We start from the raw sequence: 57,671 nt of genomic DNA, 5'->3' as shown, positions 1-57,671 counted from the left end.
GCGTCCCCGTGGCGGTGCCCCAGGCCGTCCACAAGCCGGAACTCTGATGCAATAGGGCGATATTCGCCCCTGTTTGCCTGCCCCACGATCGAAAGGGCGCGCTGCGTTAAGCATCGCGCCCTTTTTCCGTGTGCTGCGCCGCAGCGACGTTGAAGCTTAACAAAAAGTGAATTACACCCATTCGGCGGCGGACGAGTAAACAAGCGTAGGGTGGAGTCGACGCGATGTTACGTGTCCGTGAAGTTCCGGCGGGAGGTTTGTCCCGCAGTGATATTCTTGTCGCCGCAAGCACCGCAGCACCATCTGCGTCACGGGGCAACCGTGCGACCAGGCTCATCGCGATGACGGGGCTGGGCCTGGCGCTCGGCGCGGGCGGCACGATCTTCACCATCTCTCTCGTCCAGGCCGAGGACGACGCAGGCGCCCGCACTTTTCTGCTGCAGGAAGGCGCCAATCGCCGGGCCGCGCAGCAGGCTGCCTCAGCCCCCGCCGCGCCGACCGCCTACGCGCCGTCTCGCAGCCGCTGGGAACTGCCGCTCTGGCGCACGCAGGCCGATGGGCGCATCGCCCACCCCGCGGTCAGCCTCAACCCGTTCCGGCCGCATGACGTGCCCACCGGCGTAGTGCAGCGCCAGCACGCCAAGACGCTGCAGACCAAGGCTCAGCAGGCCAGAACGCAGCAGGCGGTCCGGCTCGATACGGTCTCCGGCGCAGCCGATGTCGCCCGCACCATCTGCGTGCGCCTGTGCGACGGCTTTCACGCGCCCATCGGCTATCTGCGCAACCAATCCGACATGAAGGCGCATGAGGCGCTCTGCCAGGCGATGAATCCGGGCATCCCCGTCAAGGTCTTCCGGGTCGCCGCGGGTGCTGCGACCATCGAGGAAGCCCAGGCCGCCGACGGCAAGCGCTATTCCGCCCTGCCTGTCGCCCATGGCCATGAGACCTCTGCCGATCCCGCCTGCCGGCCGGCCATCGTCCAGGCCGGAGAGCGCCGGGTCTCGCTCTTGCGCGACTTCACCCTGCGCCCCGGCGACAGCGTCGTGCTTGACGGCAAGGTCCGCACCTTCATGGGCGGCTCGCGCTGGCCTTACAGCACCAGCGACTTCCGCGATTTCCGCAAGGCCTCCGAGCTCAGCAAGGGCCAGCGCCAGCAGATCGACGAGCGCGTCGGCATCTCCCGCATGGAGGCGCAGGCGCGCGGCCTGCGCCGGCAGATGCTCCTGCGCGAGGCCAGCCTGCATGACGACAGCGTCATCAGCGACGCGGTTCCGCTGCGCGGCACGCTCGATCCCACCGCACGTGGGCAGGCCCGCATCATTCCGATCGCCACATCCTCGACGCAGCCCTGATTCTGGCCCTCCAGCTGAAAAGACGGCAGGTTGTGCAGCCTTCCGGTCTTTAGAACCAGCCTAAACTGATGCCAGATTAGAACGCCTTCAAGTCTCTGATCTTACTCCATTTTTTGTTGACGCAACGCCAACCTGGCTCTACCCCTCCCGGCCTTAAGCCCCAGAAGCGGGGCCTTTAATCGAGAGGGAGCGCCCCCATGAGCCACTCCACCCATCTGTCCGCCCTGGCGCTGGCCACCGGCCTGCTGGCGACACCGGTCATGGCGCAGAGCGTCAACCTCTACACCACGCGCGAGCCCGGCCTGCTCAATCCGGTGCTTGCCGCCTTCACCCAGGACACCGGCATCAAGGTCAACGCCGTGTTCCTGAAGGACGGCTTGCAGGAGCGCATCAAGGCGGAAGGCGCCAACAGCCCTGCCGATGTGATGCTGGTGGTCGATGTCGGCGAGATCAATGCAGCCGTGGACGCCGGCATCACCCAGCCGGTCAAGTCGGCTGCGGTCGACAAGATCGTGCCGGCGCAATTGCGCGGTCCCGACGACAGCTGGGTCACCCTGACCAAGCGCGCCCGCATCGTCATCGTCTCGAAGGACCGGGTGCAGCAGGACGCGATCACCTATGAGGATCTCGCTGACCCGAAATGGAAGGGCAAGTTCTGCATCCGCGCCGGCCAGCACCCCTATAATAATGCCTTCTTCGCAGCCTATCTCGCCCGCAACGGCGCCGAGAAGACGGAAGGCTATCTCAAGGCGTTGAAGGCCAACACCGCCCGCAAGCCCGGCGGCGGAGACCGCGACGTCGCCCGCGATATCCTCTCGGGCCAGTGCGACATCGCCTTGATCAACACCTATTACATCGGCCTGATGAGCCAGGCCAAGAACGAGCAGAAGGGCTGGTACGACGCAATCAAGCCGCTGAAGACGACCTTCGCCAATGGCGGCACCCATGTGAACGTCTCAGCCGCCGCGATCGCCAGGAACGCGCCCAACAAGGACAATGCGGTCAAGCTGATCGAATACATGCTCACCCCGAAGGCGCAGGAGCTCTATGGCGACGGCAACTTCGAATTCCCGGTCAATGCCGAGGTCAAGGAGAGCGCCGCCGTCAAGCTGCTCGGCGCGATCACACCCGACAAGACGCCGCTGACCGACATCGCCAGGAACCGCAAGGCCGCGGCCGATCTCGTCGACAAGGTCGGCTTCGACAATTGAGCCTGGACGCGCCCGCCAGATCGCTGCGACGGCCGTCATTCCCATGGCGGCCGTCGACGCATTTCGCCTGGGCGTCGCTGCTCGGCGCGGGGCTCGTCGCCACTCCTCTCATCGCGCTGGCGCTGACCGCGCTCTCGCCAGAGGCCGCGCAGATCTGGCCGCATCTCGCCGCCAACGTCATTCCTCGGGCACTCGGCGACACCTTGCGGCTGCTGCTCGGTGTCGGCGCCCTCTGCGCGGTGATCGGCGTCACGACCGCCTGGCTCGTCACGCAATATGACTTTCCGGGCCGGCGCGCCTTCGAATGGCTGCTGGTCCTGCCGCTGGCGATGCCGACCTACATCACCGCCTATATCTACGTGGAATTCCTGGGCTTCCAGGGGCCGTTCCAGACGGCTCTGCGGGCCCTCACCGGCTGGCGCTCGCTGCGCGATTACTGGTTTCCCGACCCCCGCAATCTCGTCGGCGCGATCGTCATCATGGCGCTTGTGCTCTACCCTTACGTCTATCTCAGCGTGCGGGCGCTTTTCGGCCTGCAGGGCGCAGCGATGGTCGAGGCGGCGCGCACTTTAGGCGCCTCGCGACGGCGCCTGTTCTGGCGCATCGGCCTGCCGATGGCGCGCCCGGCGCTGGCCGCCGGCCTGACGCTCGCCTTGCTCGAAACCCTGAACGATGTCGGCGCCACAGAATATCTCGGCGTGCGCTCGTTGACGCTGTCGATCTACACAACCTGGGTCAATCGAGGATCGCTGCCCGGCGCAGCCCAGATCGCCTGCGTCATGCTGGTGATGGTCGTCGGGCTGATCCTTATCGAGAAACGCCTGCGCGGCCAGCGGCGCTTTGCGCTCTCGGTGCGCCAGCCGCGCCCCGTCGGGCGCACCAGGCTCACTGGGCGCGCAGCCCTCAGTGCCGCGCTCATCTGCGCCCTGCCCGTCCTGTTCGGCGCTCTCCTGCCGATCGGCTTCCTGCTCCGCGAGGTGCTGTCACGCGGTCTGCTGGAGCAGGCCGACGCCGCCTTGCTGCGAAATCTCGCCAATGCGCTGCTGCTCGCGAGCCTGGCCTCGGGCCTCGTCGTCGCGCTCGGCCTCGCCATCGCGGCGGCCAGCCGGCTTGGGCGCGAGGCCTGGCTCCCGGCTCTGGCGCGCACGGCCTCGCTCGGCTACGCCGTGCCCGGCACGGTGCTGGCGCTGGGCCTGCTGGTGCCGCTCGCGGCGCTGGACAACAGGCTGGCCGACGCCGCGCAGACCTGGCTCGGCGTCAATCCGGGTCTCTTTCTGATCGGCTCCGGCGCAGCGCTTGTCATCGCCTATACCGTGCGCTTCCTCTCTATCGCGATTGCCGGTATCGAAAGCGGACTCGCGCGGGTTTCGCCGCGGATCGACGACGCCGCCCGGCTGCTCGGTGCCGGAGCACCCGAATTGCTGCGGCGGGTGCATTGGCCGTTGATGCGCCCGGCGATCACGGCCGCGGCCTTGCTCGTCTTCGTCGATTGCCTGAAGGAGCTGCCGGCGACGCTGCTGTTGCGGCCGCTCAATCTCGACACCCTGGCAACGATCGTCTACGGCCACGCCTCGCGCGGCAGCTTCGAGGATGGTGCGCTCGCCAGCCTGCTGATCGTGCTGGCCGGCCTCTATCCCGCCATCACCCTGGCGCGGGCGGGCGATAAGCCTGCCTGAGTCACGACAAGGCAGGTTCTCGACAAGGCCGGTCACCCCGAGAAGCTCCGTCATCTCGACAAGGTCCTGGCATCGTCATAAACCGGTCACCGGCCGAAAACCGGCTTCAGGCCGGATTCGCGCCACGCAAAGGCTCATGACAAGACGCGCTTCCATTCTCGCCTACGGCCTCGTCATCGCCGTCGTGCTGCTCGGATTGCAATCCTGGAGCATCGCGGTCGGGCGGGTCGAACAGCGTGTGATCGCGGCCATAGAGCTGCGCACCGGGCTCGAGGTCACCGGGATCGAGCGCGCCGAGATCGCGCTTCTGCCCTTGCCGCGCATCAGCCTGTCCAAGGTCACGTTCCGGCAGCACGACGACCTCCTGACGGGATCCGCCCTGCGGATCAAGGCCCGCGCGCGCATTCTGCCTCTGCTCATCGGGCAGTTCAGGTTCGATCGCATCGAATTGGTCGTGCCGCAGATCGACGTCGCGGTCGCAGGCACGGATGACGGGCTCGGCGACTGGCTCACGCCGCCCCTGGCCTATCTCGAGAGGCTGAAAGTCCAGAGCCGCATCATCATCACCGCCGGCTCGGTCTTCATGCGGGCGCAGGGCGTGATCCGCACCATCCTGCGCGACGTCAACCTCGTCCTCCAGGATCGCGACGCCGACGAGCCGCTGAGCCTGTCGGGTTCGCTGACCTGGCGCGGCGTGCCAACGCAGGTCAGCCTGCTCTGGCCGATGGCCGGCGCGAATGCCCGGCTGGCGCTGACGGCAGCCTCGCCCGTGATGAACCTGCAATTCGAGGGCATTCGCAGCGGCCTGAACGACCCCGTCGTCAACGGCCGGCTCTCGCTTGCGACCAAGGCCTTGCCTGAACTGCTCGGCTGGTTCGGCGAAACACCGCGTCTGGCCTCCGCGATCGGCCCGCTCCATCTGACCGCCGACGCGCAGATCAAGCCGCATGAGGCCTCGCTGAGCAACGCCATCGTCAGCCTCGAAGGCGAGCGGCTCGAAGGCGCGATCAAGCTCGGCGACGTCGGCGGGCGGCTGGCCCTGTCCGGCACGCTGGCTGGCGCGACGCTCGATCTCGGCCGGCTCTATGGTCGCCTCGGCTTGCTGCCCGCCGCTGCGCCGGAGAACGAGAGTGCCCCGCTCGATTTCGACGCCTGGACCGCCCATGATATCGACCTGCGCATCTCCGTCGACGCGGCCAGGGTCAATGGCGCGCGGCTCGATGATGTCGCGACCTATCTCCTGATCAAAAAAGGGCGTTTCGAGGCTGGGCTGCTGCGTGCCAGCGCTTATGGTGGCGCCGTGAAGGGCCGGTTCCTGGCGCTGGCGGCGCCAGGCGGCGTCGACGTCAAGCTCCAGGGCGGCTTCGACAAGGTCAATCTCGGCAAGGCTGCCGGCGATGTACCGGACCTGGCGAAGCTCAGCGGCACCGGCACGCTGCAAATCGCGCTGGACGGTCTCGGCGCATCCTTCGAAGAGGTCGTCGCCTCGCTCAGTGGCAAGGCCGGCCTGAGCCTGCGCCAGGGCGAACTCGGCGGCGTCGCCTTCGGCGAGCTGCTGCGCCGGATGGAGCGCAATCCAAGCCTCGTGCTGCGCGACTGGCGGCAGGGCAAGACCCCGTTCGACATGGCGGCCATCAATCTCGGCGTCGCCAATGGCGTCGCGATGGTGACCGATGCGCAGATGATCGGCCCCGGCTATCAATTGACGCTGGCCGGCCAAGTCTCGCTGCCTGGGCGCGCTTATGAAATGGGCCTCCTGCTCACACCCAGCAATGGCCCGCTCCGCCTGCCCTTCACCCTCAAGGGTCCGCTCGACAACCCGACGCTGGATCTCGACACCGAGACGCTGTCGCGCGGAGCCACCGCTTTTCCGACGCAGCTTCTCCGCTGAGCCGGAGCTGAAGCGCCGCTTTTTACGGCTTTCATTGCGGGGCGAATTCCGCTCTCATGCCTCCCAAGGCCGCCTGACGGCCGTTCAAGGGGAGGATATCGGCATGAAGCACTGGATTGCAGGCGCGGCCGGCGTCGTGGGATTGATGATGACGGGCATGATCACGACGGGCATGGCCCAATCTCAGGAGCTGATCGTCGAAAAGAAGGTCTTCGAACTGCCGAGCTACACCACGCAGAGCGGTCGAACCCTCAAGAACGTCAAGGTCGGCTGGGAGAGCTACGGCACGCTCAACGCCGACAAATCGAACGCGATCCTGATCTGCCATTTCTTCTCCGGCAATTCGCACGCCGCCGGCAAATACGCCGCCGCAGACGCCGCTCCCGGCTATTGGGACGCCATCGTCGGTCCCGGCAAGGCGATCGACACGAACAAATATTTCGTCCTCTCCTCCGATACGCTGGTCAACCTCAACACCGGCGACCCCAAGACCACGACGACCGGCCCCGCCTCGATCGATCCCGACACCGGCAAGCCCTATGCGCTCGATTTCCCGATCGTGACCGTCGGCGACTTCGTCAATGTCCAGAAGGCTTTGGTCGAAAGCCTCGGCATCCGGAAGCTCGTGCTGGTCGCCGGCCCCTCGATGGGCGCGCTGCAGACCTATGAATGGGCGGCGAGCTATCCCGAGATGGTCGCCAAGGCGATGCCGGTGATCGGCGCGGCCGAGGCCGACGCACAGCTCATCGCCTGGCTCGACGTCTGGGCCGCGCCCATCCTTGTCGACCAGAACTGGAACAACGGCAATTACTACGGCAAGACACCGCCCAATGCCGGCCTCGCCAAGGCGCTGGCCGTGGTCACGCTCCAGGCCAATCACGGCGACTGGACCAACGGCACCTTCGGCCGCCGTCCCGCCAAGGAGAGCGATGCCCCGGCCAAGGCGCTCGCCAACAAGTTCCAGGTCCAGAGCATTCTCGACAATGCCGGCGAGGCCCGCGCGAAAGTCTCGGACGCCAACCATTTCCTCTATCTCGTCAAAGCGAACCAGCTCTATGCCGCCGGCGGCATCTCGCTCGCGGACGCGGCCAGCAAGATCAAGGCGCCCGTGCTGCTGATCAGCCAGCCCAAGGATCTCGTCTTCACCGCGGACACCATCGAGCGCACCGCCGAGACGCTCAAGAAGGGCGGCGTCAACCTCACCCAGGCCTTCATCCAGGGCACGCGCGGCCATCTCGACGGCGTCATCTCGATGAAGCAGGCCGAAGGCCCGATCCGGGCGTTCCTGGAGAAATAGCTCTCGTCCCTTTTCGGCCAATCGCGCCTCCTCCCTTCTCCCCTCGCGGGAAGGATGACGCCGCCACCCGAAATCCAGCAGGCGCGGGGGGCCCTCTGCTGTAAGGAGAGGGTCGGGTGAGGTGTCGGCCGTTTGACGCCGTGGCCGTGACCTGACCGCAGCGAGGCGGTGAGGTTAACGCTCAACTGGTCCAGGAGCCTGCACCTAACCCCTGCCCCTCTCCTTGCAGGAGCGGGGTTCCCCGCGCCCTCCTGCACGGCGACAGTCGCCACGATCACGTCGAGCCCCCCGCCAGAGCCACAGCTACGCCCCTAGCGACCGGAGCGGCTGTCTTGCTCCCGGCGCCAGGCGATCAGGGACAACAACAGCGGCGCTACGGTTACGCCGAGGATGGCGCCGCCTGCGGTCCATCCCAGCGCTCCTCCGCCGATCAGTTCGTCGCTCACGAAGGCCGCAGCGAACACTCCGACGAGCGCGAGCAAGACCCTGGCAATCCAACCGCTTCCGGTCATCGAGAGCTCCGTCCATCCCCCGTTCCCATGAAATTCGTACGTCTTCGGCCTGGGGAGGCTGCCTCGGAGCCGGCCGACAGTCCCCGATAGCTGGTAGCGATTTACGGAATGGCCGCGATGCAGCGCAAGCGGGCCTCGACGCCCCCTACTCCGCCGCCGCCTTAAGCTGGGCTTAAGGTTGCGGCTCTTACGACGTGTGCCGCGGCCAAAGCATAACCGTGCTTTGGATTTGATAAAACAAGACTAGATCTGATCAAATTCTTGATCGGTATCTTGTCGATGTGATGCGAAGGCAAGTCATGAATATTCAGCATATCCAGGGCATGGTGCAAAATCTGAAAGAAGGCCGTCTATCGCGACGCTCCTTCATCCAGAAGATGGCGGCGTTTGGCATCGGCGCCCCGATCGCAAGCCAGATTCTTGCCTGGAACAATGTCGCGATGGCCAACGCCACGCTCGAATACAAGCCGGCCAAGGCCGGCGGTGGCGGGCCGCTCAAGATCCTGCTCTGGCAGGCGCCGACGCTGCTGAACCCGCATTTCGCCTCCGGCACCAAGGACCAGATCGCCTCGCGCATCTTCTATGAGCCGCTGGCCGGCTGGGACAAGGAGGGCAACCTCATCCCGCAACTCGCTGCCGCAGTTCCGAGCAAGGAGAATGGCGGCCTCTCGGAAGACGGCACGAGCGTCACCTGGAAGCTGAAGCCCGGCGTGAAGTGGCATGACGGCAAGCCGCTCACCGCCGACGACGTCGTCTTTACCTGGGAATACGCCGCCGATCCGGCGACCGCCGCCTACACCACCGGCGCTTACAAGGACATCAAAGTCGAGAAGGTCGACGATCTCACCGTCAAGGTGATCTTCAGCAAGCCGACACCGTTCTGGGCCGACGCCTTCGTCGGCGTCGCCGGCATGATCATCCCGAAGCATCATTTCGCCGAGTACAAGGGCGCCAAATCGCGCGAAGCCCCGGCCAACCTCAAGCCCGTCGGCACCGGCCCCTATAAATTCGCCGACTTCAAGCCCGGCGACATCCTCGCCGGCACGCGCAACGAGGATTACCACGTCAAGAACCAGCCGCATTTCGACACGCTCGAAGTGAAGGGCGGCGGTGACGCGGTCTCCGCGGCGCGCGCGGTGCTGCAGACCGGCGAGTACGACTATGCCTGGGATACGCTGGTCGAGGACGAGGTCCTCAAGCGCCTGGAGACCGGCGGCCGCGGCAAGATCAGCGCGGCGCCCGCAGGCGATGTCGAGTTCATCACCCTCAACACGACCGATCCGTGGACCGAGGTCGATGGCGAGCGTTCCAGCGTCAAGACCAAGCACCCGACGCTGTCCGATCCGGCCGTCCGCCAGGCGATCAACCTTTTGATCGACCGCGACTCGATCCAGAAGTTCATCTATGGCCGCGGCGGCGTCGCCACGGCGAGCTTCGTCAACGAGCCCAAGCAGTTCAAGTCGAGCAAGCTGAAATACGAGTTCAGCGTCGACAAGGCCAACAAGCTTCTCGATGAAGCCGGCTGGAAGAAAGGCGCCGACGGCATCCGCGAGAAGGACGGCAAGAAGCTGAAGTTCGTCTTCCAGACCTCGATCAACGCCCCGCGCCAGAAGGTCCAGGCCATCATCAAGCAGGCCTGCCAGCGTGCCGGCATCGAACTGGAGCTGAAGTCGGTCACGGCTTCGGTGTTCTTCTCGTCCGATGTCGCCAACCCCGACACCTACACCAAGCTCTATGTCGACATGGAGATGTACACCACGACGCAGCCGCAGCCCGATCCGGAGCGCTTCCTCAACCAGTTCACCTCCTGGGAGGTCGCCAACAAGGAGAATAAATGGCTGGGTCGCAACGTCTCGCGCTATACCGATCCCGCGGCGGACGACGCCTATAAGGCTGCCCAGAAGGAGCTCGATCCGGCCAAGCGCGCCGCGCTGCTGATCAAGGTCAACGAGATCTTCTGCGAGGCCAACGTCATCCTGCCGGTGCTATCGCGCCGGAAGGTCGTCGCCGCGGCGAACACGCTGTCGCACGACCATAGCGGCTGGGACGTCGACACCTGGAACCTCGCTGCCTGGTATCGCAGCTAAACGCCAGCCAGCCCCTCGCGGAGACACCGTCTCCGCGAGGGGCTGCTTCGCAACAAGAAAGCCCGGTGGGCTCAATCCGCCGGGATTTCTTGCATATGTGGGCAGCATCGGGACGGAGCCTGCGTCCAACTTGGCTCGAAAGGGGCCATAGCTGATGGCGTCGCGGCCGCATCAAGGGCCGCGCGAACCGCCCTACCCCGCCGTGATCACCGCCTTCACCCCATCGATCACGAACTGCACCGCAAGCGCCGCCAGGATCACGCCGAGCAGGCGCGTCAGCACGACATTGCCGGTGATGCCGAGCAGCCGGGCCATCGGCACCGCCAGCAGGAAGACGACGAGGCAGGATAGGATCACCAGGCCGCAGATCACGGCGAGCGCGGCCAGCATCAGCGGGTTGCCCTCGGCCCTGCCGGCCAGCAGCATCATCGCCGTCAATGCGCCGGGCCCCGCCATCAGCGGGATCGCCAGCGGGAAGGCCGCGACATTGCGGATATGGTCTTGCGTGATTGCGATCTCGGCGGTCTGCGCCTTGCGCTCGTTGCGGCGCTCGAACACCATCTCGAACGAGATCCAGAACAGCAGCAAGCCGCCCGCGATGCGGAAGGCCGGCAACGAAACGCCGAGCGCCTTCAGCACGATGTCTCCCGCGATGCCGAAGAAGGCCATGATGCCGAATGCGATGATGCAGGCGCGAACCGCGACTTGCTTGCGTTCATCGCCCGTCATCCCGCGCGTCAGCGACAGGAAGATCGGCGCAAGCCCCGGCGGGTCGAGCGTGACCAGAAGCGTGACAAGCGCAGAGGTGAGGAAATCGAGGTTCATGACCCGAACTTATGTTAGTTTGCGCGCATGAACCAAACGGCATTGACCGCTCGTGACATGCTGGCGAGCGACACGCAAGCGTGCTCAAGCATCGCGTTCCGCTCGAACGAGAGCCGTTGGGGAGCTTTGATTTATGCCGGGCTGGGCGGCTGGCTGGTCTACGAGGCAGCGTCCGAGGGCGGCTGGAAGGGCATCATCGCCGGCATTGGCTCCGGTGCGTTCTTCGCGCTGACGATCTTGGGAAAGGTGATGGCGGGACCGGATCGCTCAGCGCATCTGACCTTCGACACCGAAGGCCTTGCCGCACCGGAGGTTTTCGCACGCAAATTACCTTGGTCAGCGATTAGCAGTTACTCGTTCGACAGCGGCGGGCCGGAAAGCAGCCCGGCGCTTTATATCAAGGTCGCAAACCCCGAGCTTTTTGAGCCGAAGCCTAGGGGACTTCTGCAGAATTGGCTGGCTCGCAGGAATGCGTTGACTGGCTTGCGCGTTGCACTAGGCCGACTGGATTGCGACTATGACGATATCGATGCCGCGTTTCGACGCTTCGCGCCATCGACCCTCAAAACCTGACATCGCCATCGCGGCCTTCCCGGTTCAATTGGGGCAGGTTCATGGCAATCCCTTAGTTGGGTTTCCGAGCGCAGTGATTTTCATGCTGTAAACTATTGGAAATACTTCACTTTCTTTTCTGCGGATAGAAGGCTGTTTCGCTGGCGCACAGGCCCGGAATCGGGTAGCCAGAAGCTTGAAAAATAGCAGGAATCGGGACCCAATCCCTTGAGCGACGACACAGACGACAAGCGCCCGGACGAGCCGCATTTCGGCGGCGACATCAAGCCGATCGCGATCACCGACGAGATGAAGAAGAGCTATCTCGATTACGCCATGAGCGTGATCGTGAGCCGCGCTCTGCCCGACGTCCGCGACGGCCTGAAGCCCGTGCACCGGCGCATCCTGTTCTCGATGCACGAGAATAAGAACACGCCCGACCGGCCCTACACCAAATGCGCCCGCATCGTCGGCGACACGATGGGTAAATACCATCCGCACGGCAATCTCGCGGTCTATGACGCGCTGGTGCGCATGGCGCAGGATTTCTCGCTGCGCCTGCCGCTGATCGACGGTCAGGGCAATTTCGGCTCGATGGACGGCGATAGCGCGGCGGCCGATCGTTATACCGAGGCCAGGCTCGACAAGGCGGCGATGTCGCTGCTGGAGGATCTCGACCTCGACACGGTCGAGTTCCAGCCGAACTATGACGGCAAGGAACTCGAGCCGAAGGTCCTGCCGGCGCGCTTCCCCAATCTGCTCGTCAACGGCGCCGGCGGCATCGCCGTCGGTATGGCGACCAACATCCCGCCGCATAATCTCGGCGAGGTCATCGACGCCTGCATCGCGCTGATCGACAACCCCGAGATCACGATCGACGAGTTGATCGAGATCGTGCCCGGCCCGGATTTCCCGACCGGCGCCTCGATCATGGGCCGCAGCGGCATCCACTCCGCCTATCATACCGGCCGTGGTTCGATCGTGATGCGTTCGAAGACGCATATCGAGGAACTGCGCAAGGAGCGCGAGGCGATCATCGTCACCGAGGTGCCCTACCAGGTGAACAAGGCCTCGATGGTCGAGAAGATTGCCGATCTGGTGCGCGAGAAGCGCATCGAGGGCATCTCGGACCTGCGCGACGAATCCAGCCGCGAGGGCGTGCGCGTCGTCATCGAGATCAAGCGCGACGCGGTCGCCGATGTCGTGCTCAACCAGCTCTACCGCTTCACCCCGCTGCAGACCTCGTTTGGCGCCAATATGGTGGCGCTGACCGGCGGCCGGCCGGAGATCCTGAACCTCAAGGACTTCATCGCGGCCTTCGTCGAGTTCCGCGAAGAGGTCGTCTCGCGGCGTACCCGCTATCTGCTCAACAAGGCTCGCGAGCGCGCCCATGTGCTCTGCGGCCTCGCCACGGCGGTTGCCAATATCGACGAGGTCATCCGCCTGATCCGCACCGCGCCGACGCCGGCCGCCGCCCATGCTTCGTTGATGGAACGCAACTGGCCGGCAGAGGACATCGCGCCCCTGATCGCGCTGGTCGACGATCCGCGCCATCCGCTGAATGCCGACGGCACCTACAAGCTGTCGGACGCGCAGGCCAAGGCGATCCTCGAACTGCGCCTCGCCCGCCTGACCGCTCTGGGCCGCGACGAGATCGGCGAAGAGCTGTCGAAGCTCGCCACCGAGATCGCCGACTATCTCGAGATCCTGCGCTCGCGGGTACGCATCCAGACGATCATCAAGAACGAGCTTGTCGAGGTGAAGGCCGCCTTCGCCACGCCGCGCCGCACCGTGATCCAGGATTGGGGGTCCGACCTCGACGATGAGGATCTGATCGCGCGCGAGGACATGGTCGTCACCGTGTCCCATGCCGGCTACATCAAGCGCGTGCCGCTCTCGACCTATCGGGCACAGAAGCGCGGCGGCAAGGGCCGCTCCGGCATGGCGACACGCGACGAGGATTTCGTCGCGCGGCTGTTCGTCGCCAGCACGCACACGCCGGTGCTGTTCTTCTCCTCGCATGGCCAGGTCTACAAGGAGAAGGTCTGGCGGCTGCCGCTGGCGGCGCCGAACGCGCGCGGCAAGGCGCTGGTCAACATGCTGCCGCTCGAACTGAACGAGCGCATCACCACGATCATGCCGCTGCCGGAGGACGAGGAGAGCTGGGAGAAGCTCGACGTGATGTTCGCCACCGCCTCGGGCGGCGTCAGGCGCAACAAGCTGTCGGACTTCGTCAACGTCAACCGCGCCGGCAAGATCGCGATGAAACTCGACGAGGGCGACGCCATCGTCGACGTGCAAATCTGCACCGAGGACAACGACGTGCTGCTGACCACAGCGCTTGGCCAGTGCATCCGCTTCCCGGTGCCGGAGGTGCGCGTCTTCAAGGGCCGCGATTCGACCGGCGTGCGCGGCATCTCGCTCGCCAAGGACGACATCGTCATCTCGATGGCGATCCTGCGCCATGTCGAGGCCGATGGCGAGACGCGCCAGGCCTACCTCAAGCTGCGCCGCGCCATCGCCGGAGAGATCGGCGACGACGCCACGGCGAGCGATGGCGAAGAGGCGACCGGCAATGCCGAGATCAGCCAGGAGCGTTATGTCGAGCTCTCCGAGGCCGAAGAGGTCATTCTGACCATCTCGGTGAACGGCTATGGCAAGCGCACCTCGGCCTATGAGTACCGGATCACCGGGCGCGGCGGCAAAGGCATCGTCGCCATGGCCACCACCGAGCGCAACGGCAATCTGATCGCCTCCTTCCCGGTGGAGGAGAGCGACCAGATCATGCTGGTGACCGACGGCGGCCAGCTCATCCGCTGCCCGGTCGACCAGATCGGCGTCAAGGGCCGCGCGACGCAGGGCGTCACCATCTTCAACACCGCCGACGGCGAGAAGGTCGTCTCGGTCGAGCGCGTCAGCGACGATGGCGGGGACGATGAGGGCGAAGGCGAGGCCGAGGCCGGCCCGGCGCCGGAGGAGAGCAGCGGGGAGTGATCTCCTCGCCGCCCTCTTCCCAAGTTGATCACGGAGCCACGACAGAGAACCCTCTCCCGTAGGGAGAGGGCAGGGTGAGGGGTCGGCCGTTGGACGTTTGGCCGTAACCTCACCGCCGCTCCATCGTCATTGCGAACGCGAAGCAATGCAGGGTTGCAGAGCGAGCCTTCCAGGATTGCTTCGCGCTCGCAATGACGGCGAGGTCGTCGCCCAACTGGCCAGGGGCCTACACCTCACCCCTGCCCCTCTCCTTACAGGAGAGGGGTTCCCCGCGCCCTTCCCGTCCCTCTTCAGATCGTCTCCAGCAAGCCCTTGATCAGCGCCCGGCGCGGGGCGATCGAGGAGACCAGCCCGTACTCGCTCAGCGTATGGGCGCCGCCGCCATCGATGCCGAGGCCGTCCAGCGTGGGGATGCCCAGCGCCGCGGTGAAATTGCCGTCCGAGCCGCCGCCGGTCATCGGCACGTCCTGCAGGTCGAAGCCGATCCCCGCCGCGATGCCGCGCGCCGTCTCGAACAGCCCGGCCACGGCAGTCGACTTCTCGTAAGGCGGCCGGTTCATCCCGCCAGTGACCTTGATCACGACATCGGGATCGCGTGGCGTCAGGCCGATGATGCGGTTCTCCATCATCACGCCATCGGCGAGACTGGTGACGCGGCAATCGACGGAAAACCAGGCGTGCTGCGGTATCACATTGGCCGCGGTGCCGCCTCCGACCAGTGCGACCGAGGTCGTGATGCCGCGCGCATAATCGGTCATGCCCTCGATCGCCAGGATCTGATGCGCCGCCTCGCGGATGGCGCTGCGGCCATCGGCATGGCGCGTGCCGGAATGAGCGGGCCTGCCCTCCAGCTTGACGTCGAAGCGGCCGACTCCCTTGCGCGCGGTGACGATCCGCCCACCGTCGCGCGCCGGCTCCGTCACCAGGACGGCTGCCGATTTGCGCCCGATCTCCTCGATCACGCCGCGCGTCGTCGGCGAGCCGATCTCCTCATCGGGCGTGAACAGGAAGACCATCGGCCGCTTGGCCGAGCCCGCGATCGCGACCTCCTTGAAGGCCTGCAGCGCAAGCCAGGCCCCGCCTTTCATATCGCAGGCGCCCGGACCATAGAGCTTGTCGCCCTCGACGCGCACCGGCAGATCCTTGGCGCTGGTGCCGACCGGATGGACCGTGTCGAGATGCGACATCACCGCGACCGCAAGCTCGCCATTATTGGGGCCGCCGCGCAGGATCAGGCTGTCGCCGAGCCCGTCACGGCCCTGCAGGCGCTCGACCGCGATCGGCAGCCCTTCGACCTCCCTGGCGACGAGATCCATCATCCCGTTCACGCCGGGCGCATGATGGGTGGGGCTCTCCAGGGCAAGCCAGACGGAGAGGGCGGAAACGGCGGGATCAATTGTGCTCATCTCGCAAGCTTCGCCAAGAAGCATGGCGCGAGCAAGGACGCACGGCGCCGAGGCCGCCTTGTCCACACCGCATGGCGAGCCGCCATGGCAGGTTGACATGACGCACCGCCTCTACTTAACCATATGGTTAAGTAGAGGCGGTGCCCAACCCAACCGCGACAGCCCCGACGGAGGACAACATGCCCGGCATCCAGAAGATCACGCCCTTCCTGTGGTTCGACAATCAGGCCGAGGAGGCGGTCGACTTCTATCTTTCGGTCTTCAAGAATGCGAAGCCCGGCCCGGTGATGCGCTGCGGCGATGCGGGTCCCGGCCCCAAGGGCAGCGTGCTCTGCGCATCTTTCGAACTCGAAGGCGTGCAGTTCATCGCCATGAATGGCGGGCCGCATTTCAAGTTCACCGAAGCGATCTCGCTCCTGATCCATTGCGGCTCGCAAGAGGAGGTCGATTACTTCTGGGACAAGCTCGGCGATGGCGGCCAGACGAGCCAATGCGGCTGGCTCAAGGACAGATACGGCCTGTCCTGGCAGGTCACGCCCGACCGGCTCCTGGAACTGAACATGGACCCCGACCCCGCCAAGGCCGGCCGGGTCATGCAGGCCATGATGCAGATGACCAAGATCGACATCGCCGCGCTGGAGCGCGCCGCAGCGGGGTGAGTGATCATCCAGGATGCAGAGCACGTCATGGTCGGGCTTGACCCGACCATCTCTTAAACCAGAGCAGTCTGGTCATGAGATTCGGGGCAAGCCCGAAAATGACGCGCTACGATGACTCCGTACCTCTCTCCACTCACACCCGCTTGACGTTCCAGAAGGTCGGGAAGCTCGCCAGCACACCGGTCAGCGTCTTGCGATAGGCCGTCGGCTGGAAATACTGGCCGAGCGGCGCATAAGGCACGTCCTCGAAGACCTGTTTCTGGATATCGGCCGCAATCGCCTTCTGCGCGGCAAGGTCGGGTGCCTCGATCCAGGCATCGCGCAAGGCTTCGATCTTGGGCGCCACCGGCCAGCCCGGCCAGGCATTGGCGCCATTGCCGCGCAGCGAGAGATGGCCGACGGGGTCGAACATGTCGAGCCCGGCCCAGCCCGTGAAGAAGCAGTTCCAGCCGCCTTGCGCCGGCGGCTCCTTCTTGGCACGCCGCGCGACGACGGTGCCCCAATCCATCGCCTGATAGTCGACATTCATGCCGATGCGCATCAGCATCTCGTTGGCGACCTCGCATTCGGCCTTGAGATTGGCGAGATCGGTGACGCCGAGCAGCACGACCTTTTCGCCATTATAACCGGCCGCCGCCAGCACCTGCTTGACCTTGCCGACATCGCGCGGGCCGTTGAGCACCTCCATGCCGGCATCGCTCGCCATCGGCGTGCCCGGCGGGAACACGCCGACCCCAGGGCGCCACAAGCTTTTGTCAGGCCCACCGACCGCTTCCATGAACTCGGACTGGTCGATCGCCAGCAGGATCGCGCGGCGGATCGCCGGGTTGTCGAAGGGCGGATGCAGATGATTCATCCGCATGATCGCAACCGCGCCAGTGGTCTCCTTGACCACGACCTCGATCGCGGGATTCTTCGCCAGCAACGGCAGCAGATCGGGCAAGGGCTGCTCGACCCAGTCGATCTCGCCGCTCTGCAGCGCCGCCGCCGCCGTCGCGGGATCGGGCAGAGTGTGCCATTCGACCCGGTCGAAATTCACGATCTTGGGCCCGGCGGTGCGGCCGGGCACGCCGCCGTTGCGCGGAACATAGCCGGCGAATTTCTCATAGACGGCACGGCTGCCCGATTGGCGCTCCGCCGCGACGAAGCGGAACGGGCCGCTGCCGACGACCTCGGTGACCTGGGTGAAGGCGTCCGTGTTCGCCAACCGCTCCGGCATGATCACCGGCATGAAGGCGGTCATCTTGGCGAGCGCATCGGGCAGGAGCGGGAACGGCTTCTTCAAGCGGAATTGCAGCGTCCTGTCGTCGACGGCGGTGAGCTCGTCGGTCAGCCCCAGCAGCGTCTGGCCGAAGGAATCGCGCTTGCCCCAGCGCTTCAGGCTCGCCACGCAGTCGCGCGCCAGCACGCGCGCGCCGTCATGAAAGACGAGGCCGTCGCGCAGCTTGATCGTCCAGACCTTGCCATCGGCATCGGCGACCGCGCCCTCGGCCATTTGCGGCTGGGCCTTGTAGGTCTCATCCTGCCCAAACAGCGTGTCGTAGACCATGAAGGCGTGGTTGCGCGTCACTGTCGCCGTCGTCCAGATCGGATCGACCACGGCGAGATCGGCCTGCGGCACGAATTTCAGCACGCTCTTGTCGGCCGCACGCCCGATATGCGGAGCGGGCAAGGCCAACGCCGCGGCGCCAAACTGGATGAACCTACGCCGTGTCGGCATGATCGACCTCCTCTCGCTGAACCGGAAGCGCAGCACAAGCGAAAGCCTATCCTGCAGCCAGAATCAGGCAAGCGGCATGCCAATGCGCGGCGACCGCATCGGGAAGACGATCAAAAAATTGGCGGTCGCATGTCGTCCTGGACGCCGATCACCGGGATTGGGGGAGATACATTACTCTCCGACTTCTTCCTCAGGGCTGCTCTGCCGCCCCTAGCCTCGAAGCCGAGGCCGAGGAAGACGCTTACAAACCTGCGGCCCCATGGCTCTAAACTCGCCATTAACCTCGATCGATTATTTCGCGGAACCAGTAGTGGCTTCGCGCCGGCTGTATTTGCTGCGGCGCAAGGATGACAAATCATGCGGCTGATCGTCGGCGCAATCATCGTCTTCGCCTGCGTCTTCGGCAGCTACGCGGCTATGGGTGGCCACCTCGAGGTCCTTTGGCAGCCATTCGAGTTTGTCATCATCCTTGGCGCAGCGATCGGCGCCTTCGTCATCGGCAACACCGGGCCGGTGCTCAAGGCCGTGCCCGGCATGCTCGGCACGCTCGTGAAGGGTCCCAAGTACAAGCAGGAATGCTATGTCGAACTGCTGGGGATGCAGTACTCGCTATACAAGCTCGTGAGGCAGAAGGGCATGCTCGCGGTCGAGCAGCACATTGAAAATCCGAGCGAGTCGACGCTGTTCAACGCCTTCCCGACTTTTGCGGCGAACCATCATGCGGTCGAGTTCGTCTGCGACTACATGCGGATGTTGACGCAGGGCGCCAACAACGTCCACGAGATTGACGCTCTCATGGACGAGGAACTGGAGACGCACCACCAGGAGCAGGAGCGTCTCGTTGCGGCCATGCAGTCGCTCGCCGACGGAACACCGGCGCTCGGCATCGTCGCCGCCGTGCTCGGCGTGATCAAGACGATGGGGGCGATCAAAGAGCCGCCGGAGGTGCTGGGACATCTGATCGGCGGCGCGCTCGTGGGCACCTTCTTCGGCGTCTTCGTCGCCTATGGCTTCTTCGGGCCCATGGCGCAGTCGCTCAGGAGCCTCTTCGAGGCGGAATCCAAATACTACCTTTCACTCAAGGCGGGGCTCCTCGCCCATATCGGCGGCCAGCCGCCGGTGATGGCGGTCGAATTTGCCCGCAAGGCTCTGTTTAGCGACGTCCGCCCGAGCTTCAGCGAAGTGGAAGCGGCAACCGCCAGTCTGCCCGCCTAGATTTGACCCAATCTCCAATAGGGATTCGATGACCAAGCCCATCCAGCCGATCATCATCAAGAAGGTCAAGAAGGCCGCTCATGCGCACCATGGCGGGGCCTGGAAGATCGCCTATGCGGACTTCGTGACCGCTATGATGGCGTTCTTTCTCCTGATGTGGCTGATCAGCATGACGACGCAGGAGCAGAAGATCGGCCTGGCGGAATATTTCGCGCCTACAGCTGTGAGTCCTAGCACCAATGGCGCTGGCGGCATGCTGTGGGGCACCGCCCTGGACACGTCGGGCAGCAAGTCGTCGGCGCCCCGCGACACGGTGATGGGCGCCACCAAGGAGGACGGAACGCGTCGGGCCAACCCGGGCCGCACCAACGACCGCGAGGTCAACCGCCCGGCCGCCAGCATGCAGGATAACCACAGCGCCATGGCCAGCCTCCGGCAGGCGCTCCAGAACATGCCCGAAATTGCCGAGCTCTCGCGCAACATCTTGATCGAGCCGACCAAGGAGGGGATCAACGTTTCCCTCATGGACCAGGACGGCCGCTCCATGTTCCCCGAGGGCTCGGTCCAGCCCCACGAGCGCACCCGTCGCGTGCTGGAGGCGCTCGCGCCCACCCTGCGCCGGCTGCCCAACCGCCTGTCTGTCACCGGCCACACGGCCGCCGCGCGCCCGGGCTCGGATCGGGCCGTCAATCCCTGGAGCCTCACCGCCGGCCGCGCGCTCGCCGTGCGCGAGATCCTGTCGGGTGCCGGGCTCCCCGACGACCGCTTCACCTCCGTGGTGGGACGCGCCGACACCGAGCCGGTCGTCCCCGACAATCCCTACATCTCGCCGAACCGACGGGTGACGATCACGCTGCTCAATGAGGCGCCAGCGCTGCCTCCGAGCGCCTTTCGCTGACGGCGAGGCGCCTCGGCCGCCTCAGAGTCCGTTTGAGATCGCGATCATTGGCCGGCACGACGGAAGAGGCTGACCATTGCGATGTGGATCATGGCCTCGGAGACGTCGATGCGCTGCCCGAAGTCACGGACCGCCTATGCTCAACGCCTGACCGGCGAAGCAAGCTTCAAGCGCGCCATGATCCCGCGGCGCGCCGTGGCTCGGATCGAACAAACCAATCGCTCCTCCCAATCAACTTCGACCCGCAGACAAGGTGCGACACTGCCGGGATTTTCTACAAATGCGAAAGTTCCGCACCAACTGAAGCCGGCTCCAACCGACAGACGTTGGCAAGAAGCAAAAAGGCGTTGTAAAACAACGCCTTAGTGCCTCATTCCTTACCTAACCGTCACAGCTATTGGCTAGAACGGAATATCGTCGTCGAGATGGGTCGAGGATGAACGACCGCCGCCGCCGCCCGCCATGGCGGGCTGGCGCGGTGCGTTGCCGCCGCCCATCGGGCTCGACCGGCCAAAGGAGCTGCTGCCGCCCGAGCGATCCTCCATCGCGCCCCCGCCTTCGCCATATTCGTCCGAACCACCCTGCCCCCGGCTGTCGAGGATGGTCAGTTCGCCACGGAAGCGCTGCAGCACGATCTCGGTGGTATATTTCTCGACACCCGACTGATCCTGCCATTTGCGGGTCTGGAGCTGGCCCTCGATATAGATCTTCGAGCCCTTCTTCAGATATTGCTCGGCGACCTTGGCGAGGTTCTCGTTGAAGATCACCACCGAGTGCCACTCGGTGCGCTCCTTCTTCTCGCCCGACTGCTTGTCGCGCCAGGTTTCGGAGGTCGCGATCCGCAGATTGACCACGGGCTCGCCGCTGCCCAGACGCCGCACCTCGGGATCGCGCCCGAGATTGCCGACCAGAATGACCTTGTTCACGCTACCAGCCATGAGAGGCTCCATTTCCTGCGCACATCGAAACCGGCCATCGACCGGAGCCGGACCCTACCGATCCGTGACGCCACTATCAACGATGTTCTTGTTTTGTTCAAGAGCCTTCACTAGGGTTTTCCCCGGAATTCGTGATTCGATTTTGCCGGGACTCGCAGCCGCCCCGATCAGCTCCGTGCCGCCGCCGGCAAAACCTTGCCGGGCAAGACCTTGCCAGGATTGAGGATGCCGAGCGGGTCCAGCGCCTGCTTGATCGCGCGCATGACGTCGACCGCCTCGCCATGCTCGCGCTCCATGAACTGGGCCTTGCCATAGCCGATGCCGTGCTCGCCGGTGCAGGTGCCGTCGCAGGCGATGGCGCGCTCGATCAGGCGCTCGTTCAAGCGCTTCGCCTCAGCCAGCTCGGCCGGCGAATTCGGGTCGATCACCAGGCCGAGATGGAAATTGCCGTCGCCGACATGGCCGACCGTGCCGATATAGAAGCTCGCCGCCTCGATATCGGCTTGCGTCGCCGCAAGGCAGGGCGCGAGCTGCGAGATCGGCACGCAGACATCGGTGCTCCAGATCCGCGCATCCGGGCGCATCGCCTGCAGCGCGTAATGGATGTTGTGCCGTGCGCGCCAGAGCCGGCGGCGCTCGTCAGGGTCAGTCGCCCAGGCGAGATTGGTCGCGCCATGCTCGCCGACGATCCCCTCCACCACCCTCGCCTGCTGCTCGACCTCGGCGGGGCTGCCATGCAATTCGAAGAACAGGGTCGGCGTCTCCGCCAGCTCCAGCTTCGAATGCCGGTTCACTGCCGCGATCGCCCGCGCATCGGCCAGCTCCACCCGCGCCACCGGCACGGCGCATTGGATCACCGCCGTGACGGCCTCGACTGCGCTCGCCACTGTGGCGAAGGAGCAGACCAGCGCCGAGACGGCCTCGGGCAGCGGATGCAAGCGCAGCGTCACCTCGGTGATGATGCCGAGCGTTCCCTCCGAGCCGACGAACAGCCGGGTCAGATCGTAGCCGGCCGAGGATTTGCGCGCCCGGCCGCCGGTCTTGATGATGCGCCCATCGGCCATCACCACGGTGAGCGTCACCACATTCTCGCGCATGGTGCCGTAGCGCACCGCATTTGTGCCCGAGGCGCGCGTCGCCGCCATGCCGCCCAGCGTGCATTCGGCGCCCGGATCGACCGGGAAGAACAGCCCGACATCGCGCAGCGCCGCATCGAGCTGCTGGCGGGTGACGCCGGCCTCGACCGTCGCGTCGAAATCCTCCGGCCGGATCGCCAGGATACGCGTCATGCCGGAGAGATCGAGGCTCACCCCGCCCTGCAAGGCCGCGATATGGCCCTCCAGCGAGGTGCCCGCGCCGAAGGCGATCACAGGGGTCTCGTGCCCGGCGCAGAGCCGCACGACCGCCGCGACCTCCTCGGTCGACTGCGCCTTGCAGACGGCATCGGGCGGGCGGCTGGCATGGTAGGATTCGCCGCGGCCATGATGCTCGCGCTCGGCCAGCGAGGTCGAGAAGCGGGGGCCGAGCAGGGCGCGCAGCGCCTCCGCCAGCGCCGGGGCGAGCCCGCCGGTCGCGGGAGCCGTATCGAGGGAGCGCGAGGCTGGCAAGGCAGCTGGCAAGACGGCTGTCACGGTTATCTCCGGTCGAAACGGGCGCGGGCGGGCGCGGCTGCACCCCGTCCCGGCGTCAGCGAGGACTGGCATACAAGCCCGTCTCGTGCAAGGTTCTGTATCTTGCATACAGACGGAGATTGCCGTGAGCCCTCGCCATTCCCTCGCCGACAGGCTGCGCCAACCCGGCCTCGTCGTCGCCCCCGGCTGCCATGATGCGATCGGCGCGCGGGCCATTGCGCAGGCCGGCTTCGAAGCGGTCTACATGACCGGCAACGGCCTCTCCGCCAGCCTGATCGGCGCGCCCGATATCGGCCTCCTGACCATGACCGAAATGGTGGCGCGCGGCCGCGCCTTGGCCGCCGCCGTCCCGGTTCCGGTCATCGCCGACGCCGACACCGGCTATGGCAACCTCAACAACGTCGCCCGCACGGTCGCCGAATACGAGGCCGCCGGCGTCGCCGCGATCCATCTCGAGGACCAGGTCACGCCCAAGCGCTGCGGCGCCATGGCCGGCCTTGCCCTGGTCTCGCGCGAGGAGCACGCCGAAAAGATCCGCATCGCGGTCGCGACCCGGCGCGATCCCGATTTCCTGATCATTGGCCGCTCGGATGCGCGCTTGCCCTTGGGCCTCGACGAGGCGATCGCGCGCGGAAAGGCTTATGCGCAGGCCGGCGCCGATCTCGTCCTGCTGGAGATGCTGCAATCCGAAGAGGAGATGCGCCAGGCCCTGCGCGAGATCGAGGCGCCCCTGATGTTCAACTATGTCGAGGGCCGCGTGCCTTCACTCACCGCGGAAGAGTTCGGCCGCATCGGATTCAAACTGCTCAGCTATCCCGTCTCGTCCACCCTCGCCTACGTCCATATGATGACGGCCTTCGCCCGTGAATTGAAGCGCAGCGGCACCACGCGCGGCCTGGAAGCCACCATGCTGGATCTGCCGAGCTATGAAGCCTTTCTCGGTCGCGAGCATTATGCCTGATAGCGGCGTCGAATCGCGGAGGGCCGAAACGTGACGAGCATGAAGGCGATCAGGCGTTTCAAGGTCCAGCAACCAAAATCGCTGGTCACCATCGTCGAGGAACGCCTGCGCAAGGCGATCATCGATGCCGAGATGCGCTTTGGCGAGGCGCTCTCGGAGGATGCGCTGAGCAGCGCGCTCGGCGTCAGCCGCACGCCGGTGCGCGAGGCGTTGGCGCGCCTCCAGCTCCAGGGCCTCGTCACCATCGTGCCGAAGAAGGGCACCTTCGTCTTTGCGCCGACGGCCGAGGACGTCGCCGAGCTCTGCACCTTCCGTTTCATGCTTGAGACCAACGCGCTGCGCGAATGCCTGGCAACGGCGCGGGAGGCGACGCTGGACGGCATGACGGGTGCGATTGCGGCCATGGATGCGGCCCAGGCCAGCGGCACGCGCCATGACTATGCCCGCGCCGATACCGGCTTCCACGAGGTCTTCTTCCTGCATTGCGGCAACCGCTATCTCGGCAATGCCTATCGCAGCGTCTCGGGCCGGGTCGCGGCGCTGCGCACGCATCTGTCGGTACCGCTTGAAGGCGAGCAGGCCCGCTCCATGAGCGAGCACCGCCTGATGGTCGAAGCCTTCGCCAATGGCCGCCTGGCGGATCTCGACGGCATCCTGCGTCAGCACATCCTGCGCGCCCGGGACGCCTATGGCGACGTCCTGCGCCGCGCGAGCGCCGGCTGAGCGCTAGTTTGGAAACCTCCTGAGCCCTCATCCTGAGAAGCCATCCCCCTAGGAACGGCGTCTCGAAGGATGCTCCAGGAGGCGCCCGTGCAAGCTGCAGCATCCTTCGAGACCGAGCCTGCGCCGCTCCTCAGGATGAGGGCCGGGAGTTCCAGACTGGCGCTCGGCACAACGGGTCCCTTCCCCCATAGGCCGATCCTGGGCGCCCCCCACCGCGTCGACAGTACGCAAATCCATCTTGCATACAGTGTCCTACCGATTATGATCGTGACCAGAGCCATTCAAGGCCGCTGTGATCTCGGGAGGATCCAATGAAGTTCATGCTGAAGGCGGCCGCATTGGCGGCTGCGCTCGCCGCCGCGTCGCCGGCGCTCGCCCAGGACAAGGTCAAGCTCGTCACCATCGCCGAGCTCTCCGGCCCCGGCGCCACGGCCGGCGTCAACTGGAAGAGCGGGATCGAGCTTGCCGTCGAGGAGATCAACGCCAAGGGCGGCATTCTCGGCCGCAAGATCGACTTCGTCGCCTACGACACCCAGACCAATCCGGCCAATGCGCGCGCCGCCGTGCAGCGCGCCATCGACGAGGGCACCCATGCCGTGCTCGGCCCGGTCTATACCGGCTCGATCCTGGCCTCGATGCAGGTGGCGCAGCGCGCCGAGATCGCCCAGCTCGCGGCCGGCGACGGCGCGGCCTACACCCAGCAGGGCAACCCCTTCATCTTCCGCACCTCGCTGAGCCAGACGGCGGCGATGCCCAAGATCGCCGCCTATCTCAAGGACGTGGTCAAGGCGAAGTCGGTCGCCGTAGTCTGGGTCAACAACGACTTCGGCAAGGGCGGCCATGACGCCATCGTCAAGGAGCTCGCGAGCCGCGACATCAAGGTCGCCGCCGATCTCTCGACCGAGCAAGGCCAGGCCGATTTCACCAATGATGCGATCAAGATCAAGAACGTCCAGGCCGACGCCGTCTTCGTCTATCTGAACGAGGAGGAGAGCGCCCGCCTGCTCGTCGCCCTGAACGACCAGAAGGTCGGCAAGCCGGTCATCGGCGAGACCACGATCCTGAGCTCCAAGGTGATCGAGCTCGCCGGCAAGGCGGCGGAAGGTGTGCGCGGCCATGTCGGCCAGACGATCGACGCCCCGATCCCGGCGCTGCAGGAGTTCGGCAAGCGCTTCCAGGCGCGCTTCAACTTCCTGCCCGACCATAACGGCATCAAGGGCTATATGGCGGTCCATGCCGTGAAATGGGCGACGGAGAAGCAGGGCAGATTCGAGCCGACCAAGCTCGCCGCGACGCTGCACGGCGCCACCATCACGCCCGCGGAGGAACCCGGCATCCTGATGGAGACCACCTTCGACAAGAATGGCGACGTCCAGCGCGAGAGCTTCCTCGCCGAGGTCGTCGATGGCCGCCAGAAGATCATCGGCCGCCTGCCGAAGATCAGCAACTGAGGCTCACGGCCGGACCGATCACATGATCGGCCGGCCGTTTCCGGAGCTCAGAAGGCGTAGCGCAGCCTGAGCGAGCCGGCATAGCTGGTCGTGCTCGACGACAATTCGCTATCGAGGCGCGCGCCCAGGGTCATCTGCGAGCTGAGCTTCACATCCGCGCCGATGCTGAGCAGCGCCGCGTCGCGCGCGGGCTTTGCCCCCTCGGTGACGAAGCTCGCACCGCTCAGGCCGACCAGGCCTGCCGAAAAGCCCGCATCGCGCACATAATAATGCGCCCAGGCCGCCTTGGCGTAGAGATTGACCTGCGCCCCGGCCAGAACGGTATCGAGGTCGAGCTTCGCGCCCAGTTCGCTGCGCACGGTGCTGTTGGTGCGCCCGAGCGAGCTCACGCCGAAGGCCGCCCCGGTGAAGCCGTTCGTATCGGTGAAGCCCGGCGTCCTGACGCTCTGCGCCTGGATGGCGGCGGTGGGCGACAAGGTCACGCCGGCGAAGGTCGCGGCGGCCCAGGCCGCCTCCATCCGCCCGCTCCAGCCTTCCGCCCTGTAGGAGCCCTTGACCGAGTTGACGCCGAGCACCGGCACCGCCCGCTTGGTCTCGACCTGCAGGGACGAATAGGCGCCCGACGCATTGAGGCTGAAGGCCCCGAACCGGGTCATGCCGTAGAGGCCGGCCTGATAGACATCGGCCGTGGCCGACCCCATGCCGTTGCCGAGCGTCGCATCCGACTGGCCGCCCGAGACGGCGATGCCGGCGATCGTTCCCGGCAGGATCGCGATATCGACGCCAACCGCGACATGGCCGTCGGAGGTCTTGTTGCGGGCCGAGCCGGTCACAGTATCGCCATCCAGACGGGCCGAGCCGCCTGCGACCGCACCCCAGACGCGATAGTTTTTGGGCGCCTCGCGCAAGGCAGGTCGCGGCCGCTTGCCGCTCGGCAGATCGACCGCGCTGCGGCTGGCGGAGAAGGCCGCAGCGCCGAGGCCGGCCTCGGCGGCCGAGACCAGCGTGCCGTCGCGGCCATTGGCGAAGGGGTCGAGCATCATGCCCAGGAACTGACCCGACGCCTGGACTGCCATCGTATTGGCGCCGGTATGGACCTCGCCCGACAGTGAGTTCAGCGCCGCCGGAAGGGCACCGGCCTGGGTGTTGTAGACGTTGAAATAGGCGGACGGGTCGGCCCCGCCGGCGACGGCCCGGTCGAAGGCTGCGGCGACGCCGAGCGCGTTGCGGCTGAGCGGTGTAGCTCCGACCACCGAGAGGATGGCATTGGGATCGAGGCTCAGCACCACATCCGTGCCGGTATAGCTCACATTCGTCCGGATCGCCGGGCCGAAGGAGCCTTGTGTGTCCACCGTGGCGAAGCTGCCGGAGCGGCCGCCCTGCGCCGAGATCAGCGTATAATTCGTCCTGAAGGCATAGGGGCCGGCCAGCGGCACGAGCCGCAGCGTGCCGGCCAGCGCCGCAGTTCCCGTGACGTTGATGCGGTCGGCCGCCGCACCCTGGATTTCCATCACCGTGGTCGAGCCCGCGCTCAGCGTCAGATTGCCGTTGATCGAGATGGTGCCGATGGAGTTGCCGGGCGAGATCGTGCCGCCGCTGGCGACGATGACGCTCGGCAAGGTGGAGTTGCCGCCGAGAATGCCGCCCGCGCCGACGCTCAGGCCCGACGAGCCGCTGATCGTGCCGTTGACATGCACCTCGCCCGATTGGATCGCCGTCGTCGCGAACCCGCTGATATTGCCGTTGATGGTGAAGCTGCTGCCCTGGCCCAGCGCGAAGGTCAGCGCGTTGCTGCCGCTGCCGGCCGTCAGATTGCCGGTGATGCTGCCGCCCTGGATGGTGACGCTGTTATTGCCGTTGCCGAACAGCACCGCCGTGCCGGCCGCACTCGCAGCGGCGATCCTGCCCGAGCTGGTCAGGCTGTTATTGCCGTCGCCGAACTGGATGGCGGGGCCGGTGCCGCTCGCCGAGATCGTGCCGGTATTGACGACGGTGTTGTTGCCATTGCCGTTGAAGAACAGCGCCGGCTCCGAACCCGTCCCCCAGATCAGGCCGGAATTGCTGACCGAATTGGCGAAATTGCCGACGATCGTCACGCCCGAGCCGGCAAGGCCCTGGATCGTGCCGGCATTGGTGATCGTGATCGCGCCATAGGCCGAGCCATTGGCGCCGTCATCGATGAGGATGCCCCTGGACGCGCCGGAAATCAGCGCGCCATAGGCGTTCTCGATCAGGCCCCCGCCCATGGCGATGCCTTCGGATCCGTTGGTGCGGCCGCCGGAATCGACGCCGCCGGCGCCGGTGCCCTGGATGATGCCAAAATTGCGGACCGTGCCGATCAGGTCGATATCGACGCCGTCGCCATCGCCGTTCACCGAAGCCGTGCCGTCCGAGTTGAAGATGTTGCCGACCCCGGCATAGGCCCCGGTGATGGTGCCGTAATTCGTCACCGTGCCGGTGCCGTCCGAGCCGACGCCGGAACCGTTGCGTCCGATGATCGTGCCGCCGGCCAGGTTGAACACCGTGATGTCGGTGTCGGCGGTGATGCCGTGGCGCGCGCCCGAGATCAGCCCGGTGCTGGTGTTGGTGACGACGATCCCGGTGCGTCCGCCCGCATCGATGCCGTCGGCCGTGCCGTTGGCGCCGCCGGAGGTGTTGGCCCCGAAGCTGCGGATGATCCCGGAATTGCTGATCGAGGTCGCCTGGCCCGGCCTGACCGCGTCATCGGTCAGGGATTCGATGATGCCGGACGTGCGGTTGACGATGCTGATGCTGTTGCCGGAGGTCGCGGTGATCGCGCGCAGATCGAGCGCCTGCCCCTGCCCGGCATAGCCGGTCCCACCCGCCTGGATCAGCCCGGCATTGTCGATCAGGATGGTGCTGCCGGTCACCGCCGTGTTGATGCGCAAGGTGTCGTTCTGGGCCGAGCGCAGGATCGCGCCCGCCTCGTTGATGAAGGTGTAGTTGCGCGGCGTCAGGGTGCCGCCCGAGCTGTCGATCGCGCGCCCCGTCCCGGTCTGCTGGATGGTGCCGCGATTGGTCAGGATCACATTGCTGGCGGTGTTGTTCCAGGTCACCGCCACGGTCGAGCCCGAGGTGCTCAAGGTACCGCCGGCCTCGACCGTTCCGGTCTGCGTCCCGTTCAGCGTCTTGGCGGTGTTGTCGGTCGTTCCGGTGGTGACCGTGAAGGTCTGGGCTATGGCCGCCGGCGCCTCGAACATGCCGAGCGCGGCTGCGACCAGCGCCGTGCTGCACAACAGCACGCGGCGACGCGATGTCAGGGAAACGCGCGCATCGCGGGCAACGCACATCGCGGCAGAACTCATCGCAGAGGCTCCAGATCGAAGTGGGAGAGCGGCTCTTCGGACGAGCAAACAGCACGGCTCTTCAGGACGAACCTGATCGGAAATTCCGATAGGTCAGTCCGGCTCATGACCGGGCCAGACTTGAGTTTTATGACAATCGGACACAAACCGCCGCGAACCCTGGAGGGACTGCCCTTCCGTTAACCCATTGTTGCGAACTGTTGCATTTGCAACACGCAGCAACAGCCAGCCCTTCTCGCGCCTGCATCCTCATCGGCTGGCCGGCCCGGGCCATCCTGCCGCCCCGGCATTCCAGCCCTGCGTGACGCGAAGACATGCGTTGCTGCGTTCGCGCCCAATCCGGCTCCCATCACAAAAAGACAGCAAATCGATGCAAAAAACCGGTTTCCCCTTTTCCGCATCCTGCTCTAAGGCCATCGCCAATCATCAGCCCTGCGCGCCAGGACAGCCGGGCAAGATATTGGGGATTTCGAGATGAGCGTCGCAAACGGCCGGGCTTTCCTGGCGACTCCGGGCCCGACCAATATTCCCGACCGGGTTCTCCAGGCGATGATGCGCCCGGCCGAGGAGCTCAGCTCGGCCACGATCGTCAACCTCACCGAGTCGGTGCTCGACGACCTCAAGCAGATCTTCCGCACCACCGGCGAGACCTTCATCTACACCGCCAACGGCCATGGCGGTTGGGAAGCGGCCCTGACCAATGTGCTCTCGCGCGGCGACAAGGTGCTGGTGCTGGCGAGCGGGCGCTTCGCCATCGGCTGGGGCGAGATGGCGCGCTTCATGGGCGCCGAGGTCGAGGTTCTCGCCGGCACCTGGCGCCGGGCGGTCGATCCCGCTGCCGTCGAGGAGCGCCTGCGGCAGGACACAAGGCACGAGATCAAGGCCGTGCTGATGGTCCAGATCGACACCGCCTCAGGCGTCGTCAACGACGTGCCCGCGGTGCGCAAGGCGCTGGATGCCGCCGGCCACCCGGCCTTGTTCATGGTCGACGGTGTCGCCTCGGTCGGCTGCATGCCGTTCGAAATGGATGCCTGGGGCATCGACGTCGCGATGTCGGCCTCGCAGAAGGGGCTGATGTCCTCGCCCGGCCTCGCCTTCGTCGCCGCCAATGAGAAGGCGATGCAGGCCCATCGGAGCGCGACGATGAAGACGCTCTACTGGGACTGGTCGTCCCGCATGAACACGCTGGCCTATATGAAGCATTGCGGCACGGCGCCTGAGCACCTGCTCTTCGGCCAGCGCGCCGCGCTCGACATGATCCTGAGCGAGGGGCTGGAGGCGGTCTGGAAGCGCCATGAACTGCTCGCCGGCGCGACCCATGCGGCAGTGTCGAAATGGACCGAGGGCCAGGCGCTGGCCTTCAACATCCCGGAGCCCTCGCAGCGCGCGCCCTCGGTGACGACGATCCTGACGCAAGGCGTCGAGGCCGCCACGATCACCGACCATGCCCGCGACATCTGCGGCGTGACGCTGGGTCTCGGCATCGGCGACCTGACCGGAAAAGCCTTCCGCATCGCCCATATGGGCCATGTCAACGCGCCGATGGTTCTGGGCGCGCTCGGCGCCGTCGAGATGACGCTGCAGGCCAAGGGCATCCCCCATGGCAGCGGCGGCGTCGCGGCGGCGGTGGCCTTTCTGGCGGAAGGCGTGCGCTGAAAGGGCACTTCTTAGAGGCCATTCGGCCCCCCCAAGCCCCCATCCTGAGGAGCGCCGCAGGCGCGCCTCGAAGGATGCTCCAGCCTGCAGGGGAGCCTCCTGGAGCGTCCTTCGAGACGCCATTCCCAAGGGAATGGCTCCTTAGGATGAGGGCTCAGGGCGTTTCGAGACAGAAATCTCTGATGGTTCGGCCTGCGCTGGGGCCGAACCGATCCAGGTCCCTCTCCCGGCGGCTCAGCCCCCAGCAGACCCGGCCGGAACGACGCCCTCAAAACCATAGAGCCTGTGCGCGTTGTCGACGAAGACGCGCTTGCGCGCCGCTTCGTCCGGCACCCACTCGGCCAGGAGGTCGAGCAGCTCGCCGACATTCATCATCGCTTGCCAATGCGCGACATGGGGCCAGTCCGAGCCCCAGACGCAGCGCTCGGGAGCCGCCTCGTGCAGCAGCCGGGCGAAGGGGATGGTGTCCGCATAGGGCGGCCCCTCGACGCTGTTGCGATAGGCGCCCGAGAGCTTGACCCAGCCGCCATCGCGCAGGAGCGCGAGCAGCGTCTGGAAGCCGGGATCGTCGAGGCCGCGCGAGACCGGGAAATGGCCCCAATGATCGACCACGAAGGGAACCGGCAGCGTCCCCAGCTTCGGCGCGAGCGGGACGAGATCGCGCGCATCGATCAGGAACTGGAGATGCCAGCCCATTTCTCGCGCGAGCGCCGCATAGGCGTCGAGCTGCTCGAAGCCGATGCCGCCGCCATAGAGGATATTGAGCCTGAGGCCGACGATGCCGGCCTCCTTCAGCTCCGCGAGCTCTCGGTCGCGCAGGCCGAGCGGGATGACGGCGATGCCGCGCAGCCTGTCGCGATGGGCCCTCAGGGTCTCGACGGTCAATCGGTTGTCGGTGCCATGCACGCTGACCTGGACGAGCACGCCATAGCTCATGCCGGTGGCGTCGAGCATGGCGAGATAGCGCTCCGCCGTGGCCTCCGGCGGCGTGTAGCTGCGGCTGTCCACGAAGGGATAGGCCGGCGGCAGGCCGATGACATGGGCGTGAGTATCGACCGCGCCTGGCGGCACGCGATAGCGCGTCGGCCCATGCGGGCGCGGATCGGGGCCCGGACATGCCGGGGCCCGATCCTGATGGGAGCCGGCCTCACGCATCGGCATGGAGCACCTTGCCGCGGGTTTCAGGCAAGGCATAGGCCGCCGCGAAGAACACCAGATAGGCGATGACGGCAAAGATGCAGATCGCGTTGGCGAGCGTCGTGGTCTGCGAGAGATAGCCGACGAGGAAGGGGAAGAGCGCCCCCATGCCGCGCCCGAAATTATAGCAGAAGCCCTGGCCCGAGCCGCGCAGCCTGGTGGGATAGAGCTCGGTCAGGAACGCACCCATGCCGGAGAAATAGCCGGAGGCGAAGAAGCCGAGCGGGAAGCCGAGCACCCACAGCACCTCGTTCGACAGCGGCAATTGCGTATAGGCCGCGACGACCGCAATCGCGCCGAGCGAGAAGACGAGGAAGAGGTTTCTGCGGCCGAATCGGTCGGCATACCAGGCCCCGACGAGATATCCGGCGAAGGAGCCGACGATCAGCGCCGCGAGATAGCCGGTCGAGCTCACGATCGAGAGCTTGCGCTCGGTCGTCAGGAAGCGCGGCACCCAGAAGGTGATGGCGTAATATCCTCCCTGGCAGCCCATCGAGACGAGGGAGGCGAGAACCGTGACCTTCAGGATCGGGCCCTGGAAGATTTCGAGGATGGAGGGGCTCTCCCCCTTGGCGGCGACCTTGGCGCGCGTTTGCGCCGCGACCTCGGGCTCCTTCACATAGGCGCGCAGATAGAGCACCAGCAGCGCCGGCAGCGCACCGATCGCGAACATCCAGCGCCAGGCCTGTTCGGGCGGCAGGTAGGAGAACAGGGCGGCTTGCGCCAGCACGGCGAGCCCCCAGCCGACGGCCCAGCCCGACTGCACGGACCCCACGGCGCGGCCGCGATATTGCGCCCGGATGGTCTCGCCCATCAGCACGGCGCCGGCCGCCCATTCGCCGCCGAAGCCCAGGCCGAGCAAGGCGCGGCAGATCAGGAGCTGGTCGAAATTCTGCGCGAAGGCGCAAAGCAGCGAGAAGAACGAGAACCAGATGATCGTGAGCTGGAGCGTCCGCACCCGGCCGATCCTGTCAGCGAGATAGCCCGCGCCCCAGCCGCCGAGCGCCGAGGCCAGCAAGGTCACCGTGCCGGCAAGGCCAGCGGTGCCGGCATCGACCTTCCAGAGCTGGATGATCGTGCCGATCACCAGCGGATAGATCATGAAATCCATGCCATCGAGGGTCCAGCCGGTGGCGCAGGCCCAGAAGGTGCGCTTCTCCGGGACGCTCATGTCCTTGTAGAAGCCGGTCAGGCTCGTATCTTCGATCGGAATGATCGTTGTTGGTGTCGTCGACATTCTTGCCTCCCTTGCCTCGCCTTCGGTCGGGCGAGCGCTGAGGCGGGACGATGTTGCGAGACCGCCGGGAATGTCTGCCGGAAAACAGGCGCGCGGTGCGCGGAAACCGGCGCTTCTGTCAGAAAATCACTCTTCGCCGCGCTTGAGGCGCCGAAAGCGCGCCGGGCTCAAGCCAGTGATCGCCCGGAACGCCGTGCCGAGATGGGATTGCGAGGAGAAACCGACGGCAAGCGCGATCTCGGCGATCGTCATCCCGGACTCGCAGAGAAGATCCCCGGCCGCCTCGACCCGTTGCTCGACGACGAAGCGATGCGGCGTCTGGCCGGTGGAGCGCTTGAAGCTGCGGATGAAGGCGGAGGGGCTGAGGCCCGAGAGTTTCGCCATGTCGGAGAGCGTGATGTCCCGCGCCGGATCGGCGCGGACGAAATCCGCGATCCGTACGCGCATGCCGGCGTCGAGATCGCGAGCGTGCTCGCCTGATGCGCTGCTCGGGGCGGCGTAACGATCCGACAGATGCAGCGCCAGCGTATAGGCGAGCTGCTCGGCCAGCAGGGATTGGCCGGAATGGGCGGCGTCGCTCGCCTCGACCAGCCGCTGGGCAGCCTGCGACAGAAACGGATCGTCGACGTCCCAGGCCTTGTCCATCAGTTCGATCGGCGTCGATCTGCCCTGGCCGGCTCCGACATCCCGGAGCAACGCATCGCCCAGATAAAGCAGCAGCAGCTTTCCGGATGGGACATCGGGAACGGCGTCGACGAAGACTTTCCTGCCCGGCTGCCCGATGCGGAAGCGCCCGGCCGCAACGCGGCCGTCGCGGCGAACCCGGCCGTCTTCGATCAGCACATGACGGCGCACATCATAGAGGGTGATCGCGACGGTCGCGATGGGCAGCTCGCCATAGTCATAGAGATGCGGGCCCGTCACGTCGCTCAGCGCCGCGGCGAACCCCGTCTTCGACCACAGGTCGACAAGTGCCGACTGCCTGCGGCCGGTCACGAACTCCGCGTGCCGAACTGGATCTAGCCTCATGGGAAACAAACCGGCTTCAGACGATCGGCGACTTTCCGCATACAAGCGCCGCGACTGCAAGAGAGCGCGGCGACGACCGCGGATGACGCGATCGGCGGCCGGTCCCCTCGAACCCCTTTGGAAACGCCAGCCCTCATCCTGAGGAGCGCCGCAGGCGCGTCTCGAAGGATGCTCCAGCTTGCACGGTAGCCTCCTGGAACATCCTTCGAGACGCCGCTTCGCGGCTCCTCAGGATGAGGGCTCAGGGAGGAAGCGAACAGTCTCTACTGGCCATCCCGGCCGTGAGAGCCAAAGGCAGCATCCCGCTCTTCGCTTGCGAGGCCATCCTCGACGCCTTGAGCCCCCTCCGCCAGCGCCTTCAGCGCCTTGACCGTTTCCCTGAGGCCGCGATGCAGGAGTTTGTCGCGGCGGATCACCACCGCGAGCGTGCGATGCAAGCGCGGCGAGAGCGGGTGCACCACGAAACTGGCCCGATTCCTGTCCTTGCGCACGGCCATGCCCGGCAGCACGGCGCAGCCGAGGCCCGCCCCGACCATCTCCTTGATCGCCTCGACGCTGCCCAGCGACATCACCGGCTTCAGGCTGACCCCGCCGCGCGCAAACCATTCATCGGCGATCCGCCTGGTATTGCCGCCAGGTTCGTAGAGCAGCACCGGCAGGCCCGACAGGGCCGCCGCGGTGACGCGCGCGGGCAGGCGCATCTCGGGCGGCGCGATCACGACGAATTCGTCCTCCAGGACCGGCGTGATCTCGAGGATGCGGCCGGAGACCGGCAGCGAGACCAGGCCGAGATCGAGCAGGTTCTCGTCGATCGCCTTGACCATGTCCGAGGTGTTGCCGGTGCTGACCGTGATCTCGAGCGTCGGAAAGCGCCGGCGCAATTCGCGCAGGATCGGCGGCAGCAGGAAGGTGCAGGCGGTCGCGCCGGTGCCGAGCCGCACCCGCCCCATCGCTCCCGTGGCGTGCCGGGCCATGCCGTCGAGCGCAGCCGACACCACGGCCTCGATCTGGCCGGCATGGCCGAGCAATTCGACGCCGGCCACGGTGGGCCGCGCCCGGCGCCCGACGCGCTCGATCAGCACCACGCCGAGGCGCCGTTCGAGCTGACGGATCTGCAGGCTCACCGCCGGCTGGCTCAGCTTCAGCCTTTCCGCGGCGGCGGTGAAGCTGCCGAGGGCGACGACGTCGCAGAAGGTCTGAAGCTGGTCGAGATTGAAGTCGCGCATGCCCAAGGCCTTTCTTTGCCCAAGGCCTTTCTTTGCCCAAGGCCTTTCTTTGCCAAAGACCTTTCTTTGCCAAGAGCTCCTCTTACCAAAGAATTCCTCATGCTTTGCATAATTGGCAAAAGCTTCTTTTATCGAACGCGCTCCGGCACGGTGAACCGGAGGCTCGGAACAAGCCCCTGAGGCCATCCCCTGCCCCATGAGATCGGCACCCCCGGCCGGAGGAGAATCCGTGAGACATCTGGAATGGCATGAAGCCGCGGCCAGCCGGCCGTCGGTCCTCGTTCGGGACGCGGCCGAGGCCGACATGGCCGCCGTGCAGGCGATCTACGCCCATCACGTCCTGCACGGGCTGGCGAGCTTCGAGGAGACGCCGCCCGGCATCGACGAATTGCAGGCGCGCCGCGCCGCCGTGCTGGAGCTTGGCCTGCCCTATCTCGTCGCCGAGCTCGACGGCACGGTCGCCGGCTATTGCTACGCCACGGCCTATCGCCCCAGGGCCGCCTATCGGCACACCATCGAGGATTCCGTCTATGTCACTGAGGGGCTCGGCGGGCACGGCATCGGCACGGCGCTCCTCGCAGCCTTGATCGCCCGCTGCGAGGCCGGCCCCTGGCGGCAGATGCTCGCCAATATCGGCGATAGCGGCAATGCGGGTTCGATCGCGCTGCACCGGCGCTTCGGCTTCGAGCCCGCCGGCAGCTTGCGCTCCGTCGGCTTCAAGCTCGGCCGGTGGGTCGATACCATCCTGATGCAGCGCCCGCTGGCCACCGGCGACAGCACGCTTCCCGCAATCGGCGACAGGTCAGAACCCAGCTCGTGATCCCGCGCCGGACCACCCTTTGCCTTGGTCTGTCGCAGCTCGTCTCCTGGGGCATCTCCTATTATCTGATCGGCAGCTTCGGCGAATTGATCGCCAATGATCTCGGCTGGTCGGGCGCTGTCGTCTATGGCGGCTTTTCCGCCGCGCTGCTGGTGATGGGCCTGACCTCGCCCATCGTCGGACGCCTGGTCGACCGTCATGGCGGCCTGCCCGTGATGACGGCGGGCGCGCTGCTCAACGCCGCCGGCTGCGCCGGACTCGCTCTCGCCGAGACGGTGCCGGCCTATTACGCCGCCTGGATCTGCCTCGGCCTGGCGATGCGCCTGACGCTCTATGACGCCGCCTTCGCGGCGCTGGCGCGGATCGGCGGGCCGCAGGCGCGCGGCCCTATCGCGCAGATCACGCTGCTCGGCGGGCTCGCCTCCACCCTGTTCTGGCCTGTCGGCGCCGCGCTCGCCGCGCAGCTCGGCTGGCGCGGCGCGCTCCTGGTCTATGCCGGCATCGCGCTGCTCTCCGCACCGCTTTATCTCGCGATCCCGAACCGCCGCTATCAAAGCCCTGTCCCGCGCGGCGCCACAACCGAGCAGCGCCCCCTCGCCACCAGCCCGCGCGACATCGCGATCGCCGGCGCGCTTTATGCGGCGATCGCGACGCTGGCCAATTTCCTCAATGCCGGCATGTCCGCCCATATGATCGGCATCCTGGCCGGGCTGGGCCTCGCCGCCTCGGTCTCGGTCTGGATCGCCACGCTGCGCGGCGTCGGCCAGTCACTGGCGCGCCTCGGCGAGGTCCTGTTCGGCCGGCGGATCGAGCCGCTGACCCTCAATCTCCTGGCCTGTGAGCTGCTGCCGTTCTGCTTCGTCGCCGGCCTCGCCAGCGGGCACTCCAGCATCGCGGCCTTCGCCTTCGCCTTCTGCTACGGCGCCGGCAACGGCATCCTGACGATCACGCGCGGCACCTTGCCCTTGCTGCTCTTCGACCACCGCAGCTATGGCAGCGTCGTCGGCAGGCTGCTCGCGCCGAGCTTCTTCCTCTCCGCCACCGCGCCGGTCGTCTACGCCGCCGTCATCCGGCATTTCGGCGAGGCGGGCGCGCTCTGCCTGTCGATCGTCATCGCCGTCCTCATGCTGATCGCGGCGGCCCTGCTCAGGCTGCGCTTCGGGCAGCCGCAGGCTAGGTGACAGCCAGCCAGCCGACGAAATCGCCGATATCGCTGTCGAGCTCCACAGAGGTCGACCTGAGCTGCTTGGCCAGGTCGCGCGCCTGTCCGGTCGTCTCATGCAGGATGCCGACCGCATTCTTGACAATGCCGGCGCTCGTCATGGTTCCCTCAGCGATCGTCGAGACCTCCGCAGCATCGCCATAAATCAGCGCTGTGGCAGCGCTCTGCTTTGAAGCCAGTTCCGAGATCGAACGCATCTCCGTTTCCATCTCGCGAATTGTCGCGGAGATCGATTTCACCGCGAGGATGGAGCCGTTTGCGATCGCCTGCAGTGCGGTGATCTGTGCGGCGATATCCCTGGTCGCCAATTCCGTCTGGCCAGCCAGGGCCTTCACTTCGCCGGCGATCACGGCAAAGCCACGGCCTGCCGCACCCGCCCGCGCGGCCTCGATGGCCGCATTGAGCGCCAGGAGATTGGTTTGCGCCGCGATGGCCGCGATCAGGCCGACGACAGAGCCGATCTGGTTTGCACCCGCGCCAAGGCTTTCGACATTGGCAGAGAGCCTGAGCGCGTCCGCGACGCCGCGAACGGCGATGTCCCGGTTCCGCTCCATCGTGCTGCCGATCTCGGCGGCGGCCATCGAGAGCTCTTCCGTCGCCGAGGCGGTCACGGCTGCGCTTTCCCGGGTCCGGCGCGCCGCCGAGCTGACCTCGGCGGTTTCGTGGGCCGCAGCCTCGCTCATCTGCGAGGCGCGATCGGCGCTTTTGAGAAAACGGTCGGATGAATCATAGACGGCCTGATTCAGCTCGCGCATTTTCGTCTGGAAATCGGCAGCGCCCTCAGTGAGGCGCATTTGTCGCGCGGCGCTATCATCCGAGAGCTTCTGCTGCTCCAGGGCGATGGTCGTATTGATATCCAGCGTGAAGACCCGCCCGACGATCTCCATGTCACGCGCCATTCCTGCCGGCGAGAAACGGTTTTCCCGGGCCAGCACCAGCGCGATCGGCTCGAGCAGACGCATCGCGATCGACAGGCGCGACCGGGCGCCGAGCGACGATTCAATCTCGATATTGCGGAACCTGACGACTGACGCGACGTATTCCTCGTCGAAATTCGCAGCGAACAGCACGCTGAAATGGCTCGAAGCACAGGCGACCATTTCGTCCATTCTGGTCGAAATATCCGGCGCCTTGTCGGCATGGACAACCAGAGCCCGTGCGTAATCAAGGTAACACAGCCTCTCGATATTCTTCTCGACGACCGGTTTCAGCCGCCGGAGGAGCGATCGCGTCTTGCTGTCGAGTCCGAACGCCGGCAGACGTTTGTCGATCTCATGCCTGACGATTTCGATGAGGGCTGTCACAGGACGGCCAGACGGTTGGATACTGAGGCAGAGACTACGCGGCAATTTCCTTAACGGTTCGTTACGGATCGCGCCGATCGGCAAGGTCGGTCGCTCGAACCCTCAGTCATGCCGTGGCCAACCAGGTCGCCGCGGGCTGACTCGGCGCTGCTGACAGCTGTTGTCAGGAGAACGGCTGCGGAACATGGCCTTGCATGCTAATCATGCCCGGCGCGCGAAGCTGGGCCTCGTATGGCCCGGCATTTGCCCTATCTCTACCGCTTACCCGAACCGGACGCCCCCATGGCCCGCAAGTCTTCCCTCGCCGATCAGGCCGCCGCGCTCGAAGATATGTTCGACGCCAACCGCAAGGTCGATTCGCGCGTGATTTCCGTGCGCGGCGCGCGCGAGCACAATCTCAAGAATGTCGACCTCGCGATTCCGCGCGACAAGCTCGTCGTCTTCACCGGGCTGTCGGGCTCGGGCAAGTCGTCGCTCGCCTTCGACACGATCTATGCCGAGGGCCAGCGCCGCTATGTCGAGAGCCTCTCGGCCTATGCCCGTCAGTTCCTCGAGATGATGCAGAAGCCCGATGTCGACCAGATCGACGGGCTCTCGCCAGCGATCTCGATCGAGCAGAAGACGACCTCGAAGAACCCGCGCTCGACGGTCGGCACCGTCACCGAGATCCACGATTATATGCGCCTGCTCTGGGCGCGGGCCGGCATTCCCTATTCGCCAGCGACCGGCCTGCCGATCGAGAGCCAGACCGTGCAGCAGATGGTCGACCGGCTGACCGAATTGCCGGAGAAGACGCGCGGTTATCTGCTCGCGCCCGTGGTGCGCGGCCGCAAGGGCGAGTACCGCAAGGAAATGGCCGAGTGGCTGAAGCGCGGCTTCCAGCGCGTCAAGGTCAATGGCGAGTTCTTCGAGATCCCCGACGCGCCGGCGCTCGACAAGAAGTTCAAGCACGACATCGACGTCGTGGTCGATCGCATCGTCATCAGGCCCGATCTCGGCGCCCGCCTCGCCGACTCGCTGGAGCAGGCGCTGGAGCTCGCCGACGGCATCGCCGTCTTCGAATATGCCGATGAGAAGGACGAGAATGGCGAGGCCAGGCGCGTCACCTTCTCCTCGAAATTCGCCTGCCCGGTCTCCGGCTTCACCATCCCCGAGATCGAGCCGCGCCTGTTCTCCTTCAACAACCCCTTCGGCGCCTGCCCGGCCTGCGACGGGCTCGGCCATGAGATGCGCATCGATCCCGAGATGATCGTGCCCGATCATGCGCTCTCCCTGAAGAAAGGCGCGATCGCGCCCTGGGCCAAGTCGACCTCGCCCTATTACGGCCAGACGCTCGACGCGCTCGCCAAGCATTTCGGCTTCTCGATGACGAAGCCCTGGAGCGAGTTGCCGGAGAAGGCGAAGACGTCGATCCTGTTCGGCACCGGCACCGAGCCGGTGCGCTTTGCCTATAATGACGGCCTGCGGGCGTACGAGGTGAAGAAGCCCTTCGAGGGCGTGATCACCAATATGGAGCGGCGCTGGAAGGAGACGGAGTCGGACTGGGCCCGCGAGGAGATCGGCCGCTTCATGTCCGAGACGCCGTGCAAGGCCTGCGACGGCTTCCGCCTCAAGCCCGAGGCACTGGCGGTGAAGATCGACATGCGCCATATCGGCGAGATCTCGCGGCTTTCGGTCAAGGACGCGCTGGAGTGGGTCAGCGCCCTGCCCTCGCGCCTGTCGAAGAAGCAGAACGAGATCGCCCCGCGCATCCTCAAGGAAATCCGCGACCGCCTGACCTTTCTGCTCGATGTCGGGCTGGAATATCTGACGCTCGCCCGCGGCTCCGGCACGCTTTCGGGCGGCGAGAGCCAGCGCATCCGCCTCGCCAGCCAGATCGGTTCCGGCCTCACCGGCGTGCTCTATGTGCTGGACGAGCCCTCGATCGGCCTGCATCAGCGCGACAATGAGCGCCTGCTCGGCACGCTGCGTCGCCTGCGTGACCTCGGCAACACCGTCATCGTCGTCGAGCATGACGAGGACGCGATCCTGACCGCCGACTACGTCGTCGATGTCGGCCCCGGCGCCGGCATCCATGGCGGCGAGATCGTCGCCAAGGGCACGCCGCAGGACATTCTCGACAACCCGGATTCGCTCACCGGCCGCTATCTCACCGGCGAGCTTTCGGTCGCGGTGCCCGACAAGCGCCGCAAGGCGACCAAGGGGCGTTCGCTCAAGATCGTCGGCGCGCGCGGCAACAACCTCAAGGATGTCACGGTCGAGATCCCGCTCGGGCTGTTCACCTGCATCACGGGCGTCTCGGGCGGCGGCAAGTCGACGCTCGTCATCGACACGCTCTACAAGGCGGTGGCGCGCAAGCTCAACGGCTCAATCGAGCACCCTGCCCCGCATGAGCGCATCGAGGGCATGGAGCTGCTCGACAAGGTCATCGACATCGACCAGTCGCCGATCGGCCGCACGCCGCGCTCCAACCCGGCGACCTATACCGGCGCCTTCACGCCGATCCGCGAATGGTTCGCCGGCCTGCCCGAGGCCAAGGCGCGCGGCTATCAGCCAGGCCGCTTCTCATTCAACGTGAAAGGCGGCCGCTGCGAGGCCTGCCAAGGCGACGGCGTCATCAAGATCGAGATGCACTTCCTGCCCGATGTCTACGTCACCTGCGACGTCTGCAAGGGCAAGCGCTACGACCGCGAGACGCTCGAGGTGAAATACCGCGACAAGTCGATCGCCGATGTGCTCGACATGTCGGTCGAGGAGGCAAAAATCCTGTTCAAGGCCGTGCCCTCGATCCGCGAGAAGATGGAGACCCTGCACCGCGTCGGGCTCGACTACGTCAAGGTCGGCCAGCAGGCGACGACGCTCTCAGGCGGCGAGGCCCAGCGCGTCAAACTCTCGAAGGAGCTCTCCAAGCGCGCCACCGGCCGCACCCTCTACATCCTGGACGAACCGACCACCGGCCTGCATTTCCACGATGTCGCCAAGCTGATGGAGGTGCTGCACGAGCTGGTCGAGCAGGGCAATTCCGTGGTGGTGATCGAGCATAACCTCGAAGTCATCAAGACCGCCGACTGGATCATCGACATGGGCCCCGAAGGCGGCGACGGCGGCGGCGAGGTCGTGGCCCAGGGCACGCCGGAGGATGTGGTGCGCATCGGCAAGGGCCACACCGCGCGCTTCCTCAAGGAGGTGCTGGCGCGGCGGCCGATCAAGAAGGGCGTCAAAGCCCAGCAGGTGCAGGCGGCGGAATAGGACGGGACCGTCTGCCATGGATGCGAGCGTCGCGATCAGGCCTTTCGCCGCGGAAGATGCGGCTGCGGTGCGGGACCTTTTCATCCGGGTCAACCGGCAGCTCGCCCCGCCTCATCTCTCAGAGGCGTTCGAGGCGTATATCGAGCGCTCGCTGCACGAGGAGATCGGCCGCATCACAGCCTATTACGGCGAGAAGCGGGGCGGCTTCTGGGTCGCTACCGGTGAGGCCGGCCTCCTCGGCATGTTCGGGCTGGAGCCCTCCGGCCCGGCGGCGATGGAGTTGCGGCGCATGTATGTCGATCCGGCCGCGCGCCGGCACGGCATCGCCCGGGGCATGCTCGCCTTTGCCGAGGAAGAGTGCCGCCGCCGCGGCAAGGCGAGCCTCGACCTCAGCACCTCCGAGTTGCAAGGTGATGCGCTCGCGCTCTATCGCGGCGCCGGCTACCAGCTCCTGCGCGAGGAGGTCGCCGTTTCAGCGAGCAACAAGACGCTCGGCGGCGGCATCCGGCGCTATTATTTCATCAAGCCACTCTGAACGACAGCAGCGCTCGTCGCGAGGTATTCCCTCTTCGCGGGCAGCGGGTCAGGCTTGTTCGTGCGGGCGAACACCGGGGAAGAATGTCGGCCTGACGAGCAATCTCGAGATCACGATCGCCGACTGGGTCCTCCACCTCTGCCCCGAAGGCGGCGACGGCGGCCGCGAGGTCGTGGCCCAGGGCACGCCGGAGGATGTTGTCCGCATCGGCAAGGGCCACACCGCGCGGTTTCTCAAGGAGGTGCTGGCGCGGCAGCCGATCAAGAAGGGGCGAGGCAGGCGGCGGAGTGAGGGGGCGGCAGACGCCAACTGGTTAGGTAGGTGGTCTTGAGGCGCACGCCACACCCACCTTATTTAAAGCCCTTTATCGTTGAGGGTCCAAGTCGGCCAGCGCCGCGGCCAATGCGAAGGTTGCAGCCAGCAGCTCCATGGAAAAGCCGAACTGAGTTGCTAGCTGCAACGTAGCAGCGCCTACTGCAAACCATTTAGCTTGGTTCATTGTAGCAATCTTCCATCGTTGAGAGATCGCCGTCCGGACGACATCTGTGTGTCGGCCAAATCTACCACTTGCAGCTCCCTGCATTTGCGGATGATGTGCGCAACATATGCGGAGTAAATGCGGAAATGGCCCATCAGACCTTTGGTCAAGCCCTGGGCGAGCTGATCCTACAGAAGCGTCGGGCGCTCGGTCTCACACAAACTCAACTGGCCGAAGACGCCTACAACACCAGTAGCAAGACGCGCCGGATCAGCGAGCTTGAGAGCGGACTCGTCGCTAATCCGCACCTGAAAACAATCGATCCGATCATACTGGCGCTGAAGATTGCGCCCGCAGAGATCGAGGAATGCGCCAAACGTGCCACGAAACAACCGGACAGTGATCTGGATCGTGCTTATCGGGAAGCACGGAATCTGATCGACGCCATCGCTCGGCAATTCGAGCATAGTAAACCCAACGCAAGTCTCGCGGACCTGGACGATTTCCTGCGTGGAAAGGCAGCTGAATGGTCCGCACTACGTAATCGTATCGCCAGCATTGACGTACCAGAAGCGGCTCTTTCGAAACTGAAAGATGACGCAAACATAGCTCTCGCCGAAGGCCAATTTGACAAGGTCGACGAGCTTCTGGCGCATGCTGAGGAACATTACCAAAACGACCGAACCTTGGCCGAGATAAGAAAGCATGCCGCGATCCGCGTTACCCGCGGAGATAACTGCTTGCTTGGCGGGCGGCCTGATACTGCGTTAGCGCATTACCGATCCGCAGCTGAATTCTTTAAGCCCTTCGATGAAAAAGAAATGGCAAAACTCCTGGAGGATTCAGCACATCGGATTTACGAGGTTGCAAAGCGGTCTCTGAACCCTGCGTTCCATCTCGCCATAGAGCTTTTAAAACCACTGCTCGACCTTGATCATGTTAAATCCAGCGCCAGATTGCTTGCTGGGGCCAACTACCGCCTGGGCCTCACTATGCGAAATTATTACCTCTCCAATCCACAAAACGTTGGGAAAAATACTTTAGATAAAGCTATTTTCTACTCGCGCCAAGCTGCGAATTATTCTGGAAATGAGGATGAATCGTTCGACGTTGGTTCGATGAAAGTCAACCTAGCCAATCTTCTTCTGGATCGCGCCAAGTTAGAGAATGGCTCGGAAACCGCGGACGTTACTGAGGCAATATCGTTGCTACAAAACCTTCGTATAAATTTGCGCAACGATAAAAAGGCTCAAGAACTGCGCTCCTATACATGCAATAGCTTGGGCGCTGCGCTTCTGACCTCCCGAAACATCGATGCTCCCATCGACACGAACGAAGCGCTTGACCAAGCCCTCGGCGCCTTTCGCGAGACGCTAGAGATCAGCGAACTTTACTCTGATGCGGAGAACTGGGGAGCGGCTAAAGCCAATATCGGCGGCGTTCTGGCAGAAATGGCCAGCACGAAAAACCTAGAATCTCATAAAGCAAATTTCCTTCGTATTCGGGCCATTTCGGAATTCAATTCGGCCATAGAAACTACATCAGTAATCGCATACCCTCTACACGCCGCCGCGCTTCACGAACTTCTGGCTCGAGTTCTTACAGATCATGCGGTCGCCATTGATAATGAAATCGGTGAAGTATACCTTGTTAGAGCCATTCAAAGCTATGAGATTTCCGGATCGATATTTAATCGCGAACAGCACCCACATAGATGGGCACAGATTCAGGAGCGAATAGGCTCAATTTTTGCTCATCACGCCCGCATGCCGAATGTCACCTCCTCCAAAGAGGATATCGCAAAGGCGATTACCTATCTGGAAGAAGCAGCGGCCGTTTTTGACAAAATTGGCGCGAAAGAAGAAGCAGCAAACAGCCGAGAGAAGATCAATTTATTGCGCAATTAGTTTGCGGTTGTAGATGTAAAACCTGGACAGTTCAGATATTGGGCTTTACACAATTCGTCCGGCGGACGCATTTGCAACCCATACGACGAACGCTATCATGGGGTTCTCGGCAACGGAGAAACAAGCTGATGGCTTATCGGCAGTTGCCGTTAGGGTCGCTGATCGTCAATCCGGCGAACGATCGGCATGGGGAACTTGAAAACGAAACAGCAGCGATCGCGCAACTCTTTGCAACACAGGAGACGCATATGCGGGCTCTTGCAAAAGATCTTGTTGCTAAAGGCGAGGTATTCGAACCACCACTTGTCTACCCAGCCGGCGACGCCTTTATTGTTGCTGACGGAAATCGTCGGACCACTTGCTTGAAATTGCTCGCCTCGCCTCGACGCGCACCGACGATTGAATTGCAGCAGTTCTTTGCAGAACAGCGTCAACAATGGATTGGCAAGTTCCCGGAAAAACTCGAGTGTCGCGTGGAATCGGATCGTGACCGCGTCGACGATATTCTTTATCGACGCCATACCGGCGTCCAAGGCGGTATAGGCCAAAGCACTTGGACAGACCGGATGAAGAACAATTTCGTCATCCGCACGGGCAAAAGTGCAGGGCTGAATGTTGCTGACGAAATTGAAAAACGTTTGCGCGCGGCCAAAATGGCGCCGTTGCGCAGAATTCCTCGCTCCAATCTCAACCGCTTGCTGTCCGCAGAGTCATTACGTAATCGCTTCGGCATTTCGGTTCGCAAAGGTAAGCTGGAACTTATCCGAGATGAGACAGATACACTACGTGCGCTTCAACGAGTGGCGTCAGATATGGCTACTCGCGTCATCACTTTGGATGACGTATGGGATACTGATTCTAAACTAGAATATATTGATCAGTTAGACAGCGAAGGCGTCCTACCAAAAGTCACTCCTAAATTGAAAAATGCGCTATCGGCCGCGGCTGCAGTCCCACCAGTCGCAGCCTCTAAGCCAAATCCGAAGCCGGCAAAGCCGATTATATGGCCGCATCTCATTCCTCATGTCGACTATGGTATCGTTTGGCCGGCGCACTTGCACCGTCATCGAGAGATTTGGGAAGAACTCCAGTTCCGATTGGAGTTGGCATCACACCCCAATGCAATCTCGGTACTGCTGCGGGTTCTACTCGAATTATCGACGGACAATTACATCAGCCGCATTAAGCTGGTCGGCATTCACCCCAACGACAAGTTGGCCAACAAGGTCGCCAAAGTGGCAGCCGATCTTCATACTCAGGGCAAGATCGAGAAGAAATATCTCAGCGTAATCAACAAATTGCAACACGGCGACGCGATCCTGTCCATCGACACGCTGAACCGTTATGTGCACTCACCGAATTTCAATGTCTCTCCCGCTCACCTGAAAATGCTCTGGGCCACATTGGCTGATTATGTGGTGCTCTGCCTGAAGGCTTAGTGCATTCCGTATAGATGAGTGCCACATTCCGGCGCGGACAAAGTTCGCCCGTAGCTAGTCTCCATGCGGCTCCCGCGCCCAGCCGTCATGCTTGGGCTTGTTCCGAGCATCCACGCCTTGCGGCGCTGACACTGGGCGCGAAGACGAGGATGGTCGCGACAACAAGGGCGACCATGACCGACAGGGCACGGCGCCCCCTCATCCGGCGCTGCGCGCCACCTTCTCCCGCCAGGGGAGAAGGGAAAAACTGCAGCGGAAACGCCGGCGGAGATTTTGTGCAGCTGCAGGAACCGCAACGGGGAACCCCTCTCCTGTAAGGAGAGGGGCAGGGGTGAGGTGTCGGCCCCTGGACCAGTTGCGTGGCGTCCTTACCGTCATTGCGAGCGAAGCGAAGCAATTCAGGGGAGGTAGAGCAAGCCCTCCTGGATTGCTTCGCTTCGCTCGCAATGACGATGGAGCAGCGGTGAGGTTACGGCCACGGCGTCAAACGGCCGACACCTCACCCTACCCACTCCTTACAGGAGATGGTTCCCGCGCTCGCTGGTTTACAGGCAGGGGAACGAATTTCCCCGCCCCTCGCCAAACCCGCTCACGCGTGCGGCTGCAAGGCGCCGTTCGGGCTCAGCGCATTGATCAGCGTCGGAAGATGGGCGGCGAGGAAGCCGGCCACCTCGTCGGGCGAGCGATTGAAGGTCGAGGCGATCTTGCCGATGATGGTGTCGCCGAGCGCCGCCTCGATCTGGTCCCCCGTCACCGGCTGGTTGGCGCCGCTGCCGAGCCAGGAGGCGACCTGTGGGCCAAGACCCGAGGCCTGCAATTTCTCGAGCAGGCCCTGCAGCGAGCCGAGGCTGGTGCTGGCCAGGGCCTTCGACAGCAACTCGGGCAGAAACTGCGCCTCCGCCTGTTCGACGAGGCCGCCAAGGGCGCCCTTCAACCCATCAAGCAAACTCATCTCGCCCCACCCCTTTATGCCTCGCAACCCCAAAAAGGCCCGCCGCCGCGAGACGGCGCACGGGCCCAGATCACGCTATTTGACTCAGGCTTTCTTGCAGGCGTCGCGGAATTTCTTGCGCGCCTTGCCGTGCAGCCCCTTCTGGTCGGCCTGTACAGAGCATTCCTTGGATTTTGCCGTCCGCGTCGCGGGAGCCGCGGCGGCAGGCTTGGTAGCAGCAGGCTTGGCAGCAGCAGGGGCCGTGGTCGTAGCAGGCGCGGTCACCGCCGGCGTGGCGGGCGTCGTCTGCGCGCCGGCAAACGACATCGACATCAAAAGCAGGCCGGCAGCGCCTGAGAGAATTGAGACGTGTTTCATGATGAACCTCGCTCGGCTTGCCCGATATCGGACAGCGAATGCCAAGACATGACTTGATAGAGGCAGAATTCAGGCATGCCTGCGTCGCCTGAGCGAAGTCTTCGCAAGCGCCTTGCTGCCGCAACGGAAGTTTTCGCCAGGCAGGTACTTAGCCAGGCTGCCCTCGCCCGGCGAGCTCGCGCCCGCGATTTGCGCGGAGCCGCCGCAAGGCGCAATCCTCCCCGGGGTTCCCGACTCGCCGCAGCCTGGGAACGCTGCAACCGACGAGACGATCATGCCTCAAAGCGCCGCCCTCTCCGCCCCGGACCTTGCCGCCTATCTCGCCCGGATCGGCTATGACGGCGCGGTCGCCCCGACGCGCGCCGCGCTGAACGCGCTGCATCTCCTGCACCCGCAGGCGATCCCCTTCGAGAATCTCGACCCGCTTTCGGGCCGCACGCCGCCGCTCGACCTGCCGGCGCTCGTCGCGAAACTCGTGCAGTCCCGACGCGGCGGCTATTGCTTCGAGCAGAACACCTTGTTCAAGGCGGTGCTGGAGGCCTTCGGCTTCAAGGTCGTGCAGATGTCTGGCCGCGTCATGCTCGGCAAACCCGAGGAGGCGCAGGTCGCGCGCACCCACAAGGTGCTGCGCCTGACCTGCGAGGGCCAGGACCTGCTCTGCGATATCGGCCTCGGCGGCCAGGTCCTGACCGGCCCGATGCGGCTCGTCCCCGAAATCGAGCAGCAAACCCCGCACGAGCCCTACCGGCTCGACCGCAGCGGCGAGATCTGGTGGCTGCGCGCAAAGGTCGCCGGCGAATGGCGCCTGATCTACCGCTTCACCCTCGACGAGACCTGGCCGATCGACGACCAGGTCGCCAACCACTACGTCGCGACCCACCCCGCCTCGCATTTCACCTACAGCCTGATCGCCGCCCGCGTGCTGCCGAAGGGCCGGCTCGCCTTGCTGAACCGGCGCTTGACGGAGCACCGGCTGGGCGAGCCGTCGGTCATCCAGGAGATCGCGGATGGCGACGCGCTCAGGGCCGTGCTGGCCCAGCGCTTCGGGATCGAGCTCGGGAATGAGGCCTGGGCGAAGGCGGCGGGCAATATCGCGGGGTGAGCGCGGACGCCGCGCCTTGCCCGCGCAGGCCGGGATGAGCGGCACCACGTCCCGCGAGCCAGATCCAAGGATGCCGGGCAGCACCGCAGCATCGGCCTGTCGTCGATGGCTTTCGCCCAGTTTGGCGGGGCGCCTCAGGAATGCCGGACGTTCAGGGACCGTGTCTCATGCGCATGCGCGCTCGAGAATGGCGGAAGCATCTATCCCGACCCTCACCGTCCCGGCCACATGCGCTGGCGGTCGGCGAAACGCGGCACCGCGGCGCATATGGCCTTCATGAACTGCACCAGCATGAGAAGCTTCCGCTGACGGGCAGAGCGGGGCCTCAGCCCCTCTCGCATCCGGAAAAGGCGCCGACTTCGGGCTGCCTTTCCTTATCCCATCCAAGGGAAGGAAAAGCGGCCTACTTGGATAAGCCCAGGCTCACGCCACCCCGTAGGTCTTGAACCAGGCCAGCATCCGGGCCCAGCCGTCATCGGCCGCCGCCTTGCGGTAGCTCGGGCGATAATCGGCATGGAAGCCGTGCGGCGTGTCCGGATAGATCATGATCTCGACCGTCTTGCCGGCCGCCTTGGCGGCGTCGCGCTGCTTCTCGACATCGGCCACCGGGATGCCGGTGTCGGCGGCGCCATAGAGACCCAGCACCGGGGCCTTGAGCTCGCCGACCACATCGGCGGCCGTCCTGGGCTGGATGTCGCTGCGGTTGCCGCCGAGCGGGCCGTACCAGGCGACGCCGGCCTTGAGAGCCGGATTATGGGCGCAGTAGAGCCAGACGCCGCGCCCGCCTCGGCAGAAGCCGGTGACGCCGAGCTTCTGGATATTGCCCTTCGAGCTCGCCGCGGCCCAGGCGGCGGCCGCGTCGAGATCCGACAGCATCTCGGCGTCGGGCTTCTTCGCGATCACATCGCGCACGATCTGCTGCACATCGGTCATCTTCGTGAGATCGCCCTGCCGGGCAAACAGCTCGGGCGCGACGGCGCAATAGCCGAGCTTGGCGAGGCGGCGGCAGGTGTCCTTGATATATTCGTGGACGCCGAATATCTCCTCGATCACGAGGATGACCGGGAACGGCCCTGCCCCGCTCGGCATGGCCCGGTAGCCCGGCATCATGCCGTCGCTGGTCGGGATCTTGACCTCGCCGGCCTCGAGCCCCGTTGCATCCGTGGAAATGGTCTGGCCCTGCACCACGGTGGTGGCGGCGGTGAAGCCGGTGACCAGCCCGGTCATGACGAAGCCGCGGCGCGAGAAGGGCTCGCGCACGAGGCCGTCGAGTCCCTCCAGCAGGGGTTTGGCGGCTTTCGCGCTGGTGCTGCTCGTCATGGCGGTTCCTCGCATGTCTGAAGGGGCGGCAGAGTGCGGCGGCGCGGATGCACTGCCAAGGGGCGGAATCGGCGCAATCGGGCGCAAATGGTCACAGCTGCGTGATCGCAAGGCCGTCGAGCGCGGAAAACGTGATTCTTTTCGCGCAAAACCGTCCGCCTGGCTCCTGCTCCCCTTGCGTCACCCCGCCGACCCGGCCCTCACGCATGGACTGAGCAGGTGCAGCATGCCTGTAAAGAAGGCAAAGCAGCGTTCTGTTAACGACCAAGCGCTCGAATGGCGATGAAATAGGCAGAATCGGATCGCCCTTGATGGGCTAGCCAGACCCTCACCGCGGGACAACGCCCGATTTATGAAGCATTTCTTAAATCGACATGCGCAAAGCGCATAACGGAACTGATCTAGCGCCTCTGTTTCAGGCAAGGGTGCTCCCATATATGCAGTGCACAACGAATTCATCGCTGTCAGGGCCAAAAGGCCCCGAAAAAACCGAGGACTTTCACCATGTTCGTCACCATGATCGCTGCCAAGATCCGCTCTTATCTTCGTTACCGTGAGACCGTTCGCGAGCTGTCGCGCCTGACCGACCGCGAGCTGGACGATCTCGGCCTGTCGCGTTCGGAAATCGCTTTCGTCGCGCGGACCCACGCCGCCGTCTGAGCCTTCACGGCTTCTACAAGTAGTTCTCCCGGGTTCGTGTCCTCCCCTCGGACCTGGTCGAAGAGCGAATGCCCGCTTTCGAGCGGGCATTTTGCGTTTTGGGCCCTGCCTGCGGTCCGATCGCGGCTCCACGGCGGCGAAAGCCGCCGGCCGATTGCCGGATAAGCTCGCGCAAGGTCGATCCGTCTCTTGACCGCGCGCGCCTGTAGCGACACATCGCTGGCATGACAGTCAAACCCATACACATCATCGGCGGCGGCCTTGCCGGTTCCGAAGCCGCCTGGCAGATCGCGGAGGCCGGCGTGCCGGTCGTGCTGCACGAGATGCGGCCGGTGCGCGGCACCGAGGCGCACAAGACGGAAGGCCTGGCCGAGCTCGTCTGCTCCAATTCCTTCCGCTCCGACGATTCGCTGAGCAATGCGGTCGGGCAGCTCCACTGGGAGATGCGCCGGCTCGGTTCGGTGATCATCGCCAAGGGCGACGCGCATCAGGTGCCGGCCGGCGGCGCGCTCGCGGTCGACCGCGACGGCTTCTCGCAAGCCGTGACGGCCGCGCTCGAAGGCCATCCGCTGATCACGATCGACCGCGCCGAGATCGCCGGCCTACCCCCAGTCGACTGGGACAATGTCATCATCGCGACCGGCCCCCTCACCTCGCCGGCGCTGGCGCAAGGCATCCAGTCGCTCACCGGCGAGGATTCGCTCGCCTTCTTCGACGCCATCGCGCCGATCGTGCATTTCGACTCCGTCGACATGGACCAGGCCTGGTTCCAGTCGCGCTACGACAAGGTCGGCCCGGGCGGCACCGGCGCCGACTACATCAACTGCCCGCTCGACCGCGACCAGTACGAGGCCTTCATCGACGCCCTGCTCGCCGCCGAGAAGACCGAGTTCAAGGAATGGGAGGGCACGCCCTATTTCGACGGCTGCCTGCCGATCGAGGTCATGGCCGAGCGCGGCCGCGAGACCTTGCGCTGGGGACCGATGAAGCCGGTCGGGCTGACCAACAAGCACAACCCGACGGTCAAGGCCTATGCGGTGGTGCAATTGCGCCAGGACAATGCGCTGGGCACGCTGTTCAACATGACCGGCTTCCAGACCAAGCTGAAATATGGCGAGCAGGCCGCGATCTTCCGGATGATCCCGGGGCTGCAGAACGCCGAATTCGCCCGGCTCGGCGGCATCCACCGCAACACCTATCTGAACTCGCCGAAGCTGCTCGACGAGCGGCTGCGCCTGAAGGCCGATCCACGCCTGCGCTTCGCCGGCCAGATCACCGGCTGCGAGGGCTATGTCGAGAGCGCCGCGATCGGCCTGCTGGCGGGGCGCATGGCCGCGGCCGAGCGCCTCGGCCGGGACCTCGCTTTGCCGCCCGCGACGACGGCGCTGGGCGCGCTGGTCAACCACATCACCGGCGGCCATATCGTCACCATCGACGAGGGCCCGCGCTCCTTCCAGCCGATGAACATCAATTTCGGCCTGTTCCCGCATATCGAGGGCCAGGCGACGCATGGCCCCGACGGCAAGAAGCTCAAGGGTCCAGCCAAGAGCGTCGCGCGCAAGCACGCACTGACGGCAAGGGCGAAGGCGGAGATGGAGGCCTGGGCGGGCGGGGTCGAGGTTCAGGCGGCGGAGTAGTGCTGTCTCAACGACACGCCGCGTCATTCCGGGGCAGGCCGCAGGCCTGAGCCCGGAACCCAGAACCGATGCGCTTTTTCATCGAGGCGTTGGTATCCGAGGCTTACCCTGGAACCCTCATCGGTTCTGGGTTCCGGGCTCTTCGCTACGCGAAGCCCCGGAATGACGGCAGTGATGTCATGAACGACAGCGGCTACCGCGCCGCCTTCGCCGCCCGCCAGATCGTCCATTGCCGCCGCCAGGCCGGCAGCGCGATGATCGTGCGATAGGGGTCGTAGCCGCTGCGCTCCATGCGCTTGAGATAGGGCTCGACCAGCGCGACGGGCAGGAAGGCGGGCGCGACCGCCGAGGGCACCGTCTCGCGCATCTCGCGCAGCTTCTTGAGATGCCTGCGCGCGATCTCGCGCAGTTCCTTCAGCGAATAGAGCACGCCCGGCCCGCCGCGCCCGCGCACGATATCGTCGCGGGTCACGCCGTTGCGGGCGAGGATATCGGCCGGGATGTAGACCTGTCCTGCCGCCGAGTGCCACGGAAAGGCCCGCATCAGCCCGCACAGCGCATAGGCGACGCCGGCATGGCCGCAAGCCGCCGCGCCGCCCGGATCGGTGCCATTGGCCAGCACGATCGAGGCGAGCCGGATCAGGGCGCTCGAGGTCTCCCCGGCATAGCCTTCAAGGTCGCGCAAGGACGGCATCGGGTCGTCATAGAGATCGAAGATGCGCGCCTCGATCAGCCCCGTCAGCGGCGCGATCGGCAGACGGTAGCGCGCGACGGCGTCGAGCAGCGCGGCCGCGACGGGGTGGGCCTGGCCCTCGCGTTTGCCGCCCTGGTCATTGGCCTCGTTCTCAAGCAGGTCGCGCCACCATTGCATGCGCACCTCGCCCGGCAGCGGCTCGCTGACCAGAGCTCGCACGCGGGCGATCTCATGGCTGAAGGCATAGAGTGCAAACAGCGCCGGCCGCTGCGCCTCGGGCGCGTAAAGGGTCGTGATATAGCGGTCATGGTCATGCTCGCGCACCAGCGCGGCGCAATGCGCATAAGCCTCCGGCAGGGCCGGCGCCACGGTCTTGGAACGATCGTCGGTTTGCGTCGTCTGCGGCATGGTTTCCGCCTTGGCCAGCTCTCGGAGGGAAGGCCTCGATCCTAAAAGTTGAGAGCATTGCTCATGCGAAAAACCGGTGCTCACTTTTTCGCGCAATGCTCTCGCTCGCCCCTCAGTCTAGGCCCAGGATGGGTGCGTGGCTATGCGTTCGTCGTCATGGCAGGCGCTCAATCAACCGCGATCAATGCCGCAGCCACCCGCCTGTCCTCGCCGACCAGCACGTTGTAAGTGCGCGCCGCAGCCCCAGTCGCCATGCCCTCGATGGTGATTCCAGCCTCGCGGAACGCCTCGCGCAGGGATGCGGGGATGAAGGCGATGTCGTGCCCGGTGCCGATCAGCAGGAAATCGATGCCCTCGGCCTCGTCGAGGACCTGCTGCAGGCTCTCGCGCGTGATCCCGGCAAAGGCCGTCACCGGCCAGATCCGGATGCCTGCCGGCGTCGCCAGGATCGAGCCGCGATGGCTCATATCGGCAAAGCGGAAGCCGCCGGCGCCGAAAGCGTCGATCTGATGCCGGCCCGGAACGAAACCGTCGAAGCGCGCCATGATCGATCCATTCCAGTCCAACCACGGCCCTCATCCTTCGAGGCGCCGTGACGTGGCGCCTCAGGGCGAGGACCAAGGCGCGAAATCAGGCTTTGGCCTTGGCCTTTGTGGCGGCGGGAGCCTTCTCCTCGGCGCTTTCCGGGCGGCCGAAGCGCACATCCATGTAGAGCAGAACCGGCGTCGAGACGAACATCGCCGAATAGGTGCAGACGACGACCCCAAAGAGCATGACGAGCGCGAAACCCTCGATCGCCGTGCCGCCGAAGAAGACCAGCGCCAGCAGCGACAGGAAGGTCGTCGTCGCGGTCATCGCCGTGCGCGAAAGCGTCGAATTCACGGAGAGGTCGAGCAACTCGTCGATCGGCATCGTCTTGTAGCGGCGCAGCAATTCGCGCGTGCGGTCGAACACCACCACCGTCTCGTTCAAGGAATAGCCGACGATGGTCAGGATCGCCGCAATCGACGTCAGGTTGAATTCGAGTTGTGTGATCAGGAAGAAGCCGATCGTCAGGACGATATCGTGCAGCGTGCCCAGGATCGCGCCGATGGCAAGCGGCATCTCGAAGCGGAACCAGAGATAGATCAGCACGCCGACGATCGCGAGCACGACGCCGAGCGTGCCGGCCTGGACCAGCTCGCCTGACACACGCGGGCCGACCGTCTCGACACGGCGGAAGTCATAATTCGCCGAGAACGCCTCGCGCGCCTTGACGACAACCGCCTGCTGGGCCGCCTCGCCGCCCGCCTGCAAGGCGAAGCGCATCGAGATATCGCCGGCTGTGCCGAATTCCTGCACCTCGGCCTCGCCGAAGCCCAGGCCATGGGCGGTCGAGCGGACCTGGGCGATCTCGGCCTTGCCATCCTTGGCCTGCATCTCGATCAGCGTGCCGCCCTTGAAGTCGATGCCGTAATTCAGGCCGACAGTCAGGAACAGGACGAGCGTCAGGATCGAATAGGCGGCCGAGAACGGATAGCTGAAGCGCCGGAAGCGGACGAATTTGAAGCGGGTATTGTCGGGAACGATGCGAAGCAGACGCATGCGCTATCTCCTGAAAAGGGTTGGCAGCGTCAGAACGGCAGATGCTTGGGCCGAGCCAAGCGATACCACAGCGCGATCAGCATCCGCGTCAGCGTCACGGCCGTGATCACGGTCGTCAGGATGCCGAGGATGAAGACGACCGCAAAGCCGCGCACCGGTCCGGAGCCGAGCGAGAACAGCGCCACGGCCGCGATCAGCATGGTGACGTTGGAATCGATGATGGTGGCGAAGGCGCGCTGAAAGCCAGCCTCCAGAGCCGAGACCAGCGGGCGGCCCTGATGCTCCTCCTCGCGCATGCGCTCATAGATCAGCACGTTGGAATCGACCGCCGTGCCGATGGTGAGCACGATGCCGGCGATGCCCGGCAGCGTCATGGTCGCGCCCAGCACCGACATCAGCCCGAAGATCAGGCAGACATGGACGAGCAGCGCGATCGAGGCGATCAACCCGAACACGCCATAGGTCGCGAGCATGTAGAGGATCACCAGCGCGGTTGCGATCAAGGTCGCGAGCTTGCCGGCATGGATCGAATCGGCGCCGAGGCCGGGGCCGACGGTGCGCTCCTCGACGATCGTCATCTTCGCCGGCAATGCGCCTGCGCGCAGCAGGATGGCGAGATTGTTGACGCTCTCGACGGTGAAGTTGCCTGAGATCTGGCCGGAGCCGCCGGTGATCGGCGACTGCACCACCGGAGACGAGATCACCTCGTCATCAAGCACGATGGCGAGCGCGCGTCCCAGATTCTCGGTCGTCGCCTGGCCGAAGCGCTGCGCGCCGCGGATGTTGAAGCGGAAATTGACGATCGGCTGGCTGGTGCGGGAATCGAAGGCCGGCTGGGCGTCGATCAGATCGGCGCCCTCGACGATGACCTGCCGGCTGACCGGGATGCGCTGGCCGCCATTATCCTTCGAGGGCAGCATGTCGACATCGGTCGCGCCCGGCTCCGCCACGAAGCGGAACTGCAGTTTTGCCGTCTGGCCCAGGATGGTCTTGAGGTGCTGCGGATCCTGCAGCCCCGGAACCTGGACGAGAATCCGGTCGATGCCCTGAAGCTGGATGCTGGGCTCGACCGTACCGTCGGGATCGATGCGGCGGCGGATGACTTCGATCGCCTGTCCCGCGGCGCGGCGGATGCGCTCATTGATGCCCGCCTCGGTCACCGAGAGCTGAACCAGCCCGTCGGGCTGCTCCGTCACCTCCAGCGTGCTGTTGCTGGACGGTCCGAAGGCGCCCAGCGTACCGACGGGCTGAGCGAGTTCACGCAGCTTTGGCAGCAGCTTGGCGCGGTCGGCGGCCTCGGGAACGCGCACCTGCACGCCGCGCGCGATCGTGCCGATACCGCCCTGGAAGCTGATGCGCTCCTCGCGCAGGATGCGGCGCAGATCGTCGCGCAGCTGCGTCACCTGGCTGCGGATCAGGTCGCTCCGGTCGATTTCCAGCAGCACATGCGAGCCGCCCTGCAGGTCGAGCCCGAGCACGACAGCGTGGATCGGCAGCAGGATGCGCGGAATCCAGGACGGCGCGCCGTTCTTGATCGCGTCTCGGGTCTGCTGGGAAAACAGGTTCGGCAGCGCAAGACCGCAACCGAAGAACAGCACGAGAAGGACGACGATGACCTTGCGGGCCTGGAAACGAAGCATCTGCTTGAACAGCCTTGTTGTCGCGCGCCGGCTCGCTTTGGAGCCGGTGCGTCGTTCAGCTCTTGACCGGCTCGCCCTTGGCGCGCACTTCCGAGATCATGCCCTTGACCAGCCGGACGCGCACGCCCTCGGCGATCTCGGCCTCGATCTCGCCGTCATCGATGACCTTCGACACCTTGGCGACGATGCCGCCCGAAGTGACCACCGTGTCGCCGCGGCGAACGTTCTTGATCATCTCCTGATGCGACTTCACCCGCTTCTGCTGCGGGCGGATGATCAGGAACCACATGATGACGAAGATCAGAACGAACGGCACCAGCGACATCAGCACGTCGGAGGAACCGCCGCCGAGGCCTTGAGCGAAAGCAGGGGTGATCACGAATAGGCTCCTTCATCGCGGCGGCGCAAAAGGCCACCGGCCGCGGGGCGCGGCAAAAGCATCGTCAGGCTTGTCAAAATCGCGCGGACTATAGCCACGGACGCCGGTAAATCAATCTGAGAGCAGCCGGACATCCAGCCGCGCCCCCCACCTATGGGCTTGCCATCATTCGCGCAATGGCCTTGCGCTTTGCAGCGAGGTGCAGTTTACCGGATTGTCGAACCGTACCGTCGGGTACGGCTGCCGCGGCTCACCTGTTTCAAGGCGCTTTCCAGATGACCGACACCGCTACCGACCAGACGCTCGCGACGCTC

46 protein-coding genes (2 of these 46 cut by a window edge) are annotated in these 57,671 nt (G+C 65.1%); 26 read left to right on the top strand and 20 right to left on the bottom strand.

Annotated elements, in window-relative coordinates:
- From CYD53_RS07805 to CYD53_RS07780, 6 genes are all read left to right on the top strand, one after another.
- Positions 1-47 carry the end of an efflux RND transporter permease subunit gene (locus tag CYD53_RS07805; protein WP_103717500.1) on the top strand. Its footprint begins 3,097 nt before the window's first position, so 47 of the gene's 3,144 nt are visible here — the last part of the coding sequence; its start codon lies off the left edge, out of view; it ends in the stop codon at positions 45-47.
- Between the two features lie 294 nt (positions 48-341).
- A complete protein-coding gene (locus tag CYD53_RS07800) occupies positions 342-1,352 on the top strand; it encodes a DUF2865 domain-containing protein (protein WP_103717499.1) in 1,011 nt (336 codons plus the stop codon).
- 197 nt (positions 1,353-1,549) lie between these two features.
- Positions 1,550-2,563: an extracellular solute-binding protein gene (locus CYD53_RS07795; RefSeq protein WP_103717498.1), complete on the top strand. Its 1,014-nt coding sequence runs from the start codon at positions 1,550-1,552 to the stop codon at positions 2,561-2,563.
- Complete coding sequence (locus CYD53_RS07790; protein WP_103717497.1) at positions 2,560-4,239, top strand: ABC transporter permease; 1,680 nt, start codon at positions 2,560-2,562, stop codon at positions 4,237-4,239. Before CYD53_RS07795 ends, CYD53_RS07790 begins: the two co-directional genes overlap by 4 nt.
- A 136-nt stretch (positions 4,240-4,375) precedes the next feature.
- Positions 4,376-6,130, top strand: coding sequence for an AsmA family protein (locus CYD53_RS07785; protein WP_103717496.1), 1,755 nt, complete (start codon positions 4,376-4,378; stop codon positions 6,128-6,130).
- 103 nt (positions 6,131-6,233) lie between these two features.
- On the top strand, positions 6,234-7,427 hold the full coding sequence (locus CYD53_RS07780) for an E22 family MetX-like putative esterase (RefSeq protein WP_103717495.1): 1,194 nt from the start codon (positions 6,234-6,236) through the stop codon (positions 7,425-7,427).
- 311 nt (positions 7,428-7,738) lie between these two features.
- On the opposite strand, the gene CYD53_RS07775 is transcribed toward CYD53_RS07780, so the two are convergent.
- A complete protein-coding gene (locus tag CYD53_RS07775) occupies positions 7,739-7,939 on the bottom strand; it encodes a hypothetical protein (RefSeq protein ID WP_103717494.1) in 201 nt (66 codons plus the stop codon).
- Positions 7,940-8,238: 299 nt separating this feature from the next.
- Here CYD53_RS07775 and CYD53_RS07770 point away from each other — a divergent pair, with 299 nt between their 5' ends.
- Positions 8,239-10,026 (top strand): peptide ABC transporter substrate-binding protein, encoded by a 1,788-nt coding sequence (locus CYD53_RS07770; RefSeq protein WP_103717493.1) that lies wholly within the window; start codon positions 8,239-8,241, stop codon positions 10,024-10,026.
- Positions 10,027-10,218: 192 nt separating this feature from the next.
- Here the strand turns inward: CYD53_RS07770 and CYD53_RS07765 are convergent, their stop codons facing one another.
- Entirely contained in the window at positions 10,219-10,851 is a 633-nt protein-coding gene (locus tag CYD53_RS07765; protein ID WP_103717492.1) for a MarC family protein, read from the bottom strand.
- 27 nt (positions 10,852-10,878) lie between these two features.
- Between CYD53_RS07765 and CYD53_RS07760 the strand changes: the two genes are divergently transcribed.
- Both CYD53_RS07760 and gyrA read left to right on the top strand, forming a co-directional pair.
- Positions 10,879-11,424: a hypothetical protein gene (locus CYD53_RS07760; protein WP_146055848.1), complete on the top strand. Its 546-nt coding sequence runs from the start codon at positions 10,879-10,881 to the stop codon at positions 11,422-11,424.
- 207 nt (positions 11,425-11,631) lie between these two features.
- The gene (gene gyrA / locus CYD53_RS07755; protein ID WP_103717490.1) at positions 11,632-14,397 is read left to right on the top strand and encodes a DNA gyrase subunit A; all 2,766 of its coding nucleotides are present in this window, start codon (positions 11,632-11,634) and stop codon (positions 14,395-14,397) included.
- Between the two features lie 290 nt (positions 14,398-14,687).
- On the opposite strand, the gene CYD53_RS07750 is transcribed toward gyrA, so the two are convergent.
- Complete coding sequence (locus CYD53_RS07750; RefSeq protein ID WP_103717489.1) at positions 14,688-15,803, bottom strand: M20 family metallopeptidase; 1,116 nt, start codon at positions 15,801-15,803, stop codon at positions 14,688-14,690.
- A gap of 188 nt (positions 15,804-15,991) precedes the next feature.
- Between CYD53_RS07750 and CYD53_RS07745 the strand changes: the two genes are divergently transcribed.
- Positions 15,992-16,462 carry a VOC family protein gene (locus CYD53_RS07745; protein WP_103717569.1) on the top strand — a complete coding sequence of 157 codons (471 nt, stop codon included), beginning with the start codon at positions 15,992-15,994 and terminating at the stop codon, positions 16,460-16,462.
- A 133-nt stretch (positions 16,463-16,595) separates the two neighbouring features.
- On the opposite strand, the gene CYD53_RS07740 is transcribed toward CYD53_RS07745, so the two are convergent.
- Positions 16,596-18,182 (bottom strand): ABC transporter substrate-binding protein, encoded by a 1,587-nt coding sequence (locus tag CYD53_RS07740; RefSeq protein WP_103717568.1) that lies wholly within the window; start codon positions 18,180-18,182, stop codon positions 16,596-16,598.
- A 357-nt stretch (positions 18,183-18,539) separates the two neighbouring features.
- Between CYD53_RS07740 and motA the strand changes: the two genes are divergently transcribed.
- Entirely contained in the window at positions 18,540-19,397 is an 858-nt protein-coding gene (gene motA / locus CYD53_RS07735; protein ID WP_103717488.1) for a flagellar motor stator protein MotA, read from the top strand.
- A 28-nt stretch (positions 19,398-19,425) separates the two neighbouring features.
- Complete coding sequence (locus CYD53_RS07730) at positions 19,426-20,295, top strand: flagellar motor protein MotB (RefSeq protein WP_103717487.1); 870 nt, start codon at positions 19,426-19,428, stop codon at positions 20,293-20,295.
- A gap of 401 nt (positions 20,296-20,696) precedes the next feature.
- Here CYD53_RS07730 and ssb read toward each other — a convergent pair whose 3' ends face one another.
- Positions 20,697-21,233 carry a single-stranded DNA-binding protein gene (gene ssb / locus CYD53_RS07725; RefSeq protein ID WP_103717486.1) on the bottom strand — a complete coding sequence of 179 codons (537 nt, stop codon included), beginning with the start codon at positions 21,231-21,233 and terminating at the stop codon, positions 20,697-20,699.
- A gap of 167 nt (positions 21,234-21,400) precedes the next feature.
- Entirely contained in the window at positions 21,401-22,840 is a 1,440-nt protein-coding gene (locus CYD53_RS07720; RefSeq protein ID WP_425428272.1) for an FAD-binding oxidoreductase, read from the bottom strand.
- Positions 22,841-22,988: 148 nt separating this feature from the next.
- Here CYD53_RS07720 and CYD53_RS07715 point away from each other — a divergent pair, with 148 nt between their 5' ends.
- The 3 genes from CYD53_RS07715 (at position 22,989) to CYD53_RS07700 (ending at position 25,999) form a co-directional block, all read left to right on the top strand.
- Positions 22,989-23,825 (top strand): isocitrate lyase/PEP mutase family protein, encoded by an 837-nt coding sequence (locus CYD53_RS07715; protein WP_103717484.1) that lies wholly within the window; start codon positions 22,989-22,991, stop codon positions 23,823-23,825.
- Between the two features lie 39 nt (positions 23,826-23,864).
- Positions 23,865-24,548 (top strand): GntR family transcriptional regulator, encoded by a 684-nt coding sequence (locus CYD53_RS07710; protein ID WP_103717483.1) that lies wholly within the window; start codon positions 23,865-23,867, stop codon positions 24,546-24,548.
- Between the two features lie 311 nt (positions 24,549-24,859).
- Positions 24,860-25,999, top strand: coding sequence for an ABC transporter substrate-binding protein (locus CYD53_RS07700; protein ID WP_103717481.1), 1,140 nt, complete (start codon positions 24,860-24,862; stop codon positions 25,997-25,999).
- A gap of 47 nt (positions 26,000-26,046) precedes the next feature.
- Here the strand turns inward: CYD53_RS07700 and CYD53_RS07695 are convergent, their stop codons facing one another.
- On the bottom strand, positions 26,047-29,325 hold the full coding sequence (locus tag CYD53_RS07695; protein ID WP_146055846.1) for an autotransporter outer membrane beta-barrel domain-containing protein: 3,279 nt from the start codon (positions 29,323-29,325) through the stop codon (positions 26,047-26,049).
- Positions 29,326-29,799: 474 nt separating this feature from the next.
- On the opposite strand from CYD53_RS07695, the gene CYD53_RS07690 reads away from it, so the two are divergent.
- The gene (locus tag CYD53_RS07690; protein ID WP_103717479.1) at positions 29,800-30,981 is read left to right on the top strand and encodes a pyridoxal-phosphate-dependent aminotransferase family protein; all 1,182 of its coding nucleotides are present in this window, start codon (positions 29,800-29,802) and stop codon (positions 30,979-30,981) included.
- Positions 30,982-31,215: 234 nt separating this feature from the next.
- On the opposite strand, the gene CYD53_RS07685 is transcribed toward CYD53_RS07690, so the two are convergent.
- The 4 genes from CYD53_RS07685 to CYD53_RS07670 form a co-directional block, all read right to left on the bottom strand.
- On the bottom strand, positions 31,216-32,136 hold the full coding sequence (locus CYD53_RS07685; RefSeq protein WP_103717567.1) for an amidohydrolase family protein: 921 nt from the start codon (positions 32,134-32,136) through the stop codon (positions 31,216-31,218).
- On the bottom strand, positions 32,129-33,415 hold the full coding sequence (locus tag CYD53_RS07680) for an MFS transporter (RefSeq protein WP_103717478.1): 1,287 nt from the start codon (positions 33,413-33,415) through the stop codon (positions 32,129-32,131). Before CYD53_RS07680 ends, CYD53_RS07685 begins: the two co-directional genes overlap by 8 nt.
- A gap of 126 nt (positions 33,416-33,541) precedes the next feature.
- Positions 33,542-34,411 (bottom strand): helix-turn-helix domain-containing protein, encoded by an 870-nt coding sequence (locus CYD53_RS07675; RefSeq protein WP_245928129.1) that lies wholly within the window; start codon positions 34,409-34,411, stop codon positions 33,542-33,544.
- Between the two features lie 296 nt (positions 34,412-34,707).
- A complete protein-coding gene (locus tag CYD53_RS07670) occupies positions 34,708-35,670 on the bottom strand; it encodes a LysR family transcriptional regulator (protein WP_103717476.1) in 963 nt (320 codons plus the stop codon).
- Between the two features lie 229 nt (positions 35,671-35,899).
- Here CYD53_RS07670 and CYD53_RS07665 point away from each other — a divergent pair, with 229 nt between their 5' ends.
- Positions 35,900-36,490, top strand: coding sequence for a GNAT family N-acetyltransferase (locus CYD53_RS07665; RefSeq protein ID WP_281261247.1), 591 nt, complete (start codon positions 35,900-35,902; stop codon positions 36,488-36,490).
- Positions 36,487-37,671 carry an MFS transporter gene (locus CYD53_RS07660; protein ID WP_103717474.1) on the top strand — a complete coding sequence of 395 codons (1,185 nt, stop codon included), beginning with the start codon at positions 36,487-36,489 and terminating at the stop codon, positions 37,669-37,671. The genes CYD53_RS07665 and CYD53_RS07660 overlap by 4 nt, the downstream gene beginning before the upstream one ends.
- Here the strand turns inward: CYD53_RS07660 and CYD53_RS07655 are convergent.
- On the bottom strand, positions 37,664-39,100 hold the full coding sequence (locus tag CYD53_RS07655) for a methyl-accepting chemotaxis protein (protein WP_146055845.1): 1,437 nt from the start codon (positions 39,098-39,100) through the stop codon (positions 37,664-37,666). The genes CYD53_RS07660 and CYD53_RS07655 overlap by 8 nt on opposite strands.
- Positions 39,101-39,346: 246 nt before the next feature.
- On the opposite strand from CYD53_RS07655, the gene uvrA reads away from it, so the two are divergent.
- The 4 genes from uvrA to CYD53_RS07635 all read left to right on the top strand — a co-directional run bounded on the left by uvrA (position 39,347) and on the right by CYD53_RS07635 (position 46,624).
- Positions 39,347-42,265 carry an excinuclease ABC subunit UvrA gene (gene uvrA, locus CYD53_RS07650; RefSeq protein ID WP_245928139.1) on the top strand — a complete coding sequence of 973 codons (2,919 nt, stop codon included), beginning with the start codon at positions 39,347-39,349 and terminating at the stop codon, positions 42,263-42,265.
- Positions 42,266-42,281: 16 nt separating this feature from the next.
- Positions 42,282-42,800: a GNAT family N-acetyltransferase gene (locus CYD53_RS07645; protein WP_103717471.1), complete on the top strand. Its 519-nt coding sequence runs from the start codon at positions 42,282-42,284 to the stop codon at positions 42,798-42,800.
- A gap of 624 nt (positions 42,801-43,424) precedes the next feature.
- Positions 43,425-45,185: a helix-turn-helix domain-containing protein gene (locus CYD53_RS29880; protein WP_146055844.1), complete on the top strand. Its 1,761-nt coding sequence runs from the start codon at positions 43,425-43,427 to the stop codon at positions 45,183-45,185.
- 128 nt (positions 45,186-45,313) lie between these two features.
- Complete coding sequence (locus tag CYD53_RS07635) at positions 45,314-46,624, top strand: hypothetical protein (protein WP_103717469.1); 1,311 nt, start codon at positions 45,314-45,316, stop codon at positions 46,622-46,624.
- A gap of 589 nt (positions 46,625-47,213) precedes the next feature.
- On the opposite strand, the gene CYD53_RS07630 is transcribed toward CYD53_RS07635, so the two are convergent.
- A complete protein-coding gene (locus CYD53_RS07630; protein ID WP_103717468.1) occupies positions 47,214-47,576 on the bottom strand; it encodes a YidB family protein in 363 nt (120 codons plus the stop codon).
- Positions 47,577-47,660: 84 nt separating this feature from the next.
- Positions 47,661-47,933, bottom strand: coding sequence for a PsiF family protein (locus CYD53_RS07625; RefSeq protein ID WP_103717467.1), 273 nt, complete (start codon positions 47,931-47,933; stop codon positions 47,661-47,663).
- 274 nt (positions 47,934-48,207) lie between these two features.
- On the opposite strand from CYD53_RS07625, the gene CYD53_RS07620 reads away from it, so the two are divergent.
- Complete coding sequence (locus CYD53_RS07620) at positions 48,208-49,035, top strand: arylamine N-acetyltransferase family protein (protein WP_103717466.1); 828 nt, start codon at positions 48,208-48,210, stop codon at positions 49,033-49,035.
- Positions 49,036-49,458: 423 nt separating this feature from the next.
- Here the strand turns inward: CYD53_RS07620 and CYD53_RS07615 are convergent, their stop codons facing one another.
- A complete protein-coding gene (locus CYD53_RS07615; protein ID WP_146055843.1) occupies positions 49,459-50,355 on the bottom strand; it encodes a dienelactone hydrolase family protein in 897 nt (298 codons plus the stop codon).
- A gap of 504 nt (positions 50,356-50,859) precedes the next feature.
- On the opposite strand from CYD53_RS07615, the gene CYD53_RS07610 reads away from it, so the two are divergent.
- Together CYD53_RS07610 and trmFO are read left to right on the top strand one after the other, a co-directional pair.
- On the top strand, positions 50,860-51,015 hold the full coding sequence (locus CYD53_RS07610; RefSeq protein ID WP_082358930.1) for a DUF1127 domain-containing protein: 156 nt from the start codon (positions 50,860-50,862) through the stop codon (positions 51,013-51,015).
- A gap of 224 nt (positions 51,016-51,239) precedes the next feature.
- Positions 51,240-52,652: a methylenetetrahydrofolate--tRNA-(uracil(54)-C(5))-methyltransferase (FADH(2)-oxidizing) TrmFO gene (gene trmFO / locus CYD53_RS07605; protein ID WP_103717465.1), complete on the top strand. Its 1,413-nt coding sequence runs from the start codon at positions 51,240-51,242 to the stop codon at positions 52,650-52,652.
- Between the two features lie 193 nt (positions 52,653-52,845).
- Here trmFO and CYD53_RS07600 read toward each other — a convergent pair whose 3' ends face one another.
- From CYD53_RS07600 to yajC, 5 genes are all read right to left on the bottom strand, one after another.
- The gene (locus CYD53_RS07600; protein ID WP_103717464.1) at positions 52,846-53,754 is read right to left on the bottom strand and encodes a phytoene/squalene synthase family protein; all 909 of its coding nucleotides are present in this window, start codon (positions 53,752-53,754) and stop codon (positions 52,846-52,848) included.
- Positions 53,755-53,921: 167 nt separating this feature from the next.
- The gene (locus CYD53_RS07595; protein WP_103717463.1) at positions 53,922-54,299 is read right to left on the bottom strand and encodes an Mth938-like domain-containing protein; all 378 of its coding nucleotides are present in this window, start codon (positions 54,297-54,299) and stop codon (positions 53,922-53,924) included.
- 85 nt (positions 54,300-54,384) lie between these two features.
- Positions 54,385-55,338, bottom strand: a complete 954-nt coding sequence (gene secF, locus CYD53_RS07590; protein WP_103717462.1) for a protein translocase subunit SecF — start codon at positions 55,336-55,338, stop codon at positions 54,385-54,387.
- Positions 55,339-55,367: 29 nt separating this feature from the next.
- Complete coding sequence (gene secD, locus CYD53_RS07585; RefSeq protein WP_103717461.1) at positions 55,368-56,978, bottom strand: protein translocase subunit SecD; 1,611 nt, start codon at positions 56,976-56,978, stop codon at positions 55,368-55,370.
- 55 nt (positions 56,979-57,033) lie between these two features.
- Positions 57,034-57,303, bottom strand: coding sequence for a preprotein translocase subunit YajC (gene yajC, locus CYD53_RS07580; protein ID WP_103717565.1), 270 nt, complete (start codon positions 57,301-57,303; stop codon positions 57,034-57,036).
- Positions 57,304-57,632: 329 nt separating this feature from the next.
- Here yajC and CYD53_RS07575 point away from each other — a divergent pair, with 329 nt between their 5' ends.
- Positions 57,633-57,671: the start of an ATP-binding protein gene (locus CYD53_RS07575; protein ID WP_103717460.1), read on the top strand. 840 nt of this gene lie beyond the right edge of the window; the window shows 39 of its 879 coding nt (coding positions 1-39); it begins with the start codon at positions 57,633-57,635; its stop codon lies off the right edge, out of view.

The sequence above is a fragment of the Allobosea psychrotolerans genome, assembly GCF_002917105.1.
GTDB classification, from domain to species: Bacteria; Pseudomonadota; Alphaproteobacteria; order Rhizobiales; family Beijerinckiaceae; genus Allobosea; species Allobosea psychrotolerans.
The sequence above is the reverse complement of the archived record's forward strand: the minus strand, read 5'-3'. Positions and strand labels throughout refer to the sequence as shown.

Excerpts from the sequence above, each read along its gene's own strand:
- CYD53_RS07800 (WP_103717499.1), top strand. The coding sequence starts at position 342 with ATGACGGGGCTGGGCCTGGCGCTCGGCGCGGGCGGCACGATCTTCACC.
- CYD53_RS07795 (WP_103717498.1), top strand. The coding sequence starts at position 1,550 with ATGAGCCACTCCACCCATCTGTCCGCCCTGGCGCTGGCCACCGGCCTG.
- CYD53_RS07785 (WP_103717496.1), top strand. The coding sequence starts at position 4,376 with ATGACAAGACGCGCTTCCATTCTCGCCTACGGCCTCGTCATCGCCGTC.
- CYD53_RS07780 (WP_103717495.1), top strand. The coding sequence starts at position 6,234 with ATGAAGCACTGGATTGCAGGCGCGGCCGGCGTCGTGGGATTGATGATG.
- CYD53_RS07775 (WP_103717494.1), bottom strand. The coding sequence starts at position 7,939 with ATGACCGGAAGCGGTTGGATTGCCAGGGTCTTGCTCGCGCTCGTCGGA.
- CYD53_RS07770 (WP_103717493.1), top strand. The coding sequence starts at position 8,239 with ATGAATATTCAGCATATCCAGGGCATGGTGCAAAATCTGAAAGAAGGC.
- CYD53_RS07765 (WP_103717492.1), bottom strand. The coding sequence starts at position 10,851 with ATGAACCTCGATTTCCTCACCTCTGCGCTTGTCACGCTTCTGGTCACG.
- CYD53_RS07760 (WP_146055848.1), top strand. The coding sequence starts at position 10,879 with ATGAACCAAACGGCATTGACCGCTCGTGACATGCTGGCGAGCGACACG.
- CYD53_RS07750 (WP_103717489.1), bottom strand. The coding sequence starts at position 15,803 with ATGAGCACAATTGATCCCGCCGTTTCCGCCCTCTCCGTCTGGCTTGCC.
- CYD53_RS07740 (WP_103717568.1), bottom strand. The coding sequence starts at position 18,182 with ATGCCGACACGGCGTAGGTTCATCCAGTTTGGCGCCGCGGCGTTGGCC.
- motA (WP_103717488.1), top strand. The coding sequence starts at position 18,540 with ATGCGGCTGATCGTCGGCGCAATCATCGTCTTCGCCTGCGTCTTCGGC.
- CYD53_RS07730 (WP_103717487.1), top strand. The coding sequence starts at position 19,426 with ATGACCAAGCCCATCCAGCCGATCATCATCAAGAAGGTCAAGAAGGCC.
- ssb (WP_103717486.1), bottom strand. The coding sequence starts at position 21,233 with ATGGCTGGTAGCGTGAACAAGGTCATTCTGGTCGGCAATCTCGGGCGC.
- CYD53_RS07710 (WP_103717483.1), top strand. The coding sequence starts at position 23,865 with ATGAAGGCGATCAGGCGTTTCAAGGTCCAGCAACCAAAATCGCTGGTC.
- CYD53_RS07700 (WP_103717481.1), top strand. The coding sequence starts at position 24,860 with ATGAAGTTCATGCTGAAGGCGGCCGCATTGGCGGCTGCGCTCGCCGCC.
- CYD53_RS07695 (WP_146055846.1), bottom strand. The coding sequence starts at position 29,325 with ATGAGTTCTGCCGCGATGTGCGTTGCCCGCGATGCGCGCGTTTCCCTG.
- CYD53_RS07690 (WP_103717479.1), top strand. The coding sequence starts at position 29,800 with ATGAGCGTCGCAAACGGCCGGGCTTTCCTGGCGACTCCGGGCCCGACC.
- CYD53_RS07685 (WP_103717567.1), bottom strand. The coding sequence starts at position 32,136 with ATGCGTGAGGCCGGCTCCCATCAGGATCGGGCCCCGGCATGTCCGGGC.
- CYD53_RS07680 (WP_103717478.1), bottom strand. The coding sequence starts at position 33,415 with ATGTCGACGACACCAACAACGATCATTCCGATCGAAGATACGAGCCTG.
- CYD53_RS07670 (WP_103717476.1), bottom strand. The coding sequence starts at position 35,670 with ATGCGCGACTTCAATCTCGACCAGCTTCAGACCTTCTGCGACGTCGTC.
- uvrA (WP_245928139.1), top strand. The coding sequence starts at position 39,347 with ATGTTCGACGCCAACCGCAAGGTCGATTCGCGCGTGATTTCCGTGCGC.
- CYD53_RS07645 (WP_103717471.1), top strand. The coding sequence starts at position 42,282 with ATGGATGCGAGCGTCGCGATCAGGCCTTTCGCCGCGGAAGATGCGGCT.
- CYD53_RS29880 (WP_146055844.1), top strand. The coding sequence starts at position 43,425 with ATGGCCCATCAGACCTTTGGTCAAGCCCTGGGCGAGCTGATCCTACAG.
- CYD53_RS07635 (WP_103717469.1), top strand. The coding sequence starts at position 45,314 with ATGGCTTATCGGCAGTTGCCGTTAGGGTCGCTGATCGTCAATCCGGCG.
- CYD53_RS07630 (WP_103717468.1), bottom strand. The coding sequence starts at position 47,576 with ATGAGTTTGCTTGATGGGTTGAAGGGCGCCCTTGGCGGCCTCGTCGAA.
- CYD53_RS07625 (WP_103717467.1), bottom strand. The coding sequence starts at position 47,933 with ATGAAACACGTCTCAATTCTCTCAGGCGCTGCCGGCCTGCTTTTGATG.
- CYD53_RS07620 (WP_103717466.1), top strand. The coding sequence starts at position 48,208 with ATGCCTCAAAGCGCCGCCCTCTCCGCCCCGGACCTTGCCGCCTATCTC.
- CYD53_RS07615 (WP_146055843.1), bottom strand. The coding sequence starts at position 50,355 with ATGACGAGCAGCACCAGCGCGAAAGCCGCCAAACCCCTGCTGGAGGGA.
- CYD53_RS07610 (WP_082358930.1), top strand. The coding sequence starts at position 50,860 with ATGTTCGTCACCATGATCGCTGCCAAGATCCGCTCTTATCTTCGTTAC.
- trmFO (WP_103717465.1), top strand. The coding sequence starts at position 51,240 with ATGACAGTCAAACCCATACACATCATCGGCGGCGGCCTTGCCGGTTCC.
- CYD53_RS07600 (WP_103717464.1), bottom strand. The coding sequence starts at position 53,754 with ATGCCGCAGACGACGCAAACCGACGATCGTTCCAAGACCGTGGCGCCG.
- CYD53_RS07595 (WP_103717463.1), bottom strand. The coding sequence starts at position 54,299 with ATGGCGCGCTTCGACGGTTTCGTTCCGGGCCGGCATCAGATCGACGCT.
- secF (WP_103717462.1), bottom strand. The coding sequence starts at position 55,338 with ATGCGTCTGCTTCGCATCGTTCCCGACAATACCCGCTTCAAATTCGTC.
- secD (WP_103717461.1), bottom strand. The coding sequence starts at position 56,978 with ATGCTTCGTTTCCAGGCCCGCAAGGTCATCGTCGTCCTTCTCGTGCTG.
- yajC (WP_103717565.1), bottom strand. The coding sequence starts at position 57,303 with ATGTCGCTGGTGCCGTTCGTTCTGATCTTCGTCATCATGTGGTTCCTG.